42 protein-coding genes, 1 tRNA gene and 1 riboswitch (1 of these 44 running past the window's edge) are annotated in these 57,671 nt (G+C 43.8%); of the genes, 23 read left to right on the forward strand and 20 right to left on the reverse strand.

The features are described 5' to 3' along the window. Positions 1-72: 72 nt before the first annotated feature. Positions 73-2,826 (forward strand): cation-transporting P-type ATPase, encoded by a 2,754-nt coding sequence (locus AB4274_RS01060; protein ID WP_102321073.1) that lies wholly within the window; start codon positions 73-75, stop codon positions 2,824-2,826. A gap of 543 nt (positions 2,827-3,369) precedes the next feature. Here AB4274_RS01060 and AB4274_RS01065 read toward each other — a convergent pair. After that, a complete protein-coding gene (locus AB4274_RS01065) occupies positions 3,370-4,497 on the reverse strand; it encodes a hypothetical protein (protein ID WP_372110643.1) in 1,128 nt (375 codons plus the stop codon). Positions 4,498-4,723: 226 nt separating this feature from the next. Here AB4274_RS01065 and AB4274_RS01070 point away from each other — a divergent pair, with 226 nt between their 5' ends. From AB4274_RS01070 to AB4274_RS01095, 6 genes are all read left to right on the forward strand, one after another. Continuing rightward, a complete protein-coding gene (locus AB4274_RS01070) occupies positions 4,724-5,950 on the forward strand; it encodes a chromosome partitioning protein ParB (RefSeq protein ID WP_372110594.1) in 1,227 nt (408 codons plus the stop codon). Between the two features lie 169 nt (positions 5,951-6,119). Beyond that, complete coding sequence (locus AB4274_RS01075; protein WP_372110596.1) at positions 6,120-7,637, forward strand: type I restriction-modification system subunit M; 1,518 nt, start codon at positions 6,120-6,122, stop codon at positions 7,635-7,637. After that, a complete protein-coding gene (locus AB4274_RS01080) occupies positions 7,627-8,937 on the forward strand; it encodes a restriction endonuclease subunit S (RefSeq protein ID WP_102284716.1) in 1,311 nt (436 codons plus the stop codon). Before AB4274_RS01075 ends, AB4274_RS01080 begins: the two co-directional genes overlap by 11 nt. Positions 8,938-9,008: 71 nt before the next feature. Next, entirely contained in the window at positions 9,009-9,863 is an 855-nt protein-coding gene (locus AB4274_RS01085) for a DUF6933 domain-containing protein (RefSeq protein ID WP_102284715.1), read from the forward strand. 42 nt (positions 9,864-9,905) lie between these two features. After that, on the forward strand, positions 9,906-13,205 hold the full coding sequence (locus AB4274_RS01090) for a type I restriction endonuclease subunit R (protein WP_102284714.1): 3,300 nt from the start codon (positions 9,906-9,908) through the stop codon (positions 13,203-13,205). After that, a complete protein-coding gene (locus tag AB4274_RS01095) occupies positions 13,205-13,981 on the forward strand; it encodes a M48 family metallopeptidase (RefSeq protein ID WP_372110600.1) in 777 nt (258 codons plus the stop codon). Before AB4274_RS01090 ends, AB4274_RS01095 begins: the two co-directional genes overlap by 1 nt. Before the next feature lie 13 nt (positions 13,982-13,994). Here AB4274_RS01095 and AB4274_RS01100 read toward each other — a convergent pair whose 3' ends face one another. The 15 genes from AB4274_RS01100 to AB4274_RS01170 all read right to left on the reverse strand — a co-directional run bounded on the left by AB4274_RS01100 (position 13,995) and on the right by AB4274_RS01170 (position 33,672). Next, positions 13,995-14,420, reverse strand: a complete 426-nt coding sequence (locus AB4274_RS01100) for a hypothetical protein (protein WP_372032965.1) — start codon at positions 14,418-14,420, stop codon at positions 13,995-13,997. A gap of 12 nt (positions 14,421-14,432) precedes the next feature. Next, complete coding sequence (locus tag AB4274_RS01105) at positions 14,433-16,754, reverse strand: hypothetical protein (RefSeq protein WP_372110603.1); 2,322 nt, start codon at positions 16,752-16,754, stop codon at positions 14,433-14,435. After that, positions 16,751-18,400 carry a hypothetical protein gene (locus tag AB4274_RS01110; protein ID WP_372110605.1) on the reverse strand — a complete coding sequence of 550 codons (1,650 nt, stop codon included), beginning with the start codon at positions 18,398-18,400 and terminating at the stop codon, positions 16,751-16,753. The genes AB4274_RS01105 and AB4274_RS01110 overlap by 4 nt, the downstream gene beginning before the upstream one ends. After that, complete coding sequence (locus tag AB4274_RS01115) at positions 18,393-19,697, reverse strand: site-specific integrase (protein WP_372110607.1); 1,305 nt, start codon at positions 19,695-19,697, stop codon at positions 18,393-18,395. Before AB4274_RS01115 ends, AB4274_RS01110 begins: the two co-directional genes overlap by 8 nt. A gap of 125 nt (positions 19,698-19,822) precedes the next feature. Beyond that, positions 19,823-20,458: an endonuclease III gene (gene nth, locus AB4274_RS01120; protein ID WP_372110609.1), complete on the reverse strand. Its 636-nt coding sequence runs from the start codon at positions 20,456-20,458 to the stop codon at positions 19,823-19,825. A 164-nt stretch (positions 20,459-20,622) separates the two neighbouring features. After that, on the reverse strand, positions 20,623-21,315 hold the full coding sequence (locus AB4274_RS01125) for an electron transport complex subunit E (protein ID WP_012603531.1): 693 nt from the start codon (positions 21,313-21,315) through the stop codon (positions 20,623-20,625). Next, positions 21,315-21,944 carry an electron transport complex subunit RsxG gene (gene rsxG, locus AB4274_RS01130; protein WP_017061171.1) on the reverse strand — a complete coding sequence of 210 codons (630 nt, stop codon included), beginning with the start codon at positions 21,942-21,944 and terminating at the stop codon, positions 21,315-21,317. The genes AB4274_RS01125 and rsxG overlap by 1 nt, the downstream gene beginning before the upstream one ends. Before the next feature lie 13 nt (positions 21,945-21,957). After that, positions 21,958-23,004, reverse strand: a complete 1,047-nt coding sequence (gene rsxD / locus AB4274_RS01135; RefSeq protein WP_372110611.1) for an electron transport complex subunit RsxD — start codon at positions 23,002-23,004, stop codon at positions 21,958-21,960. Further along, complete coding sequence (gene rsxC, locus AB4274_RS01140) at positions 23,004-25,439, reverse strand: electron transport complex subunit RsxC (RefSeq protein WP_372110613.1); 2,436 nt, start codon at positions 25,437-25,439, stop codon at positions 23,004-23,006. The genes rsxD and rsxC overlap by 1 nt, the downstream gene beginning before the upstream one ends. Positions 25,440-25,446: 7 nt before the next feature. Beyond that, entirely contained in the window at positions 25,447-26,040 is a 594-nt protein-coding gene (gene rsxB, locus AB4274_RS01145; RefSeq protein ID WP_004734040.1) for an electron transport complex subunit RsxB, read from the reverse strand. Positions 26,041-26,042: 2 nt separating this feature from the next. Further along, the gene (gene rsxA / locus AB4274_RS01150) at positions 26,043-26,621 is read right to left on the reverse strand and encodes an electron transport complex subunit RsxA (protein ID WP_004734039.1); all 579 of its coding nucleotides are present in this window, start codon (positions 26,619-26,621) and stop codon (positions 26,043-26,045) included. A gap of 269 nt (positions 26,622-26,890) precedes the next feature. Next, complete coding sequence (locus AB4274_RS01155; RefSeq protein ID WP_136973536.1) at positions 26,891-27,895, reverse strand: substrate-binding domain-containing protein; 1,005 nt, start codon at positions 27,893-27,895, stop codon at positions 26,891-26,893. Positions 27,896-28,194: 299 nt separating this feature from the next. Then, positions 28,195-31,296: a beta-galactosidase gene (locus AB4274_RS01160; RefSeq protein ID WP_372110615.1), complete on the reverse strand. Its 3,102-nt coding sequence runs from the start codon at positions 31,294-31,296 to the stop codon at positions 28,195-28,197. Positions 31,297-31,417: 121 nt separating this feature from the next. After that, positions 31,418-32,320, reverse strand: a complete 903-nt coding sequence (locus tag AB4274_RS01165) for a MalM family protein (protein ID WP_372110616.1) — start codon at positions 32,318-32,320, stop codon at positions 31,418-31,420. 107 nt (positions 32,321-32,427) lie between these two features. Then, on the reverse strand, positions 32,428-33,672 hold the full coding sequence (locus tag AB4274_RS01170; protein ID WP_136973539.1) for a carbohydrate porin: 1,245 nt from the start codon (positions 33,670-33,672) through the stop codon (positions 32,428-32,430). Positions 33,673-34,503: 831 nt separating this feature from the next. Between AB4274_RS01170 and AB4274_RS01175 the strand changes: the two genes are divergently transcribed. Together AB4274_RS01175 and melB are read left to right on the forward strand one after the other, a co-directional pair. Continuing rightward, positions 34,504-36,621, forward strand: a complete 2,118-nt coding sequence (locus AB4274_RS01175; RefSeq protein ID WP_102321133.1) for an alpha-galactosidase — start codon at positions 34,504-34,506, stop codon at positions 36,619-36,621. A gap of 475 nt (positions 36,622-37,096) precedes the next feature. Beyond that, positions 37,097-38,470 carry a melibiose:sodium transporter MelB gene (gene melB, locus AB4274_RS01180; protein WP_102394332.1) on the forward strand — a complete coding sequence of 458 codons (1,374 nt, stop codon included), beginning with the start codon at positions 37,097-37,099 and terminating at the stop codon, positions 38,468-38,470. Positions 38,471-38,640: 170 nt separating this feature from the next. Here melB and AB4274_RS01185 read toward each other — a convergent pair. Beyond that, positions 38,641-38,716: transfer RNA gene (locus AB4274_RS01185), tRNA-Asn, on the reverse strand. A gap of 509 nt (positions 38,717-39,225) precedes the next feature. Between AB4274_RS01185 and uvrB the strand changes: the two genes are divergently transcribed. From uvrB to luxU, 3 genes are all read left to right on the forward strand, one after another. Beyond that, a complete protein-coding gene (uvrB, locus tag AB4274_RS01190) occupies positions 39,226-41,256 on the forward strand; it encodes an excinuclease ABC subunit UvrB (RefSeq protein WP_017062180.1) in 2,031 nt (676 codons plus the stop codon). Positions 41,257-41,558: 302 nt separating this feature from the next. Beyond that, on the forward strand, positions 41,559-42,947 hold the full coding sequence (luxO, locus tag AB4274_RS01195) for a quorum-sensing sigma-54 dependent transcriptional regulator LuxO (protein ID WP_004734031.1): 1,389 nt from the start codon (positions 41,559-41,561) through the stop codon (positions 42,945-42,947). A 24-nt stretch (positions 42,948-42,971) separates the two neighbouring features. Beyond that, a complete protein-coding gene (gene luxU, locus AB4274_RS01200; RefSeq protein ID WP_017066591.1) occupies positions 42,972-43,316 on the forward strand; it encodes a quorum-sensing phosphorelay protein LuxU in 345 nt (114 codons plus the stop codon). Between the two features lie 75 nt (positions 43,317-43,391). On the opposite strand, the gene AB4274_RS01205 is transcribed toward luxU, so the two are convergent. After that, the gene (locus AB4274_RS01205; RefSeq protein ID WP_048610542.1) at positions 43,392-44,279 is read right to left on the reverse strand and encodes a YvcK family protein; all 888 of its coding nucleotides are present in this window, start codon (positions 44,277-44,279) and stop codon (positions 43,392-43,394) included. A gap of 194 nt (positions 44,280-44,473) precedes the next feature. Continuing rightward, a riboswitch (molybdenum cofactor riboswitch) is annotated at positions 44,474-44,626 on the forward strand. Here AB4274_RS01205 and moaA point away from each other — a divergent pair. The 11 genes from moaA (at position 44,615) to AB4274_RS01260 (ending at position 54,748) form a co-directional block, all read left to right on the forward strand. After that, entirely contained in the window at positions 44,615-45,604 is a 990-nt protein-coding gene (moaA, locus tag AB4274_RS01210; RefSeq protein ID WP_009848642.1) for a GTP 3',8-cyclase MoaA, read from the forward strand. (Overlaps the previous riboswitch by 12 nt.) A gap of 86 nt (positions 45,605-45,690) precedes the next feature. After that, the gene (moaB, locus tag AB4274_RS01215) at positions 45,691-46,203 is read left to right on the forward strand and encodes a molybdenum cofactor biosynthesis protein B (RefSeq protein WP_004734027.1); all 513 of its coding nucleotides are present in this window, start codon (positions 45,691-45,693) and stop codon (positions 46,201-46,203) included. A gap of 12 nt (positions 46,204-46,215) precedes the next feature. Then, on the forward strand, positions 46,216-46,695 hold the full coding sequence (moaC, locus tag AB4274_RS01220; RefSeq protein ID WP_004734026.1) for a cyclic pyranopterin monophosphate synthase MoaC: 480 nt from the start codon (positions 46,216-46,218) through the stop codon (positions 46,693-46,695). Next, positions 46,692-46,937: a molybdopterin synthase sulfur carrier subunit gene (moaD, locus tag AB4274_RS01225; protein WP_019823606.1), complete on the forward strand. Its 246-nt coding sequence runs from the start codon at positions 46,692-46,694 to the stop codon at positions 46,935-46,937. The genes moaC and moaD overlap by 4 nt, the downstream gene beginning before the upstream one ends. A gap of 2 nt (positions 46,938-46,939) precedes the next feature. Then, a complete protein-coding gene (gene moaE, locus AB4274_RS01230) occupies positions 46,940-47,395 on the forward strand; it encodes a molybdopterin synthase catalytic subunit MoaE (protein ID WP_372110618.1) in 456 nt (151 codons plus the stop codon). A gap of 650 nt (positions 47,396-48,045) precedes the next feature. Then, complete coding sequence (locus AB4274_RS01235; RefSeq protein ID WP_048610543.1) at positions 48,046-49,677, forward strand: ABC transporter substrate-binding protein; 1,632 nt, start codon at positions 48,046-48,048, stop codon at positions 49,675-49,677. 114 nt (positions 49,678-49,791) lie between these two features. Beyond that, complete coding sequence (gene oppB, locus AB4274_RS01240) at positions 49,792-50,712, forward strand: oligopeptide ABC transporter permease OppB (RefSeq protein ID WP_017062174.1); 921 nt, start codon at positions 49,792-49,794, stop codon at positions 50,710-50,712. Between the two features lie 15 nt (positions 50,713-50,727). Continuing rightward, entirely contained in the window at positions 50,728-51,630 is a 903-nt protein-coding gene (gene oppC / locus AB4274_RS01245; protein WP_372110621.1) for an oligopeptide ABC transporter permease OppC, read from the forward strand. A 42-nt stretch (positions 51,631-51,672) separates the two neighbouring features. Continuing rightward, positions 51,673-52,644, forward strand: a complete 972-nt coding sequence (locus tag AB4274_RS01250) for an ABC transporter ATP-binding protein (protein WP_012603544.1) — start codon at positions 51,673-51,675, stop codon at positions 52,642-52,644. Then, on the forward strand, positions 52,641-53,627 hold the full coding sequence (gene oppF, locus AB4274_RS01255; protein ID WP_009848634.1) for a murein tripeptide/oligopeptide ABC transporter ATP binding protein OppF: 987 nt from the start codon (positions 52,641-52,643) through the stop codon (positions 53,625-53,627). The genes AB4274_RS01250 and oppF overlap by 4 nt, the downstream gene beginning before the upstream one ends. Before the next feature lie 182 nt (positions 53,628-53,809). Further along, on the forward strand, positions 53,810-54,748 hold the full coding sequence (locus AB4274_RS01260) for a glutathione S-transferase family protein (RefSeq protein WP_372110624.1): 939 nt from the start codon (positions 53,810-53,812) through the stop codon (positions 54,746-54,748). Between the two features lie 83 nt (positions 54,749-54,831). Here AB4274_RS01260 and pta read toward each other — a convergent pair whose 3' ends face one another. Continuing rightward, complete coding sequence (gene pta, locus AB4274_RS01265) at positions 54,832-56,997, reverse strand: phosphate acetyltransferase (RefSeq protein WP_048659731.1); 2,166 nt, start codon at positions 56,995-56,997, stop codon at positions 54,832-54,834. Between the two features lie 147 nt (positions 56,998-57,144). Continuing rightward, positions 57,145-57,671: the 3' end of an acetate kinase gene (locus AB4274_RS01270; RefSeq protein ID WP_017062169.1), read on the reverse strand. It continues 670 nt past the right edge of the window; only the last 527 of its 1,197 coding nucleotides appear in the window; its start codon lies beyond the right edge, outside the window — the gene reads right to left on this strand; the stop codon is at positions 57,145-57,147.

Here is a 57,671-nt window from a genome sequence, read left to right on the forward strand (position 1 = left end):
TTCTATCACATAAGAATAAGTATTATTTTATTACATTAGCCTCGGCGTGAGGCATTGATGTGGAGTACTCAAATGACGAGTAAATGGTTTACACAACAAAGTTCAGATGTTTTAAACGAACTGAACGCAGATCAAACGACAGGTTTATCAACTTCTGAAGCGGATGCACGCTTAGAGAAGCACGGCACTAACGAACTGACTGCACAAGAGTCAGCTTCTGCGTGGGAACTGTATATTCATCAATATAAAAACCCACTGATTTTTATTCTAGCTGTTGGTGCAATCGTTTCTTGGTCTACTGGCCACGCGATTGATGCTATTGCTATTGCAGTGATTATCCTTATCAATACTGGTATCGCGTTCTGGCAAGAATTTAAAGCTCAGAAAGGGATGGAAGCGCTAAAAGAAATGGCAGCTCCAGAAGCCGAAGTGATGCGCGATGGTAAATGGATCAGTGTTCCAGCTAAAACCCTCGTTCCTGGTGACATCATCAAAATTAATACTGGCGATATTCTGCCTGCTGATGTTCGTATTCTTGAGTCAAACCGTCTGACGGTAGATGAGGCTGCACTGACCGGTGAATCTGAGCCAGTGAATAAGCAGTCTGAACGCCTTGAAGATGAGACCCTTGGTCTTGGCGATCAGAAGAACATGGGCTTCATGACAACAATCGTGACTACAGGTACAGGCCTTGCTGTGGTAACAAGCACAGGTATGCAAACTGAAGTTGGTCACATCGCTGATATGATGAACCAAACGGAAGAGACGAAAACACCAATGCAAGAGCGTATGGACACCATCGCACTCGCATTATTGGTTGTTGCTCTTGTGGTTGTTGCTATTGTTTGTGCTATCGGTGTTTACCACGGTATGCCATGGTTAGAAATCCTAACAACAGGTATCTCTTTATCGGTTGCCGCTATTCCTGAAGGTTTACCAACGGTGGTTACTATCGTATTAACGATGGGCTCGACTAAGATGGTTAAGAATAATGCTTTGGCTAAACAGCTAGCAGCAATCGAAACGCTTGGTTCTACAACCGTTATCTGTTCAGATAAAACCGGTACGCTAACACAAAACCAAATGCAGGTGATGAAAGCGTACGATGTGTCTGGTCGTTACTGGGATGTGTCAGGTAAAGGTTTTGATCCTAAGGGTGAATTCATTACCAAAGGTCACAATGTCGAAGCGACAAACAGCCCTGCAATGATGAAAGGTCTTGTTGTTGCAACGCTTTGTAACGATGCTGAATATGTAAATGCTGATGGTAAATGGACGGTTCGTGGCAACCCGACAGAAGGTGCACTAATTGTTGCAGCTGCAAAAGCAGGTCTTAAACAAGATGAAATGCTATCAACGGGTGGCTACTCAATCGTTAAGAAGTTCCCGTTCGATTCTGGTCGTAAGATGGCTTCTGTTATCGTTCGTGACCCACAAGGTAAGCACTTCCTAGCATTGAAAGGTGCGCCAGATGTTGTTCTTGGTAAATCAACCAGCTTCATGGTTGACGGTGGTTTCGTACCAACGGTTGGCTGTGAAGTTTCAGGCAACTTGGCTCTCGATACCGCACCGTCTCAAGAGCTTCATTTAAACTTTGAAGCGGCAATCCAAACCTTTGGTGGTGATGCTCTGCGTACACTTGCCGTTGGTTTCCGTGAATTAAAAGAAGAAGAGCTTGAGTTAGATTTCCCTGAGCTTGAAAAAGACGTCAGCATCCTGGGTATCTATGGCATCATGGATCCACCACGCCCAGAAGTACGCGATGCAGTAAATAGCTGTTATAGCGCTGGTGTTCGTACGGTAATGATTACCGGTGACCACGCAGTCACGGCAGCAGCGATTGCTCGTGAAATCGGAATCATCCGTAGCGAAGACGATCTAGTGGTAACGGGTGCTGAGCTTGACCAAATGGATGACGAGAAGCTGTTGTCTATCTGTTCTCAGGTTGCAGTATTTGCCCGTGTTACTCCAGAGCACAAGCTGCGTATCGTAAAAGCGCAGCAAGAGAACAATGAAGTTGCCTCTATGACCGGTGACGGCGTGAACGATGCGCCAGCACTGCGTCGTGCAGACATTGGTGTTGCGATGGGTATTACAGGTACGTCTGTTGCGAAAGACTCAGGTGACCTTATCCTGTTGGATGACAACTTCAGTACTATCGTGAAGGCGGTACGTCAGGGTCGTCAAATTTTCGATAACCTACGTAAGTTTATCCGCCAAGCACTTACAGCGAACGTGGGTGAGGTTTCGGTAATCCTATTTGCATTCCTACTCATGGGACCAGATGTAGTACTTCCGCTAACTCCACTAATGATTTTATGGGTTAACCTCGTTTCTGATGGTCTACCAGCACTCGCACTCGGTGTTGAGCCAGAAGAGAAAGATCTCATGGAGCGTAAGCCAGGCAAACGTGACCAAGGCTTCTTCTCTAATGGTCTAGGCGCTCGTATCCTAACTCGTGGTCTCGCATTAGGTGGTCTAAGCTTTGTGACATTCTCTTACGCACTCGACGGTGGTTACAGTGCTCAATACGCACAAACCGTTGCGTTTTTAACACTGATCTTTGCTCAACTTTGGAGCTTGTTCGATGCACGTACGTTTACAACGATTTATCGTAAGAATCCGTTCACTAACCACTACCTACTTGGTGCGGTGGCAGTATCGGCTATCTTGTCTTTAAGCGTTGTGTACACAAGCTTCGGTCAGTTGGTATTCAGCACAGAAGCGCTAGAGTTTAATCACTTAATATCGTTAATCTTCATTGCAGCAGTACCAACATTTGTTCTATCTGCTATCAAAGAAGTGACTAAAGTGGAGTTTATCTAAGACAGACTTCTTAGCTAAATAATTGAATCCCGCCATAAAAGGCGGGATTTTTTATGCCTGTTGTCTTGGGAGCGCAGAATTAGAAGTGAAAACTTATGTAGAGGCGGATTCTAGAGAGTGGCAATAAAAAAGCAGCGCTTTAAGCGCTGCCGTATTGATTAATCGTTGTGAACGGAAAGACTAATCTTCGCTCTTTTCTTTGAATTTGTATTCTATGTACCAAAATCAACTCACAAAGTGAGTCACTATCAATTTAGCTAGTAATAGCGGGCCATAGCACAGCACCGACCTCAATAATTCGTTACAAATATTAGAATTTTTGTAAGCATAAGAAGTTTTGGACTCCTAAATTACGTAAATAATGCCAGAAAACCTTTACAAAAAGATAGTACCCAAAAAGTAAATTAAGATGAATAAGCACTGCAATCTTAGGCATAGAGCGGTTGTATCAATATTGTCGCTGTTTTCGTGAGCTATCATTTAGGGTAAGGCTAAACATGAAGACACCTTGTTCAATAATGTGTTCAACTATTTGAGGGCATTTCATTTTTGATCGTCAATTGCTCCAACAACCCCCACAAAATACTCACACAGCCCAACCCGAAACAGCCTAGTCGAACTTGCTGCATTCTTATAGATTCGCCCTTTGGCATCCAATTCCATAACCGTACAACTATCCCAGTGTTTGGCACCTTTACTGTAATCAAGGCCACCCAACGCTTTACCTGCCGACTTTAGGTAATTAAATGTAGCTCCATCACTAATCAACCGATGGATTGTTAACCCTAATGCTTGCCACACTTGTGGGGATAAGTGATAACCAGAACGACTATTTATGAATGCTTCAGCTTGTGGTTCAAGCCATGCTTTCAAGAAGTTAGAGATCTTGCTGACATAGCCATCGCTGAGCACAGAAGTAAGGCTTGTACCATTAGGTAACGTAACGTCCTTAGACATTTTACTGTATTCTTGAGTACCCATTCCAGCGACAGCACCAACGATCAATTTGAATAAAACATATTGAGTCGTGATGCAGCGCTCTGAAACCTTTACATGTTTGGAATCAAAACTCACACCACCGTAGGATTCGATATCAGTCTCTTTAACTAACTGTTCAATAAAGGGTCTTAGAGGGAACTGATCATCGGGAAGTAAATTTTGTCCTTCATCAAGGTGTGGAAGGCTTAACGCAGAATCAAGCACTTGGCTTTTTTTAAATAACTCAACGACATGCTTTTCATCTAATCCCTGCTCATCATCAAATATCACTCGAATTTCTACGCTTTCCATCGCTAGACGTTGTCTCAATTCGCTTTTCTGGTTTGCCTCTTTAACGCTTAACCTTGAACTGAACAAAAAAGTTTTTATTCCTAAAATTTTGCAGATAGCAACTAAGCCCAAAACATTGCCGACAATGCACGTATTCGATGGGACATAACTGAGTGTTGATAACGAATTAGAGGCTTTCTGAAAACTAGGCTTACCCGTAATTGCAAATGTTAGCGATAGCGGTGCGCTTACCACGTTATCAATCACGACTTTTTCTAGTTCAGCTTGAATGGCTTGTACTTTATTTGAATTTGTTGAATTAACCGCAGCATCAGCAACCCACTTCAATTCTGGCAACAAGCTTTTCGAAGAAAAATAGGCACTTACTTCAATCATGGGCATTGTAGTAATGAGTGTTTTTTGTGTTCGCCCTTTCGCAGAGTGCAATATCCCAGTGATTTTGTTATCCGAAAGCTTCAATTTTTTTAATCCAGTTACTCGACTAGCGCAGTCTAAAATAAAAATTAAACTTGATCCGACTTGTTTGTCGGATCAATAATAAGGCTAATGTTAACTCAACTCCTGTTCCTAAACATTATATTGCCACGCCAGCGCTGAGGATTACCCAATGACAGATAAGTCTCCAGAAAATACACATGAAATATCAGATGAAAACCTAGAGGCATCTATCGTAAACACGTTAGTTGATCGTTTTGGTGACACACAAGAATCAAGCTTTTTGGCCAGTTCGCAACAATTGCTAGAATCTTCCAGCCAACTACTTTCAAGAGATGTAATATCTGAAGTTTTCCAAGGTAAATCTAAATATTATTCTGGGGTTCGAGAGGTTCGTACAGGGTTAAAGCATGTTGTTATTTTCATTAGTCCTGAGTTAGCCCGAGACATGCTCGAATACTCTCGTCGAGGGATAATAAATCCAAAGAATAAGAACAGGACAATCAGTAAAAATAAGGTCAAAAACTACAGTAAAGCGATGAAGGATAGAAAGTGGTGTTTGACAGGAGAGCCAATCATCATTTCTAGTGACGGAGAAATTCTTAATGGGCATCACCGCCTTGAAGCGGCCTGTGATGCGCAAGTCGGATTTATTGCTCCAGTTACTTACGGTGTGACCGATGACTTGTCCTTTGCCCATATTGATGTGGGTAACACCCGTTCTCGCGCTCAAGTATTGGCAATGTCTGGTGTGAAAGTTAACCCTAGCGTACTCTCTCGTATTGCAATGCTCGCAAAGGCATTTGAGTTGACGAAGAATCCGTTTGCGTTTCGTGGGACTCAGGGGACGTCTTTTCCGCCGCCTGAAATCTTAGACTTTGTAGAAAAGAATAGTGAACTTGCACTGTCCGTTAGCTTTGTTAGCGAGGTTGTCAAAAGATACAGGCTTGAGAGCCAAGCCTCTGAGCCGATTTATGCGTTTGCACATTACCTAATTAAAAAGAAACTCACGGAAGTTCAAATTGAAGAGTTACCACTATCACCAGAGACTTACCTTACTAGAGTTATTTCATCACTGGGTTTAGAGTCCGAAGACGATGTCGAATATCAGGTGAGGAACTACTTACAGTCTCTTGTGCATGAATCGACGAGTTATTCCTTACTTTGCAAGTTATCAGCCATATTCAAAGGTTGGAACATGCACTTAGGCATTCCTGTTACGGGTAATAAGATCGCGGTACGCCGAGTTGCTAGGTACAAAAAAGATGAAGATGGTAACAACATCCCTCTTCCTGCCGCAGGAAACATAAACGAACCCTTTACAATCCCGTGTGTGCCTAAAGGAACGGTTCCCAAAAGCATTCAAAAACAAAGCAATATGAAAATAGTCAGCAATTAAACATATAGGAGCAAGCTTGATTCTTGCTCCTTTACTTCTTTTTCCCTAAATGGTCAGGGTTTTAAATCAAATAATACGATGTGAACCATCACTTTCATCAAGTCTTTTCGTTTGGCTTAATGGTAGAATCTCAGCATTAAAGTAAGTAACTCTACTAACTGGGAAAATCATGCCACACACTAAAATCAATCAAGATGACATTAACAAAGCCGTCTGGGCAGCCTGCGATACTTTCCGAGGCACTGTAGATCCATCCATCTACAAAGACTTCATCTTGACCATGCTGTTCCTTAAATACATTTCTGATGTACATCAAGATAAAGTGGATGAGCTGGCTAAAGAGTACGGTGACGAGCCTGAATTGATTGCAGCAATGATGGAAACACAGTCTTTCAAGATCCCAACAGGTTCAACGTTCTGGGATTTATACGAAGCTCGCCATGAAGCAGGTAACGGCTCACGCATCGACCAAGCCTTACACGCGATCGAAGAAGCCAACGGCACTAAGCTAAAAAACGTGTTCCAAGACATTAGCTTCAACACCGATAAACTGGGTGACGAAAAGCAGAAAAACGACATTCTGCGCCATCTGTTAGAAGATTTCGGTAAAGAGACGCTTAACCTTCGCCCAAGCCGTGTTGGTACATTAGATGTTATTGGCAACGCTTACGAATACCTAATTAAACATTTCGCTGCGGGTAGCGGTAAATCTGCGGGTGAGTTTTATACCCCACCAGAAGTTTCCGATCTTCTTTCAATCATCCTAGAGCCACAACAAGGCGACACAATTTGCGACCCTGCATGTGGATCAGGCTCACTACTGATGAAGTGTGGTAAGCAAGTTCAAAATAACTTTGCAGGCTCTAAGCAGTACGCTCTGTTTGGACAAGAAGCGATTGGTTCAACTTGGTCACTGGCGAAGATGAACATGTTCCTACACGGTGAAGATAACCACCGCATTGAATGGGGCGATACTATTCGCAACCCTAAGCTGCAAGACAAAGAAGGCGGCCTGCTGCACTTTGATGTGGTTACGGCAAACCCTCCATTCTCGTTAGATAAATGGGGCTTTGAGGATGCAGGTAATGATCACTTTGGTCGCTTCCGTCGTGGTATTCCACCAAAGACCAAAGGTGACTATGCGTTTATCTCACACATGATAGAAACTTTGAAACCGCATACAGGCCGTATGGGTGTGGTTGTACCTCATGGCGTACTATTCCGCGCTTCATCTGAAGGTAAAATCCGTAAGCAACTTATCGATGAAAACCTGCTCGATACCGTAATTGGCCTACCTGAAAAATTGTTCTTCGGTACAGGTATTCCAGCCGCGATTCTTCTGTTTAAAAAGCAAAAGGATGATAACAAGGTGCTGTTTATTGATGCCTCTCGTGAGTTCAAATCAGGTAAAAACCAGAACCAACTGACACCAGAGAACATCCAAAAGATTGTTGATACCTATAAAGATCGTGAAACCACGAATAAATACTCTTATCTTGCTACGCTAGAAGAGATTGCCGAGAACGACTACAACCTCAACATTCCTCGTTATGTAGATACCTTTGAGGAAGAAGAAGAGATTGATCTAGTGGCCGTACGTAATGAGCGTTTAGCGCTACAAACCGAATTGGCTAACCTAGAAGCAGAAATGGCGGGTTACCTAGAGGAGTTGGGTTATGGTGCCTAATGGTTGGGAAATCGGTAATTTTTCGTCACTTGGAATAAAAACAATAGATGGAGATAGAGGTAAAAACTATCCTAAAAAAGACGAATACTTAGAAGACGGTTATTGTCTATTTCTCGGAGCTGATAATGTATCCAGTAATGGCTTGATGCTCGATAAAAAGACTTTTTTAACGAGAGAAAAACATGAGCAGCTTGGTAATGGTGTCGTTAAATATGATGACTTGCTTTTAATTATGAGAGGAAACGGAACTGGCCGCGTATGCATTTATGATCGTGTCATTTCTTCTTATGAAAACGCGAGAATTAATTCTGGACTGATAATTATTCGATTGAATCCAGACTTTCTGGATAAGAATTTTGCCCTCCAGTTAATGCGTTCAAGTTTTGTTATTAAGCAATTTGAAAGTTTTATGTTTGGGAGTGCGCAACCGCAGCTAACAGTGAAGATCTTGAAATCTTTAAAATTACCAAGGCCAGCTCTCCCAGAACAACGAAAAATCGCTAAAACCCTTTCAATCTGGGACAAAGCGATTAGCACCACAGAGAAACTGATTGAAACCTGCAAACAGCAGAAAAAAGCCCTTATGCAACAGCTTTTGACGGGTAAGAAGCGTTTGCGCTCTTCACCAAAAGACGGGGCTGAAACGGGTAAGGCGTTTGAGGGGGAGTGGGAAGAGGTTAATATAGCAAGTAGATTTGAGTTAATCACTGACTATGTAGCTAGTGGTAGCTTTGCATCATTAAAGGAAAATGTGAACGTTCAGGATATAGAGTCATATGCCCATTATGTTAGACAAACCGATCTTGCCGCAAAATTTAACAACAAGAAGCTAAAGTGGGTTGATAAAGATAGCTATGATTTTTTGAATAAGTCTAATCTATTTGAAGGTGATATCTTATTTACGAATATTGGCGATCTTGGCAAAGTTTTTTATATGCCAAAGCTAATTAAACCAGCAACTGTTGCTCCAAATTTGGTTGTACTTAGAACTAATCAGTCTAATGATTCTCGGTTCATCTATTACATGTTAGCTTCAGATGTTGGGCAACGTGAGATTGAAAAAATTAAGAGTGGTACTGGTCTACCAAAAATTAACAAAACTGAATTCAAAACAATGAAATTCAGAATACCACATCTTGAAGAACAGCAGAGAATAGCCTCAGTCCTCACCGCAGCCGATAAAGAAATTGAAGTGCTAGAGGTCAAACTTGCTCACTTCAAGCAAGAGAAAAAGGCGTTGATGCAGCAGTTGTTGACGGGTAAGCGTCGTGTGAAGGTTGCTGAAACCGAAGCGGCCTAAGACACCTCTCTAATCCTATGTGATGCATTGCTTTACATAGGATTACTATCATCCAAACGTGGTAATACAGAATGTTAGTATTTACTTGCACCAAAGCCGCTGCTGACTTTTTCACCGTGAAACGCAATGGTAAAAAAGTCTCTCCACTAGAAGCCCCGCCTACAGACACTGTCAGTGGTTCTGAACCCGTAAATGCGTTCAGCAACCAACCACCTATTAGTGCTTGGCTAGTTCATGCGGTAAACATTCAACGAAAGAAAGTGCTGATCGCCATGCATGTTGAAACTCGCTATTCCATGGTGTTTGTTGGCATTCAAAAGGGCGATTGGGCAGAGTTCACCAATCAACTACTGGAGAGACTGTTTAACAACATGCAGTTCTTTGGTGAAGAGTTTGAACTGTGCGATGAAGATAGCTTTGAGGATATGCTCAATGAGTTCATCAAGCTTCATCCTAAGCCTATCTTTTGCCAACGTGGTGATCGTAGCGTGCAGAGCCACATTAATGATGTCGCTTGGCAGTTTGAAAACCGAGTTTACCAAGTTGGCTCTCTACCTAATGGGCATGAACAGTCGGCGAGTTTTGACGAGTGGATCAATGGCTTGATTCGCTCGACTAAACAGAAGAAAGACCACTTTCACCCTGATGAAGAGATGTTTATTGATTGGATGCAGACTTATAGCGAGTTAGGCGACAATGAGGATAAGCTGATACGTCAATTATTTGGGTCTCTGCGCCGACAGATGATGCACGCAGAAATGGTTAAGCGCGGTATTCCAGATGACGGCTACTTTGACGAAATGAATGCTGAACTTAACCAAGCGGTCAATAAGTACAACGAAGAGATTGCCTCTGATACGTTCAATGAAGTGATACCAAATAACGTTATCGACTTCCATCAAGCTAAGAAACGCAAACAACATTAAAAATCATAAAAATAACAACGACTCGATAAATAAAGGACAACAATGTCAGGCAACTTACCCAACTTCCGTGAAGAGCAAAGCGCAAAAATTCCAGCGTTAACCTTGCTCACCAATCTTGGTTATCAATTCATTCCACCGAGTGAATGTGTCGTTAAGCGTGGCAACCTCTCCACGGTGATTTTGCCTGACGTTTTACGTGATGTGCTGAAACACAAAACCTACTCATTCATGGGCAAAGATCACTCGTTATCAGAAGCGGCTATCGACAAGATTGTCCACGAATTAGCTAACCCTGCTATGAATGAAGGGTTGAAAGCAGCGAATGAAAAACTCTATAACGCACTGACCTACGGCATTGGTGTGACCGAGTTTGTTGATGGTAAGAAAGCCAACCCAACCATTAATGTAATTGACTGGCAAACGCCTAAGAATAACCAGTTTCACTTCACCGAAGAACTTGTCGTTGAAAATGCGCATGGTACTGCCAACCGGATTCCAGACATTGTTTGTTTTGTAAATGGCCTGCCTTGGGTCGTGATTGAAGCTAAACGTCCTGATTCGTCTCACGGAGGTAAGCCGACCGTCGCTGAGGGTATCTCGCAAAATATTCGCAATCAAAAGGTGGATGAGATCCCTCATTTGTTTGCTTATAGCCAACTATTATTGTCGATAAATGGTCACGAGGGCTTATACGGAACGTGTGGAACGCCAAGTAAGTTCTGGGCAAAGTGGAAAGAAGAAGAGATCACCGAAGCTACTTTTGAGCGCTTAAAGAACAAACCTCTTGAGCAAACCAGCCTAGATAGAATCTTTGGTCATCGCCCAGCTAAAGTACGTGATGAATACCTGTCTTTAGTCGCTGGCGGTGACTTAGTGGTAACAGACCAAGACCGCTTATTAGTTTCACTACTGCGTCATGACCGACTACTGGAAATGACTCAGCTCTTCACCTTGTTTGATAAAAAAGCAGGCAAGATTGTTGCCCGTTATCAGCAAGTATTCGGCATCAAAGCCTTGATTGAACGTGTGACCTCTTTTGATGACAAGGGGGCGCGTAATGGTGGTGTGATATGGCATACCACAGGTTCAGGTAAGTCATTTACCATGGTGTTCTTATCTAAAGCTCTCATATGGATTAAAGAGCTGGCTAAATGTCGAGTAGTGGTCGTAACCGACCGTGTTGATTTAGAAGACCAACTAGCGAGTACCTTTGCCTCTGGTGGTGCGCTATCAGAAAAAGATCGTAAAGCCTCGATGGCAACAACAGGGCGACGTCTTGCCGAGCAAATCGGTAAAGGTAATGAGCGCATTATCTTCTCCATTATCAATAAATTTGGTACAGCGATTGAGTTGGAAGAATGTTACAACGATAGCCCAGATATGATTGTTCTAGTCGATGAAGGCCACCGCAGCCAAAACGGTGAGAACAATATTCGTATGCAGCAAGCTCTACCGAAAGCCGCATATATCGGATTTACAGGTACACCGCTGTTACAAGACGACAAGACTGAAAGTAAATTTGGCAAGATTATCCACTCATACACGATGCAGCAAGCTGTGGAAGACAAAACTGTTACTCCGTTGTTGTATGAAGAGCGCGTACCAGATCTGAGCACCAACGATAAAGCGTTAGATGCGTGGTTTGATCGAATCACCGATAAGCTGACCGAAAAACAGCGCACCGACTTGAAGAGGAAGTTCGCTCAGAAAGGTCAGATCTATCAAACCGAGGGGCGAATCGAGCTTATTGCTCATGATATTTCGGATCATTTCCAAAACTTTAAGCGACAGGGCTTAAAAGGCCAGCTTGCTTGTGACTCTAAAGCCTCTGCAATCCAATATAAGAAGCTTCTCGATAAAATAGGCAAGGTAACCTCGGTTGTTGCTATGTCTTCGCCTGATACGCGCGAGGGGCACGATACAGTTGATGGGGAAAGCACGGATATCGTTCAGAATTGGTGGAAAGAGAATGTCCTCAGCTCTGATTTTGGTCAAGATGAGAAAGCTTATACCAAACATATTATAGAAGAGTTCGGTAAGGATGATGGCCCAGACATCATGATCGTGGTTGATAAGCTACTGACAGGCTTTGATGAGCCAAAGAACACCGTGCTTTATATCGACAAGCCACTTAAGCAACACAACCTGATCCAAGCCATTGCTCGGGTAAACCGTCTGCATCAGAAGAAAGAGTTCGGTTATCTCATCGATTATCGTGGCATTTTAAAAGAGTTGGATGCGACCATTGCCGATTATCAAGATCTTGCCGAGCGTACCCAAGGTGGTTTTGATATTGAAGACTTAAAAGGTCTTTATAATCGTATGGATACGGAATACAAAAAACTACCCGGTTTATACAGTGAGCTGTGGGCGATTTTTGCCGAAGTACCCAACAAACAAGATGGCCCAGCACTACGCCAAGTGCTCGCTCCGAAAATTGATACCATTGATGGACAGCTTACCGATACCAATCAGAAAAAACGTGATGACTTCTACTCTACGCTCACAGCTTTTTCAAATTGTTTAAAAGTGGCACTGCAATCAGCAACTTACTTTGAAGATAAAAGCTTTGACGCTATTGATCCAGATACCGCTCTGGGCAGACGCGACCTCTATAAAAAAACGCTCAAGTCCATGGCTGAACTGCGCAAGCAAGTTCGTGAAGATGCTGAAGAGACCATTGATTACGATGAGTATGCTGAAAACATCCGCACTATGTTGGACAAGCATATTGCAGGTGTTGAAATTGAAGAATCAAAAGGTGCTTACCTAGTTGGGAATATGGGTAAGGATATTAAGCCTGACCAACTCACCGATGATGAAGCTCGCAACCAAAAAGATAAGATCACTGGTCGTGTCACTAAAATGATTGAACAAGACCTTGCCGATGACCCGTATGCTCAAGAGTATTTCTCGAAACTGCTTAAGCAAGCGATTCAGCAGGCAAAAGAGATGTTCGATGCGCCTGTAAAACAGTACCTGCTATTTGCTGATTTTGAAGAGCAGGTAAAAGAACGCGATGTGAAAGGCATACCGACGGATCGCTTCTCAGAACTCGATCCTAAAATAAAACGACACGTACAGGCATTCTATGGTCTATTCCCTCATCACTTAGGGGATCATGTTTTGTCAGAAGATGAGTGCTTTAACTATGCGTTGCAAATCGATGAAATCGTTACCGCCGCTGTTGCTGAGTTTTCCATTAATCCTCAAGAAATAGAGAATCAGATCCGACGTAAGTTAATTCCTGTGTTATTCAAAGCGATAGGCATGGATAAAACCCAAGCCATCATTACTGATGTCATCAAAATTACCCGCCTTGGCGTGTCAGGACATCATTAATGACGTCGGTCAGTTCTAGTGAAGGCAACAAAGAAGAATACAGCTTCGTCTATGGCGACGAAGCCTTGTGCTACGAAGTTGTCCGCAAACTGTATTTAGACAGTAAGAAACGTAAAATCACCATCAAGGTTCATCCTAATTGTGAGGTGGTGATTACTGCTCCAGAAGATGCAGAGCGTAATGACATTCACCAAGCTGTGATGAAGCGTGCTTCGTGGATTTACGATGCGTTGAAAGAGTTTCGTGGCCATCTGGAATACGTCCAACCTAAACACTATGTCAGCGGTGAAATGCAGTTCTACCTTGGTCGTCGTTATGTATTGAAGATCGTGGAAGATGCCAAAGCACTACCAACAGTAAAAATGACTCGCGGTAAATTACTGGTCACCTTAACTCGGTTTAACGATGACAAAACGGCCATGGTTCGAGCATTGGTGCGCAACTGGTACAAGGTACGTGCGGAGCGTATTTTCCATGAACGTCTATCTGAATTACTTCCGCAAGCCACTTGGGTTGATGGTATCCCTAGTTTTCGTGTACTACCCATGACCAAGCAATGGGGAAGTTGTTCTGCAAAAGGAAACCTGATGCTTAACCCTCACTTAATCAAAGCACCAAAAGAGTGTATTGATTACGTGATCCTGCATGAGCTTTGCCACATCGCCGAGCATAACCACAGTGAAAAATTTTGGCGCTTGTTGACCAGCGTTATGCCGAACTGGAAAGAAGTGAAAAGTAAGCTCGATGGTATGGCAGAGCTGTATTTAAATGAGTAGCTTTCGCATACAGCTATTTCTTTGCGTTGGCTTCTATATCGTTCAATGTTTTCTGAAAAATATCCATGACTACCGGGTTACTTTGAGCAATATTACTTATATTAGAAATAAATGCTTGCAGGTAGCCTATTTCTTCTTTTGCGATAGTCAATTCACTTTCTAGATGGATAACTTTATTTGCCATATTGATGTCACTTTCTAGATACGTAAGGAGCACTGTATCAGATTCAACAACAGGCTTACCTTTTAAAGATCTTTTCTTTGCTTTGTATTCTTGCTTGATGTTTGAATATTTGTCGAGAGTTTGCCGTGTTGTCGAAGTATAGAGTTTAATATTAATTTCAGAGACTAATAGGTCCCATGTTAGTTTACCCTCCCAGCTTCGGATTAATGCTTGTATGGATATTTGTTGCTCTAAGTTTAACGATTTCAATGCCATCAGTGAAAACCTTTAAATTGAACTGAGAAAATCGAGGTAGTTTGATTTCGAATTGGGGCTTTGTGGGGGACGTTTCTTTGCCTCTATTGCAATTTTTAAAGCTTCATATGCATTGGGTAAAACAAAACTTCTTTGTACTATTGTTTTTGTTTCTAGGTCAGTTATTCGCATTACATTTGAACGTGATAGCAATCGGACTATAGAACCTTCTTTAAGATTCTTATCAGAAATGACGCTAATCAGTTCTTTTAACATGCATGTGTTGCGGTAGTGGGTTAAATACCATTTTTGCATTCCCTCACTGATTTCAAAATTAAGCGAGTTTTGTACCATCTTTAAGCGATTGGTTTGAACCTTTAAGTCACTTCTCAACAGGTAAATCGCTTCTTTATCATGTGCAACGTGACATGATGAAGAACATAATGCGCATTGAGAATCGAAGTCATTCATGTAAGTACAAGGGAAGAGAGTCAAGTTTTGGGAACAAAAGCCAACATCAGAGATAAATGTTGGTGTTAAGTTTTCAACGGCATCCTGATATTGCTCTTGGCTCTGAATACGCCTTTGAATATTACCTTCTATATCCTCTTCGATTTCTGTGTCAATCATAATATCAGCAATTACTGAAGCGTTTTGTGCATTCGTTGTGTGTATGTAACGTAAGGTTTGCTCAGGTGACTTTCTACCTGAGAGCATTGTAATTAGTAGGTGAGGTAACCCTTTCTTATCTAAATAGTCATTTTGCCAATGTCGAAACTGGTGGGGCCGAATCGAAAATGTGCTTGAAAAGCCATGGCGCTCGAAAATCGTTAAGATTTGTTGGTGTTTTCTAAGGTCATTTGAAAAGGTAGTCTCTAGGGATGCAATTGGCGTTAAAGAAAAGTAAGCTCCACCCTTTTTACTGGTAATTTGCCTTTCAGTGAATGCAAATAATGCATTGTCATAATTGACGCGCTTAGTTTGCTTTCTATTAAATCCAGTTATTCTTTTTTGATTAAATAATACATGGTGATTTTGAAACTCCGCAACTGTACATGTACCATTTATAATATATTCATATATAGGGTTAGATTTTCTGAAGTATGTCCCTAATAGTTGAGCTGCCATTGGGCACCCTTGGACAAGAACCAATGAGTCAAATAATGATAGGTCAGCAATGGGTTTTATGTATTTAGAATTGTTCCCTCTGGAGGCTGGTAGTGCAATCGCCCCCTTGGACTCTGGCGTTACTCGAACCGTTTTATCTGTCCCATCATAAAAACCTAGAAGTAAGCCTAAATGTATTAATGATGTTGGCTTTGTCATTGAGGGTTTTAGAGCGTCGAAGTTATCTTTATTAGGAGAAAAGTCACCCAACACATCATTTAGGGGCCTCTTTGGGTCTTGGTAAAATCTTGCTAATACCCTCGCTGGTTCAGTAACAATTCCTATAAAATGGAGGGCTCTATCTACGCTTTCGGCCATTTCTTTATTGATATGCTTTTGATTATCTGCAAAGCCCTTTGAACCACGATAGTTAAGGAAGTGAACAACACTCTCTTTTCCTTCTATTATTTCAGACCTTGTTTGTATTCGCTGCTTACTTAGAAGGGGTTGTTCTGCCGCAACTCTATTTGGCGAGGACATTGCCAACGCTGCCATAACGCAAGTGAATGCATCACGTTGTTCTAAAGTAGAATGTGTTAATTCATACCAATCGGAAATGTTATTACAATTACCCTCTTTGTATGGGGGAATGACGTCATGAAAAATAGCTCCAATTGCTAGCAGATTCTTTTCTGATGGTAATTTGCTGTTTTCTGATAACAAGGCATCATCACCTGATTTCGCTCTGAGAGATGCATTTGTTAATCTAATATTAGGCTTGATCATTGTTGATATTAGCTTGTGTTTATAGAGCCACTCAAAAAACTGAGTTAGATACAAAGGATGCTTCATTTTATCAATGACATGTTGCATCTGTTTTTCAGACGTTAAAGCTATGTTTTGATTAATATTGCCTAAAAACTGTCGTGCGACAGATTGCTTTCCGTGTTTAGCAGTTATTGTAATATCTTCTTTAAGTACGTCTAAGAGATAAGCGAAAAGCAAATGATGAGAGTCTTGCGAAAGGCGATCATCGTTAATGAAGGTACTTGTAAACTTTGCATACCTTTGTTTGGCATTATGAAACAAAAAGTTCTGAGTAACTCCTTCCGTATTAGTGAATTTAATAGCGATATCATCCCAAGATGCTTGCTTCCCATTTGGGGTGCTGAATCCCACAAGAGGTTGCTGCATTTTTACCTTGATATAATTTAATTGATTAGCAATATAATGATTGGTGACTGTCATGATTTTTTTCCCAGCTTTTGTTTTGCTCTTTCATGACACTCTGTGATAGTTGCCGTTATGTATAAGATTATTTTCGTTAGCATTCTTGTTGTAGCAGGGTGTCCAGATTGACGATTTATCTTCAACTTCCGTTTTGCTTTATCAAGATATTGTTGATGATTAGCCGTTTCAAGAGGACGGAAGTTGCTACATGGATAACATGCCATTGGCGCACCTCCCTTGGATTCACAACTAGAGCAGTTTTCAGGGTTTAATTTGTGCCCTATCTCTTCATCAAACTCATTATTTATGTTGAACTCAGACTTGTCTTTTAACTCAGAAATAGACACAGAATCAAAACGTTGGATAATAAGATTTCCAGCATGAGCCTCATCTATTGTTACTCGCTCTTGCACTTTTAGGTCTAGGTATGGACGAATAGCTTCAATGGTAACTCCAGTTATATTGCAAATTAGAGCGGGGCTGAGTCCGATTCTAGCAGCGCGAGTTAACTGTGTATGTCGCCAGCGGTTATTATGTAAGAGAATGCCTATGGATGGATGTCGGTCACTTTTGGGAGACAGCTTTTTAAATAGATAGGTTATACCTTGTTGGATGTTGTCACTTGTTAAGTGGTATGCCTGCGAGGTAATACTGACAGAATTAAAAATTGCTTTTTTAGAGTTAAAGTTGGCCTTAAATAGACGGTGGTCCGGGAACATAGGAAGACAAGTCATGACCTCCTTAATCTCATTTTTTGTAAGTTCTAAATTGTTTTTATACAATTCTTGAACAAGGAAGTCTTGATATATTCGAAAGTAGTGTAGTAGTAATTTTGAAAATTTCGGTTCTAGTCGGTGAGATCGAGATTCAGCATTATAGCGGAACTCTCCATCTTTCCCGATGAATGTTCGTAAATGTAACTGTTCAACATCAGAGAATAGGTGTTGGGTTATTGGCGTCCAATCATCATTTTTCTCTTTGGGACTTACAAACTTTGTTCCTACAGGTAACACATCACACCATTTTATTTGGCGCAATTGAGTCGGGCGTCGAGAAATTGCCATCAGCAACTGCGACATAAGAGTGTTTCTAAAGTTAGTAAATTGTATGCTTCCGATTATTTTTTCAGATAAACATTTACTTGATTCAATACGTAGCGCTTCGTGGATGTTATCAAGCTCGATATCGCTGTATGAACCTTTCTTTGAATCAAGCATAAGACCTGCATGTGTATGACCCCCTTTCTTGGTCGAGACATTTTTAACTATTTCATAAAGTGGTTGAAGTATTACGGATGGAAAGTGTTGAGTGATAGCGGCTAGAGTATCTTTTACAGAAACCTTCATATTTTTACTAAGTGTTAACCACCATGCTTCAAATTCGTTAGTATCAAGGTGCTCTGATATTAATTTCAACCTAGAACAATGGGTCTGAATGGATGTTGGAGCAAAGAATTTCGCAGCATTTGCGAGTGCTAGTCTTAAGTCGATAAATGTTGAGTCATCAAATTTTTTTTCATGCATCCACTTTAAATAAATAGTTTTTTTATAATCTATTTTCCATTCATCACATAATAAATCAAAAACATAGCCAGTCGCCTTTGCCTGAAATTTTCGTTGTCCAGTGTAAGGAGCAGAGAGAGTGGTTGTTTGAGATTTACTCATTGGAGTCTCCCTCATCGGGGACGGATTTGTTTTGATTTATAGCCGAAAGCTCACTGACTTTTACTGCGATTTTAAATTCATTGTAAGTTTGCATCATAGTTGAGTTTACAACCCAACCCATGCTGTATTTTCGCATATCTTCTATTTTATCGTGGTCATAACCTGCACGTTCAGCTTTTTCAGTAAAAATTTCGTTCCATTTATGGCGTAATAAATGAGGATGCAGTTTGTGGCCTATTTTATCGCCAAATTTTACGACGATCTTGTAAGTTTGTTCGTAAGTGATTGGCTGTCCTGATGACACCCCTTTTTCTGAAATGAAAAGAAAATCATGTTCATTAGATCTGGCGTACTTTACTCGCACCGTACTAATGTAATGTACGAGTTGTTTCATTAAATCAGATGATATAGAAACAGATATAGCTTTAGTCTTGTTCTTGGCAGGGTTTCGCCTCTTGTCACTTGTATCATTGGGCGTTCTTGTAAGTAGAAAGCGAGGGTTATTCCAGTCATCAATTAAGTCACTCACTTTTAGTTTTAGAAGCGCACCAATTCGAACACCTGTTTCAATTAGAATTTGCATCATGAGTTGATTTCTAAGCTTACTAGACTTGAAAGGGTTTCGTTGAGAAGAAGCTTTGGTTATCTCAAGTAAATCAAAGTATTTATCGGTAGGTAAGCTGGATTCAAGTGGGTCTCTTGTTTTAATATTATCTTTGCGAATATCTGCAATGTACCTATTTATATAGAGTTGAAATGCTCTGAATCGGCTGTCAACTTTTACGCTCTCAATTGTTGATCTCTTATCGTAATGATGGCAAACATACAAATACTCTAAATAGCTTCTTAGTCGGACGAGTCTCTGTTTAGAAGTATGAGCAGAAACTTGTGGGACACTATGTTTAGTTTGATGTATAGCTTCTTGAATGCGCCTATCCGTAATCTTCGTTGTTTGCGCTTGTTCAGAAGTGCTATTTACGTTGATAGGCAGTTTAGAAATACGTACAAAGTCATCAATTTCTGAGCTTGAAAGAAAATTTCCACTAGCTACGCGCTTGACCAAATTAATGTTGCTACTTGTGAAATAACAATACAAAAATTTCAATTCATCAGCGTATTTTTTTTGCGTATTGAATGCGGGCACTTGTGTTGATGTGCCCTTAGAAAGTGGAGAATTGTGATTCCCATTGAGGTATGCGTTTAAGTAGAGGCACGCTGGAAACACATTGTTTTTAATGATTAACGGGAAAGGTAAACCAGAAGTATCGATATATACTTTGACTGCTACATCATCCATTACAAAATAGTCCAATAAATATACTTTAGTTAACTATAGTTGCCTTTCTTATTTTGTAAAATAAAAGAGACATAAAAAGTCCCTCTATTCATTTGGTCATAACGAGATGTAGCTTGAGCGATTCTTTACAAATCTTGTTTTCCAGAGAATTCACAGAGGTCTTCAATGATACAGCTGCCACAGCGTGGTTTACGTGCGACACAGGTGTAACGTCCATGAAGAATGAGCCAATGGTGGACATCCAGTTTGAATTCTTTTGGGATAACTTTAAGTAGTTTTGCTTCGACATCGTCGACGGTTTTACCCATCGCTAGCTTAGTGCGGTTTGATACACGATAGATGTGAGTATCAACGGCAATGGTTGGCCAACCGAATGCGGTATTTAACACTACGTTTGCTGTTTTACGACCGACACCTGGAAGGGCTTCTAATGCAGCGCGATCTTCCGGTACTTCACCATTATGTAGGTCAAGCAGCATACGACACGTTTTGATGGTGTTTTCTGCTTTTGAGTTAAATAGGCCGATGGTCTTGATATACTCTTTTAAGCCATCAACACCTAGGTCGAAAATTGCTTGCGGAGTGTTGGCTAAAGGGTACAGCTTATCCGTCGCCTTGTTCACGCTGACATCGGTTGCTTGTGCAGACAATAGAACGGCAATCAGCAGCTCGAATGGGCTGTTCCAGTTAAGCTCAGTCTCTGGCTTTGGATTGTTTTCTCTTAAACGCTCAAGTATTTCTACTCGTTTTACATTGTTCATAGCGACATTACTTTCAAATAGTTAGGGCATGAAGCTTGGATTGCTTCTGCTTTATCATCGGTTACGCGCTCTTATGAGCGTCATTATTATATGTACTGTTTAGATCTGATTTCCCCCGCTGAGTGGTTGAGCTAACTCAGCGAGGTTTAAGCTAATTTAACTTATTAGGCATTGGTAACGCGAGCGCGTTCAATGACTGGTTTTTCTTGTTTTGGTTGTCTAGATTTTGCTTGGTTATCGATGATATTTTTCAAAGCAATTAAGAAACCAACACCAATGAAGGCACCCGGTGGAAGCAGGGCTAACAAGAAGCTGTTATCAAATTGGAATATCTGGATTCGTAACACCGAAGCCCAGTCACCAAGCAGCAGGTCTGCGCCATCAAATAGGGTCCCGTTACCAATAATCTCACGCATCGCACCTAACACGACCAATACTGATGTCATGCCTAGACCCATCCAGAAACCATCTTGAGCCGCTGGTAGCACTTCATTTTTTGAAGCGAAGGCTTCCGCACGACCAATGATGATGCAGTTGGTTACGATCAGCGGGATGAAGATACCCAAAGAGAGGTAAAGCCCATAGGCGTAAGCGTTCATCAGCAATTGAACACAGGTTACTAGCGAGGCAATGATCATTACGAATACTGGGATACGTACTTCTTTTGGCACATGATTACGAACCAAAGAAACAGAAACGTTTGAGCCGACCAGTACAAGCAAGGTAGCAATGCCTAGCCCAAGTGCGTTAGTGACTGTTGACGATACAGCCAGCAGCGGACATAACCCAAGAAGTTGCACTAGGGCAGGGTTATTGGCCCACATGCCATTTTTGATCAATGTTTTATGGTCACTCATTATTCACCACCACAATTTAGAGGTTGAGCAAGCAATGCTTGGTTGTTTTGGTTAACGTACTGGACCGCTTGTTTGACTGACTTCACGACTGCTCTTGGCGTGATAGTAGCGCCAGTAAACTGGTCAAAATCACCACCGTCTTTACGAACCTTCCAACGGTCTAGATTAGAATCCGTCACTTGCTTACCTGCAAACGAAAGAATCCAATCACTCACACGCAGATCAATCTTATCACCCAAGCCCGGAGTCTCTTGGTGAGAAAGCACGCGAGTACCTAAAATAGTACCGTCAGTTTTCATTCCAACAATGACTTTAATCGCGCCATTGTAGCCGTCTGGTGCAATCGCTTCGATCGCAATCGCGCTTGGCTCACCATTAAGCTTAGCAATGTAAGCCGGCATCGCTTGCTCAGTACCAAGCTCTTCTGCTTGAACCAAAGTACAAGACGAAAACAGCTCGTTGTCGTGCTGATCGTGTGGGATCACTTGGTTAAGAACAGACAGTAACTGAGCCTGTTCTTGTTGTTTGATCTGATCTTTGGTCAGGTAGTGAGTTACCGCGACCAAACCCGTCGAAGCACACGCAAAAATCGCGAGTACAAGGCCGTTTTTCTTAATTGCATTTAGCATGGTATTCGCTCCCTTAGTGACCGTATGTGCGAGGTTTGGTGTAGTAGTCAATCAGTGGAACACACATGTTGGCTAACAATACAGCAAACGCCACGCCATCAGGGAAACCACCCCAACTGCGGATGATAAAGACTAAACCGCCGATCAGAGCGCCAAACACTAAGCGACCTTTGACTGTCGTGGATGCTGAAACTGGGTCGGTTGCAATAAAGAATGCACCAAGCATAGTCGCGCCAGACAGAAGGTGAATGGTTGGAGAAGCGGTTTCACCAGGAGTGAGCACTAAGAACACTAAGCTAAACAGAGTAAGACCGCCGATGAAAGCCACAGGGATATACCATTGAATAACACGTTGCTTAATCAGCACTAAACCGCCGATTAGGTAAGCAAGGTTTACCCACTCCCAGCCTACGCCAGCTAACCAACTAAATTGAGGTTGAGATAGTGCTTCTGAGGCAGTATTGCCTGCCGTTAATGCCGTTTTGAATGCATCAAGCGGCGTCGCCATTGTGGTGCCATCAATGCCAAGGCGTGCTTGTTGCAGAGACAAACCTTCGTTATTGAAGCCAGTAAAGATCATCAAGAATGAGTCAATAAAGCTTGTTGCTTCTGCTGTCAGGCTCGCGGGAGCATTCCAACTGGTCATTTGAACTGGGAATGAAATCAGCAAAACAACGTAAGCGACCATCGCAGGGTTAAATGGGTTCTGCCCTAGGCCGCCGTATAAGTGTTTCGCGATAATAATAGCGAAGAACATACCAATGACGAGGATCCACCACGGAGAGTGTGGGGGAATCGCGACACTCAGTAGCCAAGCGGTTACAACAGCACTGTAATCACGCAGTGCCATTACTGGCGGGCGTTTTCTCAATAGCATGACGGCTGCTTCAAAGGTAACAGCAAGTGCAATAGCAAATACTAACTGGATGAGGGTACCCCATCCAAAGAAGTAGGTTTGAGCTAGTAGACCTGGCAATGCACAAATAGCCACCCATTTCATTAGATCTGGGGTGCTTCTACGGCTATGCGCGTGCGGTGAGCTGGCGATAAAGAAGGCCACTACTCTTTCTCCTCATTGTTCTTTTTATCTAGCTCTTGCTGGGCTTTTTTCGCTTTAGCACGAGCGATAGCTGCAGCAACAGCAGCTTTCTTCGGATCGACCTGTTCAGATTGAGTATCAGTTTCTACTTCAACTACTGGTTCAGATGTTTCTGCTTGCTTAGCTTGCTGTGCTTTTTTTGCTTTAGCACGGGCTATAGCGGCAGCAACGGCGTCTTTCTTAGCATCGCCAGAACTTCCAGCTTCAGTTTCAACTGCAGGTTCAGGAGCTTCGGTTGTTTCTTGTGTCGCTTGCTGTGCTTTCTTAGCCTTAGCGCGAGCGATGGCCGCAGCAACAGCAGCTTTCTTAGGGTCGACTTGCTCCGATTGAGTCTCGGTTTCAACTTCAACCACTGGTTCAGATGTTTCTGCTTGCTTCGCTTGCTGGGCTTTTTTGGCTTTAGCACGAGCGATAGCGGCAGTAACAGCATCTTTCTTGGCATCGCCGGATTTTTCAGCAGGAGCTTCAGCAGCAGATTCAGCTTGTTGAGCTTTCTTGGCTTTAGCACGAGCAATGGCCGCAGCGACAGCATCTTTCTTAGCATCGCCAGAGCTTTCAACAGGAGCATCCGAAGCAGATTCCGCTTGCTGTGCTTTCTTCGCTTTAGCGCGAGCAATCGCAGCAGCAACGGCGTCTTTCTTCGTATCGCCTGAGCTTTCTGCAGGAGTATCGGCTGCTGCTTGTTGTGCCTTGCGCTCTCTCGCTTGACGCTTGCGCTCTTCACGCAGTTTAGACATTTCAGAGTTGTCTGGTTCAGCGCCTTCCGCTTTTTGAGCTGCAGCTTGTTTCGCTTTTGCCTTCGCAATAGCGGCAGCAACCGCAGGTTTCACTGCTGGTTCTTCATTCGGAGCCTGATCCGCAGCGGATTTTTGTGCTTTAACACGAGCAATCGCAGCAGCAATAGCATCATCACCGCCGGATGTTTTCATATCTTTACGGCGGTTATCTGCGGCTTTTTTAAAGCGGTTTTCACGTTCGGCTTTATCACGCTCCATACGAGCGTTCTTCTCTTCAAAACGAATCTTGGCGCGTTCTGCAGCAGCGGCTTCATCTTTTCGAGTTTTGATTTCTGCTTTCGCTTGGCGATAGTACTGAACAAGAGGGATTTCACTTGGGCAGACAAACGCACAAGCACCGCATTCAATACAGTCTTTAATATTCAGCTCTTCACACTTATCCAACTCGTTAGCTTTGGCATGCCATTGCAGTTGTTGAGGAAGTAGAGACGCAGGGCAAGCTTCAGCACATGCGCTGCAACGGATACATTCCATCTCGTAAGTGCTTGGTGAGATCTCACGACGCGTTGGCGCTAAAATACAGTTCGACGTTTTAGTGATTGGCACATTGGCATGCGGCAAGGTAAAGCCCATCATCGGGCCGCCCAAAATTAAACGCGGCAGTTTTTTATCTGCTTTGTAGCCAAACTCTTCAAGTAACTCATGTACTGGTGTGCCTAATAGCGCCCAAACGTTACGAGGTTGCTTAAAGGTTTTACCGGTTAATGTCACAACGCGGTTAACCACAGGTTCGCCGTCAATTACCGCTCGCTTAATCGAGTAAAGAGAGCCGACGTTCTGAACCAAAACACCAATGTCTGCAGGAATGCCGCCAGCTGGAACCTCTTTGTTGGTGAGGATCTTGATAAGTTGCTTCTCACCACCAGAAGGGTATTTGGTTGGGATAACGCGAATGACGATATCTTTGTCTTTCGCTGCAATCTCAAGTGCTTTTATCGCATCTGGTTTGTTGTCTTCAATGCCGATAACCGTCAGCTTTGGTTGAAGAATGTGTTCAACCACTTCGATGCCTTTTAATACTTCGTCGGCATGTTCTTGAAGCAACTTGTCATCAGAGGTGATGTAAGGTTCACATTCCGCAGCGTTGACGATCAAAATGTCGGTACGACCTAAGCCTGATTGAAGCTTCTTAGCCGTAGGGAAACCTGCGCCGCCCATGCCTGAAATACCAGCTTGGCGAATCACATCAAGCAGTTCGTCAGAAGTCTTTGTCGAAAAATCTTCAACTGGATTTTTTTCAATCCAAGTGTCTAGGCCATCAGGTTTAATAACCACGCATATTTCGCTCAAGCCTGAAGGGTGAGCGGTAGTTCGCGGTTCGATAGCGGTAATCACACCCGATGTTGGTGCGTGTACTGGCAAAGTAAAACCTGTGTCTAAGGCCGTAAGTTGCTGACCTTTTAACACAGTGTCGCCAGCAGCAACCAATAGGTTCCCCGGCTTACCGATGTGCTGTTTCACAGGAAGAACGATTTCTTCTGGAAGCCTTGCATGGACGATATCAGTAGTATTCGACTGTTTCTTGTTTTCAGCAGGGTGCACGCCACCAGGGAAGTTCCAAATAGAGCCCGTGCGAATTTGTTCAATTAAAGAGATCATACTAACCCTATGCTTTAGGCTCTGACGCAGTCGCATCAGTCGCTTGGTTAGTGATATCAGTAACAGGGATGATGTTCATCTGCCATTTCCAATTTTCAGTCGTTGTTGCCACTGGAATCATTTCAATACAGTCAGTAGGGCACGGTGCGACACATAGATCACAACCTGTACATTCATCTTTAATTACTGTGTGCAGTGCCTTGGTGCCACCAACAATGGCGTCAACAGGGCAGGCTTGAATACACTTGGTACAGCCGATACACATATCTTCGTGAATGAAGGCAACGGTTTTTACTTTGTTATCTAAGTCATGAGCGGAGTCTTCAACTTCTACGCCCATTAAATCTGCTAGCTTCTCAATAGTTGCTTGGCCGCCCGGAGGACATTTGTTGATCTTGTCTCCGTTAGCGATCGCCTCTGCGTATGGGCGACAGCCAGGGTAGCCACACTGGCCACATTGAGTTTGCGGTAAAATGGTGTCGATTTGATCGACGATAGGATCAGCTTCAACTTTAAAACGGATAGAAGCAAAGCCCAAAATAGCGCCAAAAACAGCGGCTAAAACGGCTAGCGCAATGATCGCAATTAAAATGGTACTCATGTTTATTTCACCAACCCAGTAAAGCCCATGAATGCCAGAGACATTAGGCCTGCTGTGATCATCGCAATCGATGCGCCTTTGAATGGCATTGGAACATCAGCAACCGCAATACGTTCACGCATTGCAGCAAATAAGATCAATACAAGAGAGAAACCCACCGCTGCGCCGAAACCATAGATGATCGACTGAATGAAGTTGTGGTTTTCATTGATGTTCAGAAGTGCCACACCTAATACCGCACAGTTGGTGGTGATAAGAGGCAGAAAGATACCCAGCAGGCGATAAAGAGTCGGGCTGGTTTTGTGAACGACCATTTCCGTAAATTGAACAACCACCGCGATAACCAAGATGAAACTCATGGTACGCAGGTATTCAATACCCAGAGGGGTAAGGATGTAGGTTTCTACTAGGTATGCAGAGACCGACGCTAACGTTAGAACGAAAGTCGTCGCGAGGCCCATGCCAATCGCAGTCTCCAGTTTCTTGGAGACTCCCATAAATGGACATAGTCCTAAAAACTTCACTAGCACAAAGTTATTGACCAGCACTGTGCCAACCAACAACAAAAGGTATTCGGTCATAATGGATTAATTCTTGAGATTCCGATCCCGATATTATCCTGCTTTGCTCACCTAATAACAACCAAGGATCACTAGGGATTTAGACACTTGGTGAAAAAATCAACGGGTAACCGTTTGATTAAGATGGATCAGGTTAAGTATAGGTGGGTATTTGCGGGGAATGAAAAATAAGATTAACTCAATGATAACTCATCGAATCAATCCTATTTTCTTTGTTGTAAAAAGTGTCGAGGAACGAAATGACTTAGTCTTTATGAACCTGAGCTTTCTCAATTAATGTTTCGAACAGAGGCTCTGCGCACCAAAATTGGCATAAATAGCTTATGTTCCGTGTGTTCTTTTGGCTCGTCACTTGCGAGTTGCAGAGAGAGCTTAACCGCTTGATTAGCCATGACTTGAATTGGGTAACGAATGGTGGTCAATCGAGGGTAGATGAAGCGAGCAATGTGGCCGTCATCAAACCCAATAACTGATATATCTTCTGGAATACGAACGCCATTTTCTTGTAATAACGCCAAACAGCCTGCTGCCATGTAGTCGTTATACGTTGCAATGGCTGTGATATCTGTGTTTTTTGCCATTAAGTTAACCATGGCTTGCTCACCGCCTAGCTCGTCAGGTTCACCATATTCGATGTACTCATCGTTCGATTCAATACCGTGATCTTTCAATGCATCCAAATAGCCACCTAAGCGGTCGTGAGCATCTTCAATATCGTGACTCGAGCAGATGTAGCCAATGTGCTTGTGGCCGTTTTTAATCAAATACTCAGTCGCGATGTAAGAGCCGCGGCGGTTGTCGAGAGCAATACAGCGGTGTTCGATATCGGGAACAATTCGGTTGATGAGAACTAAGCCGGGCACTTCATTGGCTAGCTTAACCAATTCTTCGTCGCTAATGCCTTTGCTATGAACCACGAGTGATTCGCAGCGGCTGTTGATCAGCAAGTTAATCGCATTACGCTCTTTGGTCGCGTCATGGTAGCCGCTGCCAATCAGTAGCTGCTTTTCTTGCTCACTTGCCACGGTATCAATGGCTTTGATCATCGAGCCGAAGAACGGGGCAGAAACATCATTAACCAGTACACCAATCGCGTTTGAAGATTTGCTGACCAATGCACGGGCGTTGGCATTTGGGCGATAGCCGAGTTTTTCCATAGCGGCTTTTACCGCCGCAATTGCGGTTTCACTGGTGTGAGGTGCATTGTTGATTACTCGAGAGGTGGTCGCGATTGATACGCCTGCTTCCTTCGCAACATCTTTAATGGTAGCCATTCCGCTCTCTTATTCTGAATATAATGCTGTGTGCTGGTGGTTGGACATTTAACAACGGATAGTTAGGCAATTCAAATATTAAACATCAAATATGACGAGGTTTGATGGTTTATTTTTGATTGGCTGACTAGTTTGAAAATAATAAGCCAAGCTCTAGATTTGAGCTTGGTTTTTGAGTCACATTGGCGTGTGGACTGCTGTCGTGTGAGCTGTTGTCGCGTGAAGTAAGGTAATCACAGGTAACCCAAAGTAATAGGGGAACCAAGTGGCTTAGAGCAAGCCGCTTGGTCCGAATCTACTTACGATGCGCTTGTTAGCGTAACCTGATAACGATATTGATTGTCGGTGAGTTGAAACTCTTGGTGAACACTTGGACTCCAAGAATCATCACCACCAACACCCATATGTTGGTGATCTACGCGTACATAGATTTTCTCTTCACGAGTCAGGTCATTGGTATGCTTAGCATCCGTTAATTGTTGCTGGCTGTACTGACTCACACTGAATGAAAAATCGCCTTCGATCCCGATATTTCCTACATTCAAGTTTTTGGTTCCGCAACGTAACCCGCTATCGGTTGGGAATATATACGGCGTATGCATCTGACCCAGTGTCTGTTTGTGTAAACCGAATCGAGCAGCAGCCAAACGGTCTGGATAGTTTTCAAAAGGACCTAATCCCAGCCACGATACTGGAGTTTCATTGGCAGTTTCGAGTGGTAAAGGTAGCTCCATCTCAAGACCAATGCGTGGCATCGGTGGTAAGTGATCGGCTAAGTTGACATCAACCGCGATATTCATTTCGCCTAGGTTATTTAAGGTGTATTGCCATTTGGTAATCGCTTGGATTTGGCCATTAAATTGGTAGGCGAATACTGACGCCACTTGTACTGAGTCTGCGAGCGCTTGCACGACACAACTTGTACACTGACGCTCCCATTGACCAATGCCTGCAAGTTCCCAGCGACAAGCCCATGCATTTGGGTCGATGTTGTCTATCTCACTGATACCAATGTCGTTATCAAGTGGCGCGCGATAGAAGTTATCGACAGGTGCCTTGATAACTTGCGGTTGCCCATCAACGATCCAGTGGGTCAACAATCCACTCTCTGTATCCCATTGCCATTGATGTGTTTCATCTAGGCTAGACACGACCACTTTATTGTCTTGCTGATGTAACTGGGGAGCCAAAGCATTTGCCGTGATCGGGAGTTGCAAGCCAGCATGGTTACGTAAAGCAAATTGCTCCGTCGCACAAACATGGCCTTCCCCTGCCCACTTGGTTGAATGAGTCAGAGTAATATCGGTGTTGAGATGATATTCGGCTTGTGCTTTTGGTGTGAAAGCGAGGTCAATTACCAGCTCTTGTTTACTATCTTCAGCAACGGATAAGACTTGTTGCCCTGATTGAATCACGATGCCATTTTCGAGCAATCGCCAGCGTAAGATTTCATTGTCAGTCGCTCGGAACAGGTTTTCATTGGTTACCGTTAAGCGGCATTGATCTTCAGTTTGCTCTGCTAACGTCACATTGATCATTCTCTGGCAGTATTTCGCCTCTTCCAAGGTCGGGTGTACGCTGCGATCTGGGAAGATCAAACCGTTGATGCAGAACTGACGGTCGTTGATGACATCGCCAAAGTCTCCACCGTAGGCCCAGAAGTGTTCACCGTTTTCATCCCATTGGCTTAGTCCTTGGTCAACCCAATCCCAGATGAAACCGCCTTGTAGGCGAGGATATTCTCGGAATGCATCCCAGTAATCATTAAAGCTACCCAAACTGTTACCCATTGCGTGTGCGTATTCACAAAGAATAAGCGGGCGTTGCTCGTTAGGCAGAGAAACCCATTTCTTGATAGACCATTTTGGAACGGCATCGTCTTCGATAGTGCTGTTAACGCGTGCGTACATTGGCGCAATGATATCGGTCGCTGTGGTATTTGAACCACCGCCTTCATACTGTACCGGGCGAGAAGGATCGTACTGTTTCGACCAAGCATACATCGCATTGTGGCTGCTGCCGTGCCCTGACTCGTTGCCCAAAGACCAGATGATGATAGAAGGGTGGTTCTTATCACGCATGACCATTTGCGTATAGCGACTCATATAAGCGTGTGCCCATTGCGGATCCGCAGACAAGCGATTCATAGGCTGCATGCCATGGGTCTCGATGTTCGCTTCATCACACACATATAAACCGTATTCGTCACACAGCTCGTACCATCGTGGGTGGTTAGGGTAGTGAGCGGTGCGCACAGCATTGAAGTTGTACTGCTTCATTAGACAGATATCGCGGATCATGTCTTCTTCTGTCATCACATGCCCCAACTCTGGGTGATGCTCATGACGGTTGACGCCGCGAATCAATAGCGGTTTGCCGTTTAGCTTTAGCTGACCGTCTGTCATTTCGACTTTACGGAATCCAACTTGATAAGCTTCACTTTCTATGTGGTTACCTTGCCTATCAAGCAATGACACGACAATTCGGTAAAGGTTAGGAACTTCTGCGCTCCATTTCTTCGGATCTCGAACATGAAGAGTTTGGAATACCACATCATCGTAGGTGCCACGCTCGTCAATTCGTCGATTATGAGGGCGATCGATAAGCGGTTCAGTCACCGCGTTTTCACCGTCAAACAGTTGAACCTGAACTTGGTAAGTGTCTGGTGCCGTAATTTTGGTGACAATAGACAGTGAACCATCGCGATAGCATGCGTCTAAGTCCGGCGTAACGAACACATCTTCAATGCACTGCTTTGGTTTAGCTAGTAAGGTCACATCACGGAAAATACCGCTTAGCCACCACATATCTTGGTCTTCTAAATAGCTACCATCACACCAACGTATCACCATGACAGAAAGCGTATTGTCGCCAACCGTTAGATACTGAGTTAAGTCGAACTCGGCAGGTAAGCGGCTATCTTGGCTGTAACCAACCCAATTGCCATTACACCAAAGATGAAAAGCGGAATTGACGCCATCAAAGATAATACGTTGGGTGTTCTTTAGGTCATTTTTAGTCAACGTAATTTGAGTGCGGTAACAACCGGTTGGGTTTTCTGCCGGTACAAACGGTGGGTTCACTTCAAATGGGTATTTTACGTTGGCGTAGATAGGTTTATCGTAGCCTTGCATTTGCCAGTTCGATGGTACGGTAATCTCGTCCCATTGTGAGTCATTGAAACTTGTTTCGATAAATTCACCGTCAACTTGTTCAGGTGCATCAAAGTATTTGAACTTCCATTGTCCATTAAGAGATTTACGTTGTGACTCAATGCCGTCTCGAGCGTGCTTAAGGTTGCGGTAGCTTGATAATGGGCTGTGCGCATTAAGGCAGTGGATATTCACAGACTGTGGGTTTTCCCAATCGCGTCTTTGGATGATGTTTGAAAATGCCTTCATGGTATTCCTACTCTTAAAGTGTTCAATATGGGTAATAATTCTATTAAGTCATCGGTCTTTTAAGCCGTGATGACCGTTATCAAATCGTTGGTTATGCGTATTGTTCTGTTGGCTTATTCAGCTATTCAGCGAGCTGTTTTAATAAATAATCTTTTGCTTCGGGTATGCCCTGTTCGGCCGCTTGATTAGCAATAAATGCAGCTTGTTTGATGTCATTGTTGTTTAGGGCTTGGTCAATGTCTTTTTGGATATTCAGCCATTGCGCCTTTTGATTGGTTTCAATTGTCTGATTTGATGGTTGAGAAACTTGCTTTGAACCTAAGGTTTCGGGTTCATTGTCGGATGAAACACCAAGCTCAGCCAATAGAGTCAAAACCGCACTGTTTGTTGATTTGCTCGCCGTAACATCAATGACACCTACGTAGCTCAACGTCGCAGTCAACGGCAGTTGCTTATTGCCAATAACCTGCTGAGATTCTGAATACAGATCTTCAGGATGAATTCGATTGATGGCGCTATCTAACTTAGTGCTATCGGCGCTGACCACAATAAATTGCGCGTTGTCTCGTTGAGGTTCGAGTGCAATTGATGCTTCAATTCTTTCTAACCCTTGCATCGTTGTCGGGTAGTAAGTGAAGTCGTTAGTACTGTATTGACCAAGCAGTCGCCATTGTTTGTCAAAGACATAAATAGACGGTGCGAATAGCGCATCATTTTTAATGTATGAACGAATGAGCAAGGACAGCGATTCTGTCGTGTCACTGATTTGGTACGCGATGGTCGGAAAGCGTTGGCTATCCGCTTGTGTATTGTCATTTAACAATGAAGAGGAAAGGGTCGGTAAATGACCGTCCATAATCACTTGTTGGTGGAATGGAACAGACAATTGCGTCATTGGCAGCGCACTTAGCTGAGAGCAGCATGCACTCTCATTGAAATCAGTATTAAGTTCCTTTTCAGGTATTCCGCTGCATGCGCTAACTGTGAGTGCCGCGACAATGATCACCAATGATTTTAATTTCATCTGATTGCTACCTTAGTAAAGGGGAAAACATCGGCTTTCCCCGTTAAATTGCTATTCCAGTGTTGAGCGTCAATTCGTTGATTGAACAGACGCTCGGGTGTGGTGGTTTACCACCAAGTTTCTACGTTGAAACCAAAGGTAATTTCATCGACGGTCTCTGCATTGATGCTCGTCGCCGTGCCATACACTTCGTTACCACGGTCCCATTCGTTGTTGGATTCAGAGTACGTCGCAAAAATACGAATAGATGGACGAGCCCATACCCCTTTTCCAGCTTGGAACATTTGAGCCACGGTCACTTTATACATATCGTTGGTGCCCGAGCCGTTTTGAGCTTCTACCGTTTCGTAACCCACCTCTAATGCTGTCGACATGTAATCTGTCCAAGCATATTGAGGACGAGCTCCGACACTGAACCACTTCTCACCATCGTTGTTATCTAGGTTTTTGTCTTGATAAGCGATGGAGTACATCACTTGAACATCTTCACTGATATTCAAGTCACCGTGGTTAAATAGGCGCCAGCTAGAACCATCGTGTTCCACACCCGTGCTGTATTTTCTGTTTGATCCACCTTCAGCACTCATTAATCCACCTGCCAACGCATCGGTACCATATTGGAAGGCCAAGGTGTTTGAACCGTAGTTCCAAGCTTGACGGTAAAGAGCAGAGAGCATTGCGCCAGAAGTAGTAATGTCTTTATCGTCGTAGCTTGAGTTCTGCGTGGTTACGTAGTTTAGGCCGAGTGTTAGGTCTGCTGTTTCACTTAGCTCAATGCCACTTAAGCGGGCATCGATGTTATGAAGGCTGCGTCCATCGTCACTTGAAGAGTTTGGTGCCATCCAAGCTAAGTGAGCATCAGCAAAGCCGAGATCCCAATCTTCAATACCAAGACCGGTGCTGGATGTATCCCAGTACTTCACATCTATCATGTGGACTTCGTGGCGACGGTAAAAACGTTCACCTGCCCAAATTTTTGCGTTGGGTTGGCCGTCGATAAGCCCATGGCCTGCTGACCAAAGCTGAATCGTACTCACGTCTCCCCAGCTATCTCCACTGCCTAGATAAATCGTGGTGTCAAAATAGGCGTCATTGTCACGCCATACATCGGCTTTCACTCCCGCTTCCCACCAATTTAGTTCATTACCTAAACGGTAGTTACCGTAACCTTGGCCCGCTCGAATAACGTCGTTGCGTTCTCCTTTGCCGTCGTTATGTTGGTCATTATCGGTGTAGATGTTTCCCCATTTTGCATAACCAAAATACGTTACGTTCTCCACTGCAGCGAAGCTGACTAATGGGGCGAGGGACAGAGTGAATCCTAATGCTTTGACTAGCATTTTTTGTTTCATGAAGTGTCTCCATTATTTTTTATTTATGGATATTTTTATGTTTGAGTCCTAACTCGAGCGAGAGTGTAAATAAACTCTGGAAACGTTTTCATGATGAAGTTGGCATTTTTATGCTATTGATGGGTTTGTGATTATTTTGTGTGATTTTGATCTGATTATTGGGCTTGTATAGGTGTTTTTACGCTAGGTTTTGTGATTTTAAAGTGGAATCGTTTTCTTTACTCAGTGCTATGTGGTGGTTTAGAGGGAGTGATTATGCTGTTGGTTGTCTTGGAATTTGAGGTGAAGCGGGTTTGAGGTACTTTGAGTGTCGGGTTGTTCGAGGGCTTTGAGGAAAAGCAGCCCAGTTAATGATAACTGGGCTCGTGAGACAAGGAAGTAAGTATCAAAGCAAATGCAGCAGCAAGGCTACAAGCATCGTGTTCTGTACCGTCAAGCTGGAATGTAAAAGTTAGGACCCAGAGAGACACTTCATAGATGTACTCGAAGATCTAAGAATACGAGTGTGATGTGATCAGTTCAAGAGGAAATGTATTTTAGCCTATGTGTTAATGGGAACTTTGATTTAATATACTGAATTTAAAAGATTAAATTGCCATTAATTATCGTTTTATATTGCTTTATTTAGAGTGGAAAGTTCAATTCTACCTAGAGGTAGGCAATATGAGATGGAATGGTGGTCAATCTAAATCTTTGAATTAGGAGCTATTTACCAAAGTTATCAGTCTTGAATATTTGCTGGAAACGTTTTCATGATTTCGAGTTTGATCACAGAAACTCTGGGCTTAATAATTATGATACGGGGTAATTAAACGCGTTAAGGTTAAAAAAATGACGAATAAATCCCTAATTGATATTACCGGTCAACACTCGCAACTGATTGTAGAACTTGGCGATTTTGCCGAAATTCTTCATTGGGGAGCTCCCGTTCGTGGTGATTTAGCTAGCTTCCGTGTTTCTCTTGAAAGACCGGTTCCATACGGCCGCCTTGATAATGATGTTGCTATGTCTCTGAGCCCAGAGCTCGGGCGCGGTGTTTTCAGCAGTCCGGCATTAGAAGGGCACCGAGACGGATTGGACTGGGCGCCTGTTTTCTCTATTACGGATGTTCAACAAACACCATCTAGCCTAATCATTGAGAGTGAAGATATACGTGCAGGCTTACGTTTAACAACCGAGTTATGCCTCGATAAACATGATGTTGTGAAATCTCGTCACACCTTAACCAACGTTAAAGCCGGCCTTTATCAGGTGAACCGTCTCGCCAATACTTTGCCATTACCAGCAAGAGCTAATGAGTTGATGACGTACTACGGCCGCTGGGTACATGAGTTCCAAACGGTGCGTCAACCCTTACAGCAAGGGGGCTATCAGCAAGAAAATCGTCGCGGAAGAACGTCTCATGAACATTATCCAGCGATGGTTGTCGGTACCGCTAACTTTAATGAAATGGCAGGTGATGTGTGGGGGATTCACTTCGCTTGGAGTGGTAACCACAGACTGCGCGCGGATGTAAAAGCAGACGGTCGTCGCTACGTGCAAGCGGAAGTTATTTATCTACCGGGTGAGATTACATTGGATGAAGGTGAAAGCTTAACGACACCTTGGTTATATGCCAGTTTCAGTTCGGAAGGCTTAAATGGAATGAGCCATCAGTTCCACTCCCATGTGCGTTGTTCCATCTTGCCGGAGTCTTTCGCACAAAAGCCTCGACCTATCCATCTTAATACTTGGGAAGGCATCTATTTTGACCATGATCCTGATTATATTATGTCGATGGCTAGCCAAGCCGCGGATATGGGAGTAGAGCGTTTTATCATTGACGATGGCTGGTTCAAAGGGCGCTGCGGAGACAAGGCTGCGCTAGGGGATTGGTTCTTAGATGAAGAAAAATACCCAAATGGTTTAGATCCGATAGTTGAGCACGTTAATCAGTTGGGTATGGAGTTTGGATTGTGGTTCGAACCTGAGATGATCAATAAGGATTCTGACTTATACCGAGCCCATCCAGACTGGTTGCTTGCGGTTGACGGCTATGACCAACCAACGGGTCGTAATCAATATGTTATCGATCTTCAGAATCAACAAGCATTCGACTTTTTGTTTGAGCGTCTTGACCACTTCTTAAGTCAGTACAACATTGCTTACATTAAGTGGGATATGAACCGAGAAGTTGTACAACCTGCGCATCTAGGCAGGGCTGCGGCTCATCAACAAACCGCTCGTTATTATGAGTTGGTCGATAAAGTCCGAGAGAAGCACCCAATGGTTGATATTGAATCGTGTGCGGCTGGTGGTGGTCGTATCGATTTTGAGGTTCTTAAGCGTACGCAACGTTTTTGGGCGTCTGATAACAATGACGCGCTGGAAAGACAAACGATTCAGCGTGGGATGAGTTACTTCTTCCCCCCTGAGGTAATGGGAAGCCATATTGGTGCGAGCCACTGCCACAGCACTCGTCGTCGTCATAGTATTGAGTTTCGTGGTCTAACAGCACTGTTTGGTCATATGGGGATTGAATTAGATCCTGTGAAAGAAGTGCAAGAAGAGAAGCAGGGCTTTGAACACTACATCAAGCTACATAAGATGCTGCGCCCGTTACTGCATAGCGGGAGAACTTGGCGAGTTCCAACGGACGATAGTGCCCATCAAATCCATGCGGTCGTCTCCGAAGATGTGTCAGAAGCTGTGGTGATGATTGCACAGCTTGCGATGCCAACCAATTCATTGAGTGGTCATTTGCGTATACCTGGGCTAGATCCACAAAGTTTATACAAGGTATCTGTGATTGATAAACCGTCAAATTACGATGATATTGTGAATTATCAACCGCCATGGACAGAGTCTTGCTGTGAATTATCAGGTGCTTGGTGTGCCGAGGTGGGGCTGACGATGCCAATACTTGACGCAGAAACAGCGATGCTGATTAAGTTTGAACGTATCGAGTAAGTTTTAGCATAGGCTTTATATTTGATGAACCGCGTAGGTGAAATTACGCGGTTTTTTATTGCCTTTAATAAGCCGTCATGAACTATCAAATCAATTTGATGTGCCCGTATAGATTGGAGAACTGTAGGTATTCCCAGCGTGATACTGTACTTATGTAATCGTTCTCATGCGTTACTTCACACAATGAACTGTTTTGAGCACTTTAATTAGCGATATTCTCTATCAATTCGAGGGTTTTATTGTTCGATCTCTCACTTTGGATATTTGACTGAAAACGTTTCCATGGAGTGGTTGTTGATCACAGTATCTGTTCGTTGGAATGGTTACATTAGCATCGGACTTGATACTTGAGTGTTTTAAGAAGCGACCACAGAGTGGCTCTAAAACAGAACTTGAGTGGATAAATTATTATAAATAAAAGGTAAGCGTTTCAACGTCTGTTAGGAGATGAAGTTACGCGCCTGAAGGAAATACTATGTCTGATCAAATTACTCTACAAACCAAATTATCGTATGGACTTGGGGCTTTAGGTAAAGACTTTGCCTGTGCTCCAATCTACATCTTCTTAATGTTTTACTTCACCGATGTTGCTGGGCTGTCAGCGGCATTTGTGGGTACTATCTTTTTGGCCGCGCGCATTGTCGACGCGGTGACCGACCCAATGATGGGCGTTATCGTTGATAACACACGCTCTAAGTTTGGTAAATTCCGTCCTTGGATAGTGATTGGAACCCTGTTAAATGCTGTAGTGCTTGTTGGTCTTTTTAGTACGCATATGTTTGAAGGCACTACGTTATACATTTATGCAGCGGCTGCTTATATTCTGTGGGGCCTTACGTACACTATTATGGACATTCCATATTGGTCTTTGATTCCTGCACTATCGAGCTCTCGTCAAGAACGTGAAAAGTTGGTTGTTTGGCCACGATTATTTGCTAGCTTGGCGTGGTTTATTACGGGTACTTACGGGCTACATATTGTCGGTAAACTGGGTGACGGCGACCAAGGACAAGGTTTCTTCAACGTTGCTATGTTGATTGCTGTGCTGTTCGTGATGAGTGCATTCTTGATTGCTCGCAACGTAAAAGAAAAATCGGCACCAGCAAATGCGAAACCAGCTGAGCGTTTCAGCTTTAAAGATGTAATGGTTATCATTGGTAAGAATGACCAACTAAAAGCACTTATTGGTACCGTATTGTCGTTCCAAATAGCAAACTTGTTGGTGGGTGGTTTTGCGATTTACTACTTCTCTTACGCTTTAGGCAACGCTGACTTGTTCCCCGTTTATATGATGGTGGCAGGTATCGCTGAAGTTGCAGGCGTATTCTTGTTCCCTCGTATTGCATCAGTGTTACCACGCAAACACCTATGGGTTATCGCTTGTGGCTTCCCAGTGCTGTCTTGTACCACTCTACTTATCATGGGCTTTATCGCTCCAGGTAACGCGATTCTAATCGGTATCGCAGGTGCTGCTATCAAGTTTGGTGTGGGTATCGCTAACGCACTGCAAACTGTAATGCTTGCCGATGTTGTTGATTACGGTGAACACAAAACGGGTCGTCGCAGTGAGAGTGTTATCTTCTCTGTTCAAACTATGCTTGTTAAGTTTGCAGGCGCGGCTGGTGGTTTTATTGTTGGTATGGGCTTGTCTGTGGTGGGTTATGTACCAAACGTGGAACAGTCTGACAGCACTATCATGGGACTGCAGTTTATGATGGTAGGTTTACCAGCGATTCTAATGACGGTAAGTGCTCTTGTTTATAAGCGCTACTACCACCTGCATGAAGGATTTGATCAAGACCAAGCCGGTAAAGAGACTCAGACAAATGTTGTTACAGCAGAAGCATAACCGCTAAACGACGTCTAATCTAGAATAAAGCTCAGTTTAGTCACTAAGCCCAAACGCCTCCTTGTGAGGCGTTTTTTTATGGATGTGAGTTAATCAAAGCTGTGCCTGTAGGGCTTTTGTTTCGACTAAAACGCAAAAAGCCGCATCGAATGATGCGGCTTCTTTAAATTTGGCTCCCCTTGCAAGACTTGAACTTGCGACATACGGATTAACAGTCCGCCGTTCTACCAACTGAACTAAAGGGGAATTGCTTGTTAGCGACGCGAATTCTAATAATTGTCCGGATTTCTGTCAATAAAAAATATCAGAAAAAAGTAAGATAAAAAACTTTACTTTCTTGAACGCCTTATAGGATTTAGCTTTGCTTTAGTTATCCACCAAAATTGTGGATAAGTGTGTGTGTGAAACTTTAACAACAATAATTGGGATAAATCGAAAAATGTAAAAATCTTATCTAACGTAATGTATTTAAAAGATTTATAGCAAAATATCGCAATTGTATAACTTTTGTAGATTATAAAACGAACAGTAAAACAAGCGGTATTTTTAGGTTTTTTGGGGAAAAGTGGTGGATTAAAATTCGAGTAATTTAGCTGGGGAAACTTTGCAGGGGCACGGATAATACCAAGTTCTAAAAATAAAAGCTATAACTGATCTCTGATCTTAAGATGCATTTCTCTAGATAATAGTTGCAACGACACTCCTCCTAGAGTGACAATGACCTGATTAAAAAAACAGTATGGAAATGGCGACCTATGAGTAAACTCTTTGACTTGGTATCGGACTACAGCCCGTCCGGTGATCAGCCGACAGCGATAACCAAATTACTAGACGGATTAGATTCTGGTTTGGCACATCAAACTCTACTAGGGGTAACGGGCTCAGGTAAAACCTTTACACTTGCCAACGTCATTTCCCAATCTCAAAGACCAGCGATTCTGTTAGCGCCTAACAAGACACTGGCGGCTCAACTTTACGGTGAGATGAAATCTTTCTTTCCAAACAATGCCGTTGAGTATTTCGTTTCTTACTACGATTACTACCAACCTGAAGCCTACGTTCCAACCACGGACACGTTCATCGAGAAAGATGCGTCTGTGAACGCTCATATCGAACAAATGAGGCTTTCGGCAACCAAAGCCTTATTAGAACGAAAAGACGCCATCATTGTGGCTTCTGTGTCGGCTATCTACGGTCTTGGTGATCCTAAGTCTTATTTGAAGATGATGCTTCATTTGAGTCGTGGCGAGGTGATGGATCAGCGTGATATTTTGCGCCGTTTGGCTGAGCTGCAATATTCAAGAAACGATGTCGCCTTTGAACGTGGTCAGTTCCGTGTTCGTGGTGAGGTGATCGATATCTTTCCTGCTGAATCTGACCAAGATGCGGTTCGAATTGAAATGTTCGATGACGAAGTGGACTGCATTAGTATTTTTGATCCTCTGACTGGTGCGGTGAAACAAAGAGACTTGCCGCGCTTTACGGTTTATCCAAAAACTCACTATGTAACGCCAAGAGAAAAAATCCTTGAAGCGATTGAGAATATCAAGGACGAACTGCGCGATCGTGCTCAATACTTAAAAGACAACAATAAGCTTTTGGAAGAGCAGCGTATCTCTCAAAGAACTCAGTTTGATATTGAGATGATGACTGAGCTTGGCTTCTGTTCCGGTATCGAAAACTATTCACGATACTTGAGCGGCCGTGCGGAAGGGGAAGCGCCGCCAACGTTATTTGACTACCTGCCTGATGATGGTTTGCTGATCATCGATGAGTCACACGTGACTGTGCCGCAAATTGGTGCGATGTATAAAGGTGACCGTTCTCGTAAAGAAACCTTGGTCGAGTTTGGTTTTAGACTGCCTTCTGCATTGGATAACCGTCCAATGAAGTTTGAAGAATTTGAGTCTATAGCCCCACAAACGATTTTTGTGTCGGCAACACCAGGTAATTACGAGATTGAAAAATCAGATGGCGAGATTGCTGATCAAGTGGTACGTCCTACTGGTTTGTTAGACCCAATCATCGAAGTAAGACCTGTCGCGACGCAGGTGGATGACTTGCTGTCTGAAATCAGAATCCGTTCAGTGAAAGAAGAGCGTGTTTTGGTTACCACGTTGACCAAGAGAATGGCAGAAGACTTAACCGAATACCTAAGTGAGCACGGCGTTAAAGTGCGTTACTTGCACTCGGATATCGATACCGTTGAGCGTGTAGAGATCATCCGAGACCTACGTTTGGGCGAGTTCGATGTGTTAGTGGGCATTAACTTACTTCGTGAAGGTTTGGATATGCCTGAAGTGTCGCTGGTGGCGATTCTTGATGCAGACAAAGAGGGCTTCTTACGTTCTGAGCGTTCTCTGATTCAAACCATTGGTCGTGCTGCGCGTAACTTGGAAGGTAGAGCGATCCTTTATGGTGATTCGATTACTAAGTCGATGAGAAAAGCGATTGATGAAACCGATCGTCGTCGCGAGAAACAGCAAGCCTACAACGAAGAGCAAGGTATCACGCCGCAAGCGTTGAAACGCAATATTAAAGACATTATGGAATTGGGTGATCTAACCAAGTCGAAGCAGCAGCGCCAATCGAAGCAAGTTCCTTTATCTAAGGTGGCTGAGCCTTCTGAAAGTTATGCCGTACTTACGCCGCAACAGCTTGATAAAGAGATCAGTAAGCTAGAAGCTGCGATGTATCAGCATGCTCAGAATCTGGAATTTGAATTGGCCGCACAGAAGCGTGATGAAATTGAGCAGCTAAGAAAGCAGTTTATTACCAACAGCTAATCTCACTTTTCGCTCGAGAAGTGATCCCTCTCAGCACAAGAATTGAGAGCGTTTCAGACAAAAAAACAGCCAGTAGTAAATGTTCTACTGGCTTACGTTTGTGAACACTCGGTCCACTAACAACGTCAGTTGGCTAGGTGACCCGAAGGTCATCTATATCGTTGCATCGTTCGTGCCAGATAGATAAAACATTGATTGTTTGAAGTAAGTAAAAAAACACACTACAAATATTGTGGCTAATTTGCATAATGCAAAGCGGAATGCGACTATAATAAGAAATGCAAATTATAAATGGCTAGGATATGCAATCAAAAACGCTAGATAACAAATCGAAGTATTTGTTGATGGTAGAGGATACCGCTTCGGTAGCAGCTTTATATCGCTCGTATCTTACACCGCTCGAAATTGATATCAACATTGTCGGCACTGGCCGCGATGCAATCGAGAGTTTGAATCATCGAATCCCAGACCTTATTTTATTAGATCTACGTCTACCTGATATGACGGGTATGGACGTGCTATTTGCTGTAAAACAGAAGTACCCTGAAGTTCCGGTTATCTTCATGACGGCTCATGGCTCTATCGATACCGCCGTAGAAGCGATGCGTCATGGTTCTCAAGATTTCCTTATCAAACCGTGTGAAGCCGACCGACTCCGTATTACGGTGAACAACGCGATCCGCAAAGCCACCAAGCTTAAAAATAGCTCGGAACACCCGGGAAACCAAAATTACCAAGGCTTTATCGGCAGTAGCCAAACCATGCAGCAGGTTTACCGAACGATTGATTCTGCTGCATCGAGTAAGGCGAGCATTTTCATTACTGGTGAAAGTGGTACCGGTAAAGAGGTATGTGCAGAAGCCATTCATGCGGCGAGTAAGCGTGGCGATAAGCCTTTCATCGCGATTAACTGTGCCGCTATCCCTAAAGATCTGATTGAAAGTGAATTGTTTGGTCACGTTAAAGGTGCCTTTACCGGTGCGGCGACCGATCGCCAAGGTGCTGCTGAGCTTGCTGATGGTGGAACACTGTTTCTTGATGAACTGTGCGAAATGGACTTAGAGCTGCAAACCAAGCTGCTGCGCTTTATCCAAACCGGTACTTTCCAAAAAGTCGGCTCTTCGAAGATGAAGAGTGTCGACGTTCGTTTTGTGTGTGCGACCAACCGTGACCCTTGGAAAGAAGTACAAGAAGGTCGCTTTAGAGAAGATTTATACTATCGTTTATACGTGATTCCATTGCACTTGCCGCCATTGCGTGAGCGTGGTGAAGATGTCATCGAGATCGCGTATTCTCTGCTAGGCTATATGTCGGTCGAGGAGGGGAAGGCGTTTGTACGTTTTGCTCAGGAAGTACTTGATCGCTTTAATCAATATGAGTGGCCGGGTAACGTTCGTCAGCTACAAAACGTGTTGCGAAACGTGGTGGTATTGAATAACGGCAAAGAGATTACTCTCAACATGCTTCCACCACCGTTGAACCAACCGATTGAAAACAGTCTGCGATTGAAAGAGAAGCAGAATGAAGACATCACGGTAAAAGATATTTTCCCATTGTGGATCACTGAGAAAACGGCTATCGAACAAGCCATTAAAGCGTGTGATGGCAACATCCCCCGTGCGGCAGGTTTCTTAGATGTCAGTCCATCGACGATATACCGTAAGTTGCAAACGTGGAATGCGAAGCAGTAATCATCAAACAATAAGAAAATAATAATGACGAAAGTATTAAATCAGCAAAAAGTTGATGAGCTTGCCGGCGAAATTGGGCAAGAGAATGTTCCGGTTTTACTGGAAATCTTTTTAGGTGAGTTGAAAGGCTACTACGAGCACTTAGAGATAAATAAAGAGTCGGATACCTCTAAGTACTTGGCTGATATCAGTCATGCACTTAAGAGCAGCGCAGCAAGTTTTGGCGCGGATTCTTTGTGTAGTTTTGCGATTAGCTTAGATGCAAAAGTGAAGCAAGCGTTGCCGGTGACAGAAGTTGATTTTCAAGATATGCAAGACCTTCTGTTATCGACGTACACTGAATATCAGCAGTTGATGACGGATCTTTAAAACGGCGAGTTATTACTGAGATTAAAAAAGGAGCATCATGCTCCTTTTTTGTTGTCTGTCGCTTGAACCTATGGCTTAAGCCAACTGAGCTTCAATGGCTTGTTGAAGCTTCACACGGTCGTGTCGCCAATCTCGGTTTGCTGATGCAAGATCTGTGGTCACACAATTCCATTGCCCTTCTAATTCAGGGTGTGGTTCATTGCCCAGTACAATGTCTATCTTTCTTGCCTTACAGGTACGTTCACACCACTCCAATTGCTCTTGAAGCGTCATTTTCCCTGCAGGGCCGTGCTCTGGTGAAAGGTTTTCAACGAAGATAACTTTTGCCTTGGTGTTCTCAGCTATGGCTTTCCCAATCTCTGGAAGGAGAAGAGGGGGCATCACGCTGGTTAAAAAGCTTCCAGGGCCAAGGACAATACAGTCTGCTTGCTCAACGGCAGCAACGGCTTCTTTGGTTGCAGGCACTTCTGGAGATAAGTCCATCATGCGCAGTTTTTCTGTCATGTCATCAACGTTGGTTTCGCCTGTTACCCAGCGGCCGTCCATTGATAGAGCCATGAGGTCTGAAGGATGCTCGGTCATCGGGACGATATTGACATCGACCTTGAGCATATTTCGAATCAGGTTAATTGCTTCCAATGGGCGAACGGAAAGGTTGTCTAACGCCGTCAGCATTAGGTTACCTAAGTTATGACCGTCTAGCTCACCTTGGCCGCGAAAGCGGTATTCGAACATCATCGAACTGATTGAAGGTTCTGTAATTAATTGGTTGATACAGTTACGTGTATCTCCCCATGCGATGCCACCTTGGCAATCTCGAATACGTCCGGTGGAACCGCCGTTATCTGTCGTTGCAACAATGCCAGTTGCGTTGTTACCAAAGTCTTTTAATGCAGCTAACATGCGACCTAAGCCATGGCCACCGCCGATTGCTACGACTTTCTTTGAAGAGTAAATATTCATTTATTGTTCTTGTTAGGTTATTACCAACTATAATTTAGGTTAAATGCTTCTCGCTATATACTCAACAAGAGTTATTTTGAGCGTTTGATACGTTTTTTTTGCCGATGTGACCCGTTTTTTACCATCAGAGCTAGATTCACGTACAAATATTAAGTATTTTATTACTCAGCTACTGCGCGTGTGAATATAACGCTCAGTTGCCATAACTCCGAGCTCTCGCATGCTAAGTCGCACAGTGGTATTTGCTGTACCGATACGCATCAAGAGCCAGTGACATGTTGTCACAAGGGCTTAATTGGAAATGATTATGCCTCCCGTGTTTGGAAAGGTGTTCCGTGGCGCAACAATTCGAAGATAGATTCCATCGCAAGTTTTATTACTTGCGCTTGTCGGTTACAGACGTCTGTAACTTTAAATGTACTTACTGCTTGCCAGATGGTTATAAACCGTCAGGGCAAAAAAACTCGTCTTTTTTAAGTGTTCCCGAGATCAAACGCGTTGTTAAAGCGTTTGCAGATTGTGGTACCTCAAAGATCCGCATTACAGGCGGAGAGCCGAGTCTGCGTAAAGACTTTCCTGAAATCATACATACCGTTGCTTCTACTCCAGGCATCGAAAAAGTGGCCACCACAACGAATGGCTACCGCATGGAGAAACAAGTAGGACAATGGCGTGATGCTGGTTTAACCCATATAAACGTGAGCGTGGATAGTTTAGATTCGCGCATGTTCCATCAGATCACTGGTGAGAATAAGTTTACTGAGGTTATGCGAGGCATTGATAAAGCGTTTGAGGTTGGCTTTGAACAAGTCAAAGTCAACGTCGTATTAATGAAAGACCTTAACAGTCAGGAGTTACCAGCCTTCCTTAATTGGATCAAAGACAAACCCATTCAATTACGTTTTATCGAGCTGATGAAAACCGGCGAGATGGACGAGTTGTTCGATAAACATCATGTGTCTGGCGTTGCGATTCGCAACCAGCTTATTGCTAATGGTTGGCTGCTAAAAGTCAAAGCCGTTAACGATGGTCCGGCGCAAGTGTTTGTCCACCCAGACTACAAGGGTGAAATCGGTTTGATCATGCCTTACGAGAAAGACTTTTGTGAGAGTTGTAACCGTCTGCGCGTTTCTGCGACCGGTAAACTTCACCTATGTCTGTTTGGCGACCATGGTGTTGAACTGAGAGATCTGATTCAAGAAGATCAACAAGAGCAAGAGCTCATTGATCGAATTCAGGCTCAGCTTCAAACCAAGTCCGTTAGCCACTTCTTACACGATGGCAACAGCGGCATGACTCCAAACTTGGCGTCAATCGGCGGTTAACCCGCTATATACTCTAAAGCATTTTATCGCTTAGCTTCTTTAGGCTGGGCGAATCAGTCTAATGAAAAATTTATATAGGTGAACAAATGGGTCACGCAGAAAGCAAATTCCAAGCAGCAAACATCGCAGTACTAACGGTTTCAGATACTCGTACAGAAGAAAATGATACGTCAGGCGGTTACCTAGCAGAGCATGCTAAAGAAGCGGGTCACAACGTGGTTGATAAGCAAATCGTTATCGACGACATGTACAAGATCCGAGCGATCGTATCTAAGTGGATCGCTGATGAAAGCGTACAAGCGATCATGATCACGGGTGGTACGGGTTTTACTTCTCGTGACAGCACGCCTGAAGCGCTTAAGCCACTGTTCGACAAAGAAGTAGAAGGCTTTGGTGAGCTTTTCCGTCAAGTGTCTTACGAAGAGATCGGTACATCGACGATTCAATCGCGTGCGATTGCGGGTTTTGCTAACCACACAGTAATCTTTGCTATGCCAGGCTCTACAGGCGCTTGCCGTACAGGTTGGACTAAGATCATCAAGCAACAGATGGATGCTAGCCACCGCCCTTGTAACTTCATGCCACACCTTTCTGTATAAGGCGGTTTGAGTATGAGCCAATTTACACACATTAACGCGTCTGGCGAAGCAAACATGGTTGACGTATCGGCTAAAGCTGAGACAGTACGTGAAGCGAGAGCGGAAGCATTCGTTCAAATGTCGGCAGAAACGCTAGAGCTGATTGTTTCTGGTAGCCACCATAAAGGTGATGTTTTCGCAACGGCACGCATTGCGGGTATCCAAGCGGCGAAGAAGACGTGGGATCTGATTCCACTGTGTCACCCTCTGCTATTAACCAAAGTAGAAGTGCAGCTTGAAGCGATCGAGTCTGAAAATAAGGTTCGCATTGAATCTGTTTGTAAGCTTGCTGGTAAGACGGGCGTAGAAATGGAGGCGCTAACGGCTGCTTCTGTTGCTGCACTGACGATTTACGATATGTGTAAAGCTGTTCAGAAAGACATTGTTATCGAGAACGTACGTCTGTTAGAGAAGACGGGTGGTAAATCTGGACACTTTAAGGTGGAATCATGATCACTGTACTTTTCTTTGCTCAAACTCGTGAACTTGTCGGTGTTGATAGCCTAGAAGTTGATGCGCAATTCAGCACCATCGAAGCGATTCGCAGCCACCTTGTCACGCAAGAAGGCAAATGGGATATCGCATTGGAAGAGGGCAAGCTTCTGGCTGCGCTTAACCAATCTATTGTGCCTTTGACGACTGAAGTGAAAGACGGCGATGAAGTCGCTTTCTTCCCACCAGTGACTGGAGGCTAAGCATGGATCCAAGAGTATTAGTGACAACAGAGGATTTCTCTGTAGGCGACGAATACGACTACTTGGCTCAAGGTACAGCTGCCGGAGCGATTGTGACGTTCGTTGGTAAAGTTCGCGACATGAACCTTGGCGATAACGTGATTGGTTTGTCTCTGGAGCACTATCCGGGCATGACAGAGAAATCACTGAGCGAGATCTGTGATCAAGCTGAAGCGCGCTGGCCTATTCAGAAGATGCGAGTGATTCACCGCGTGGGTGACCTAGATATCGGTGACCAAATCGTTTACGTTGGTGTATCCAGTGTGCATCGTGGCGCTGCCTTCGAAGCGTGTGAGTTTGTTATGGACTTTCTGAAAACCAAAGCGCCGTTTTGGAAAAAAGAACGTACCACGGAAACAACTCGCTGGGTTGATTCTCGCGATTCAGATAGTAAAGCTGCGGAGCGTTGGGAGAAATAATTCTCGCAATAGGATGTTGCTTCAAAAATTCGCTCTGTTGATTGAGACAGTAAAAAGCCGACTATTAAGGTCGGCTTTTTTGTACGTGCTACAAAGTCATTTATAAATAAATGCTGTATTAATAAATGGTTAGTCATTCATGTTGCATATAAATTCGATGCCTGATTTTGTCTGTCTTGGTGCATTTCTAAAACTGTTTTGGTGCAGTGCTTTATGCTGTTTTGTATAAAGTGATAACCCTCACAAATAGTAGAGTCTATTTAGGGGATATGTGATGTGCAATTAGATTTCATGTGGCATTAATGTTAATTTGCCGTCTGTGTTCTAGCATAAGATGCTAAAAAAAAGTATCAATACAGATACATCAACACTAAAGGCTGTTTTTTAATTAATCCCTATGTGTAACTCACTATTCATTAGGTTTTTATTAGAGATTTACACTATTACCTTAAGTAATTCGGAGAATTATCCGATTTTTTGCGACTTGTTTATGGCAAATTACTTCAATGGTTGATAGTGTGTGCCTCAATCTTTGTAAGGTTTTAGATTTTTATGCTTAAATTTTAAGCTAAATAAATCTAAATCACTGCCGTTCAGTGAACCTAACAAAGAAGTCATGGATGCAATACGAAAAACTTGGAGTTTATTAAATGTACAAGAATAAAATCACTCAGGCCCTTCTTCTAGGTGCTGGTTTGGCAGTGGCTGCCACTTCTACTCTTTCTATCGCTGCTGAAGTTCCAGCAGGTACAGAACTAGCAAAAGTTCAGGAACTTGTTCGCGGTAACGGTACTGAAGTTGCGACTATCGACCCACACAAATCTCAAGGTGTACCAGAATCTCACGTAATTCGTGATCTTCTAGAAGGTCTAGTGAACCAAGACGGCGAAGGTAATACTATCCCTGGTGTTGCTGAAAGCTGGGAAACGACAGACAACAAAACATTCACTTTCCACCTACGTAAAGACGCAAAATGGTCTAACGGCGATCCTGTAACAGCTGAAGATTTCGTTTACAGCTGGCAGCGTGCAGTTGATCCTGCAACGGCTTCTCCATACGCTTGGTACATGGAATATACCAAGATGGCGAATGCGAAGGACATCGTAGCGGGTAAGAAAGACAAGAGTGAGCTAGGCGTTAAAGCTGTAGATGCAAACACGCTTGTTGTTGAATTAGAAACAGCGGTACCATACTTCGTAATGATGATGGGCCACACAACAATGAAGCCAGTACACAAGGCGACTGTTGAAGAATTCGGTGATCAATGGACTAAGCCTGACCACTTCGTTGGTAACGGTGCATTCTCTGTTGATAAATGGGTTGTTAACGAGCGTTTAGTTCTAAAGCGTAACGACCAATACTGGAACAACGATAAGACGGTTCTAAATAAAGTAACCTTCCTACCAATCGAAAACCAAGTCGCGGAAATGAACCGCTTCCTATCTGGCGAAATCGATTTCACAAACGAACTTCCAACTGAGCACTTCAAGCGTCTTCAAAAAGAGTACGCGGAAGATGTATCTGTAGCGGGTAACCTATGTACTTACTACTACATCTTCAACACGAAGAAAGCACCATTTGATGATGTTCGTGTTCGCCAAGCAATCTCTTACGCAATCGACCGTGATATCGTAACAGGTGCTATCCTAGCGCAAGGTCAAAAACCTGCGTACTTCCTAACGCCTGAAATCACAGCTGGCTTCGATCCTGAGCTACCAGCTTACGGTAAGATGTCTCAAAAAGAGCGTAACGCAGAAGCAGAACGTCTTCTTGAAGAAGCAGGTTACGGCAAAGATAACCCACTTAAATTCAACCTACTTTACAACACTTCAGAGAACCACAAGAAGATTGCTGTAGCGCTAGGTTCTATGTGGAAGAAAACACTGGGTCTTTCTGTAACACTTGAGAACCAAGAGTGGAAAACGTACCTATCTTCTAAAGATTCTGGTGACTTCGAAGTAGCACGTGCTGGTTGGTGTGGTGACTACAACGAAGCGTCTTCGTTCCTAACGCTAATGAAGAGTAACAACACTACCGGTGGTGTTCACTACGACAGCGCGGCTTACGATAAAATCATCGATAAAGCACTTAACTCAACTTCAGAAGAAGAGCGCAAAGCACTTTACCTAGAAGCTGAGGCGCTAATGGCAAACGACATGCCAATCGCTCCTATCTACCAATACGTGAAATCACGTCTACTTAACCCGCATGTTGGTGGTTTCCCAATCAACAACGCGGAAGACAAGATCTTCTCGAAAGACCTATACATCAAAGCTCAATAATAAGCTTCGATTCTAAAAAGTTAATATAACTATAACGATACAGACACTACATGCGCAGGGCGCGCGTGTAGCGTCTTTCTAATTTTAATTGTCACAGACTGAAAGAGTGAGTTTATGCTTAAATTCATTATGAAAAGGATATTTGAAGCGATTCCAACCATGTTGGTGTTGATCACTATATCTTTCTTTCTCATGCGTTTCGCACCGGGTAACCCGTTTTCAAGCGAGCGTCCATTACCGCCAGAAGTTATGGCTAACATCGAAGCTAAATACGGCTTGGATAAACCAGTATTTGAACAATACACCACGTATTTGACAAATATCTTACAAGGTGACTTCGGTCCCTCTTTTAAATACCAAGATTACACAGTAAATGAGCTGATCGCGGTTGCACTTCCAGTATCTGCGAAGGTAGGTTTCGTTGCCTTTATCTTCACACTATTGATGGGGGTCACCGTCGGGACGATTGCCGCCTTGAAGCACAATACCTGGGTCGACTACACCATAATGTCGACCGCCATGCTCGGGGTGGTGATGCCATCCTTCGTGTTGGCACCGGCGCTTATTTACCTTTTCTCCCTGCACTGGAACATATTCCCAGCAGGTGGTTGGCATGGCGGTACATTTATGTACATCGTGCTGCCTGTTATCGCGATGTCTCTTCTTTACGTAGCAACCTTTGCTCGTATTACTCGCGGTAGCATGATTGAAACGCTAAACAGTAACTTTATCCGAACTGCTCGTGCAAAAGGTCTAAGCTACCGTTATATCATTCTAAAACATGCACTTAAGCCAGCAATGCTGCCTGTTGTTTCTTACATGGGACCTGCGTTCGTAGGTATCATCACAGGTTCAGTTGTTGTTGAAACCATCTTCGGCCTACCAGGTATCGGTAAGCTGTTTGTTAACGCCGCGTTTAACCGTGACTACTCGCTAGTAATGGGTGTAACCATCTTGATTGGTTTCCTATTCATCTTGTTCAACGCAATCGTTGATATTTTGCTAGCGCTGATTGACCCGAAAATTCGCTACTAACAGGGACGCATGGTTATGTTGAAGAAAAAAGAAAATTTAGAAGCGATCGAAAAGTTCTCTGAGAGCTTAGAGATTGAAGGTCGTAGTTTGTGGCAGGACGCGCGCATTCGTTTCATGCGAAACAAAGCAGCAATGGTGAGCCTGTTCATTCTTACGCTTATGGTACTGGCAGTTATCTTCTTACCGATGCTGGCTCAGTACACTTATGATGATACTGACTGGTACGCAATGCACGTTGGTCCGAATGCGGATCACTGGTTTGGTACAGATAGCTTAGGTCGTGATTTGTACGTTCGTACTCTTGTCGGTGGTCGCATCTCATTGATGGTTGGTGTGATGGGTGCATTCGTAGCGGTACTGATTGGTACGCTTTACGGTGCCGCTTCTGGCTTCATCGGTGGTCGTACTGACCGAGTGATGATGCGTATCCTAGAGATTTTGTACGCAGTACCATTCATGTTCCTAGTTATCGTACTGGTAACGTTCTTTGGTCGTAACATCATCCTGATCTTCGTTGCTATTGGTGCGATTGCTTGGCTAGATATGGCGCGTATTGTACGTGGTCAAACGTTGAGCCTACGCAGTAAAGAGTTCATTGAAGCTGCACACGTATGTGGTGTAAGCAAATGGAAGATCATTACACGCCACATCGTACCGAACGTACTGGGTATCGTAACGGTTTACTCTACGCTGCTTATTCCAAGCATGATCCTTACAGAGTCATTCTTATCTTTCCTTGGTCTTGGTGTTCAAGAGCCTATGACAAGCTGGGGCGCATTGCTTCAAGAAGGTTCGCAAACAATGGAAGTTGCAATCTGGCAATTAACATTCCCTGCGGCATTCATGGTAGTTACGCTGTTCTGCTTTAACTACGTAGGTGATGGTCTGCGCGACGCGCTTGATCCAAAAGACAGATAAAGAAATAGCAATTAAAAGCTATAAAAGATTAAGGAAGCAATAATGAGCTTATTAGATGTCAAAGATCTGCGCGTCGAATTTACCACGCAAGATGGTATCGTAACCGCAGTAAACGACCTGAACTTCTCACTCAATCAAGGCGAAACGCTGGGTATTGTTGGTGAGTCGGGTTCGGGTAAATCTCAAACGGTATTTGCACTGATGGGACTGCTGGCTAAGAACGGCATCATCTCAGGCAGTGCAAAGTTTGAAGGTAATGAGATTCTCAATCTACCTGAGAAAGCACTGAACAAAGTTCGTGCTGAACAGATCGCGATGATCTTCCAAGATCCAATGACCTCACTGAACCCTTACATGAAAGTAAGTGATCAGTTGATGGAAGTACTTATGCTGCATAAAGGCATGGGTAAAGCAGAAGCGTTTGAAGAATCAGTACGCATGCTTGAAGCGGTGAAAATCCCTGAAGCACGCAAGCGTATCACTATGTACCCGCACGAGTTTTCGGGCGGTATGCGTCAGCGTGTGATGATCGCAATGGCACTGCTGTGTCGTCCTAAATTGCTTATCGCTGATGAACCAACAACGGCACTGGATGTAACCATTCAAGCGCAAATCATGGAATTGCTGAACGAACTTAAAGATGAGTTCAATACGGCAATCATCATGATCACCCATGACTTGGGTGTTGTTGCTGGCTCATGTGACAAAGTACTTGTGATGTACGCGGGTCGTACAATGGAATACGGCACGGTTGATGAAATCTTCTACGAGCCAAGCCATCCATATGCGGAAGGCCTGCTTAAAGCGATTCCTCGTTTGGATACCGAAGGTGAAATTCTACCGACGATTCCAGGTAACCCACCTAACTTACTTCGCCTACCAACAGGTTGTCCTTACCAAGACCGTTGTCACCGCGTAATGGACCGTTGTAAGCAAGAAGCACCGATTTTGCAGCCATTCGCTAAAGACCGTCAGCGTGCTTGTTTTTCAGATTGGGAGACTTGGACAAAATGAGTAAAGAATTACTATTAGATATTAAAGACCTGAAAGTTCACTTTAGCATTGCGGCTAAGTCTGCTTGGCCTTGGGCAAAACCATCAAACCTTAAAGCGGTTGATGGGGTTGATGTTCACCTTTACGAAGGTGAAACACTAGGCGTAGTAGGTGAGTCTGGTTGTGGTAAATCAACTTTTGCTCGTGCGATTATCGGCTTGGTTGAAGCGACTGAAGGGCAAGTGATGTGGTTAGGTCAAGACCTAACTAAGATGCAGGAAGTGAAGCGTCGTGAGACTCGTAAAGAGATTCAGATGATCTTCCAAGACCCGCTAGCGTCGCTTAACCCACGTATGTCAGTAGGCGATATCATTGCTGAGCCTCTAGAGACTTTCTTCCCTGAACTTTCTAAACAAGAAGTAAAGGACAGAGTTAAAGAGATGATGGCAAAGGTTGGTCTACTACCAAACGTAATCAACCGTTACCCACATGAATTCTCTGGTGGTCAGTGTCAGCGTATTGGTATTGCACGTGCGCTTATCTTGAAACCTAAGATGATCATCTGTGATGAACCTGTTTCTGCATTGGATGTATCTATCCAAGCTCAAGTAGTTAACCTTCTGAAAGAGCTACAGAAAGAACTTGGTTTGTCTTTGGTATTCATCGCGCACGACTTGTCAGTGGTTAAACACATCTCTGACCGTGTCTTGGTGATGTACCTAGGTAACGCGGTAGAGCTTGGTGAATCAGATGCCTTATTCTCTGACCCTAAACACCCGTACACCAAAGCGTTGATGTCTGCAGTTCCGATTCCAGACCCTCGTCTAGAGCGCAACAAAACGATTCAGATGTTGGAGGGTGATTTACCATCGCCAATCAATCCACCATCAGGTTGTGTGTTCCGTACGCGTTGCCCACAAGCAACAGAGGCGTGTGCGCAAACTAAGCCAACCATTCAAGGCGATGACGTACACGCAGTATCTTGCTTGCACGTACAAGTCTAGAGCCTATTTAAACCGGTTCAGCCTGTGACAGGCTTAAGCGCAACTTGTTTATGAGTTGCGCTTTTTTTGTGTCAGAACAAGCCTCCTTCAAATAATTCGAACAACTAGGCCAACTTCTTCTAGTTTTGAAAAAGTTGGCTTTTTTTATACTAGGGAAAAGCTTGGATGACAGAGGTTTGGATATGGGTAAGTTAGTTGAAGGTGTTTGGCACGACGTGTGGTACGACACCAAAGAAAGCGGTGGTAAGTTCGTTCGTGAAGATGCGGGCTTTCGTCACTGGGTAGAGAACAAACCGGGCGCGCAGTTTCAGCCGGAAAGCGGCCGTTATCACTTATACGTATCGTTAGCTTGTCCTTGGGCGCACCGCACTCTGATCTTCCGTGAGCTGAAAGACCTAACCGATCATATTGATGTGACGGTTGTTTGCCCTGACATGATGAGTGAAGGTTGGCAAATGGGGTTACCTGAACCTCTATTCGGTCACACGCGCATGCATCAAATCTACACTCAAGCCAAACCGGATTACTCGGGCAGAGTAACGGTGCCTGTGTTGTGGGATAAGAAAACCAACACCATTGTGAGTAACGAGTCGTCTGAAATCATTCGTATGTTTAACTCAGAATTTAATGAGCTAACGGGTAACACCGATGATTACTACCCGTGGGAGTTGTCCAAGAAGATTGATGAGTGGAATGATTATATCTACCCAAACATCAACAACGGCGTATACCGAACTGGCTTTGCGACAACACAAGAAGCCTACGAAGAAGCGTATGACGCCTTGTTTGAAGCCCTAGACAAAGTAGACGCTCACCTTAGCGAACATCGCTATTTAGCGGGTAACGAGATTACAGAAGCGGATTGGCGCTTGTTTACCACTCTGGTTCGATTTGATGCGGTTTATGTGGGTCACTTCAAGTGTAACAAGCAACGAATTGCGGATTACAAACATATCCAAGGTTATCTAAAAGAGCTCTATCAAATAGAGGGTATTAAAGAGACTACGGATTTCTACCACATCAAGCGCCACTACTATTACAGCCACACTGGTATCAACCCGACTCAAGTGGTGCCTAAAGGGCCTGATCTGGATTTAGATTCGCCTCACGGACGTGGTTAGAATCATTAATTAATCCGCTTTTCTTCAGGCGTAAAAAAACCCTAGATAAACATCTAGGGTTTTTGCTTTTTACAAAAGAAAAATTAGTTAATTACTTTTTCTTCAGCTTGTGCAGCTTGGTCTGCTTGGATAGCCGTTAGAGCTACTGTGTAAACGATATCGTCTACTAGAGCGCCACGAGACAAGTCATTTACTGGCTTGCGCATACCTTGAAGCATTGGACCGATAGATACTAGATCTGCTGAACGCTGTACAGCTTTGTAAGTCGTGTTACCCGTGTTTAAGTCTGGGAATACGAATACTGTCGCTTTACCTGCAACTGGAGAGTTAGGCGCTTTAGAAGCGGCTACGTTTTCCATGATTGCTGCATCGTACTGTAGAGGACCGTCGATCACTAGATCAGGACGCTTCTCTTGAGCAAGTTTCGTTGCTTCACGTACTTTATCTACGTCTGCACCCTTACCAGATTCACCAGTAGAGTAAGAGATCATAGCAACGCGTGGGTCGATACCGAATGCCGCAGCAGAATCTGCAGATTGGATAGCGATTTCAGCAAGCTGTTCAGCTGTTGGATCTGGGTTGATCGCACAGTCACCGTATACAAGAACTTGATCAGGCAGAAGCATGAAGAAGATTGAAGATACGATAGAAGCATCAGGAGCAGTCTTGATGATCTGGAACGGAGGAACGATTGTGTTCGCCGTTGTGTGAACAGCACCAGAAACTAGGCCATCAACTTCGCCAGCTTCAAGCATCATAGTACCTAGGAATACTGAATCTTCTAGCTTCTCACGAGCAACAACTTCAGTCATACCTTTAGCGCCACGAAGTTCTACTAGACGAGCTACGTAGTTTTCGCGAACTGATGCAGAATCGATGATCTCAACGCCAGCGCCAAGCTCAACACCTTGCTGTGCTGCAACGCGACGGATTTCTTCAGGGTTACCTAGAAGTACACACGTTGCGATACCGCGCTCAGCACAGATAGCCGCAGCTTTAACTGTACGTGGCTCATCACCTTCAGGAAGAACGATGCGCTTAGCCGCTTTACGAGCAAATTCAGTTAGCTGGTAACGGAATGCTGGTGGGCTTAGACGACGGATGCCTTGAGTACCTTCAGATAGAGAATCAATCCAAGGGCCATCAATGTGGCTTGCAACGTGATCGTTAACGAACTCGATACGCTCTTTATCGTCTGCAGGCACTTCTAGGTTGAAGCTCTGTAGGTTTAGAGACGTCTGCCAAGTGTTACCTTGAGCTTTGAAGATCGGTAGACCTGAAGCGAATGCTGGTGCACAAAGGTTAGCAATGCTTTCTGGAATGTCGTAACCGCCAGTCAGTAGGATTGCGCCAATCTCAACACCGTTTTTCGCAGCAAGAGCCGCAGCAACGATAACGTCAGGACGGTCTGCAGAAGTTACTAGCAGTGAACCTGGCTTAAAGTGCTCAATCATGTGCGGTAGAGAACGTGCACAGAAAGTGATGCTTTTAATACGACGAGTCGCGATTTCACCTTCGTTGATGATTTCAGCGTTAAGGTGCTTAGCCATATCAACCGCACGAGTTGCGATTAGGTCGATGCTCCATGGCACGCAGCCAAGAACACGGATAGGGCTAGAGTTGAAGATTTGCATTACTTCAAGGTTCGCTTGCTGAGCGCTGTCTGCATCATCAAAGATTTCAGATAGGTCAGGGCGAGTACGGCCAGCTTCATCAACAGGAGCGTTAAGCTTGTTGATGATTACGCCTTTGATGTTCTTGTTCTTAGTACCGCCGAAGTTAGAACATGCTACTTCGATACGCTCTTTAAGTTGCGTAGGGTTGTCAGTACCAGGAGTCGCAACGAATACGATCTCCGCGCCAAGTGTTTTTGCGATTTCCGCGTTCACTTGGTTAGCAAATGGGTGCTTACGAGTAGGTACTAGACCTTCGATTAGCGTAACTTCTGCGTCTTTGTTGATCTTGTTGTATTGCTCAACAACAGACTCAAGAAGCTCGTCCATTTTTTCGCTACCGATCAAAGCTTCAGCTTTAGTCATTGCGATTGGCTCACCAATCTTAATGTCGCTGTTTGCGCTGATGATAGTAGACGTTAGATCTGGTTGGTTACCACCGCTGCGAGGCTGAGCGATTGGCTTGTAGAAAGAAACACTTACGCCCTTACGCTCCATAGCGCGAAGAACACCCATGCTAACACTAGTAAGACCAACACCAGCGCTTGTAGGGATAAGCATAATAGTACGTGACATTGACGAACACCTTTGACTATTGGAAATAAAAAAAGCTCAACTGCTATTCCCACCGATATTTAAATTGGGGTAGGAATAGAAGTTGAGCCCCATTTTCTTGATATGAAAAACTGACTAGCTTCGAATGAAGCTAGTCAGGAAAATCAATTAAAGACCTGCTAGTTTCGCAGTGTCTTCAGCAATTACTAGCTCTTCGTTAGTAGAGATAACCATTGCAGGGATACGGCTGTTAGCTGTAGTGATAGTACCTTCGCCGCCGAAACGAGCTTTAAGGTTAGCTTCACCGTCAACTTCGATACCGAAGATGCCTAGGCGGTTAAGAACCATTTCACGGATTGGGCCTGAGTTCTCGCCGATGCCGCCAGTGAAAGTGATTGCGTCTAGACGACCTTCTAGAGTTGCAGTGTAACCAGCTACGTACTTAGCTAGACGGTGACAGAACACGTCCATTGCACGAGTTGCTTCTTCTTTCTCACCGTAGTTGTCTTCAACGAAACGACAGTCAGAAGTCACTTCAGTTAGACCAGCAAGACCAGACTCTTTAGTTAGCATGTTGTTGATTTCTTCAACAGAGTAACCAAGTGCGTCGTGTAGGTGGAAGATGATTGCAGGGTCTAGGTCACCACAACGAGTACCCATTACAAGACCTTCAAGAGGAGTAAGACCCATAGAAG

Origin of the sequence: Vibrio sp. 10N.261.55.A10 (assembly GCF_041470825.1) — a bacterium.
GTDB lineage: Bacteria > Pseudomonadota > Gammaproteobacteria > Enterobacterales > Vibrionaceae > Vibrio > Vibrio crassostreae_C.

What these genes read in the sequence shown, in the direction of transcription:
- AB4274_RS01060 (WP_102321073.1), top strand. Translation starts at nt 73, where the DNA reads ATGACGAGTAAATGGTTTACACAACAAAGTTCAGATGTTTTAAACGAA.
- AB4274_RS01065 (WP_372110643.1), bottom strand. Translation starts at nt 4,497, where the DNA reads ATGCCCATGATTGAAGTAAGTGCCTATTTTTCTTCGAAAAGCTTGTTG.
- AB4274_RS01070 (WP_372110594.1), top strand. Translation starts at nt 4,724, where the DNA reads ATGACAGATAAGTCTCCAGAAAATACACATGAAATATCAGATGAAAAC.
- AB4274_RS01075 (WP_372110596.1), top strand. Translation starts at nt 6,120, where the DNA reads ATGCCACACACTAAAATCAATCAAGATGACATTAACAAAGCCGTCTGG.
- AB4274_RS01080 (WP_102284716.1), top strand. Translation starts at nt 7,627, where the DNA reads ATGGTGCCTAATGGTTGGGAAATCGGTAATTTTTCGTCACTTGGAATA.
- AB4274_RS01085 (WP_102284715.1), top strand. Translation starts at nt 9,009, where the DNA reads ATGTTAGTATTTACTTGCACCAAAGCCGCTGCTGACTTTTTCACCGTG.
- AB4274_RS01090 (WP_102284714.1), top strand. Translation starts at nt 9,906, where the DNA reads ATGTCAGGCAACTTACCCAACTTCCGTGAAGAGCAAAGCGCAAAAATT.
- AB4274_RS01095 (WP_372110600.1), top strand. Translation starts at nt 13,205, where the DNA reads ATGACGTCGGTCAGTTCTAGTGAAGGCAACAAAGAAGAATACAGCTTC.
- AB4274_RS01100 (WP_372032965.1), bottom strand. Translation starts at nt 14,420, where the DNA reads ATGGCATTGAAATCGTTAAACTTAGAGCAACAAATATCCATACAAGCA.
- AB4274_RS01105 (WP_372110603.1), bottom strand. Translation starts at nt 16,754, where the DNA reads ATGACAGTCACCAATCATTATATTGCTAATCAATTAAATTATATCAAG.
- AB4274_RS01110 (WP_372110605.1), bottom strand. Translation starts at nt 18,400, where the DNA reads ATGAGTAAATCTCAAACAACCACTCTCTCTGCTCCTTACACTGGACAA.
- AB4274_RS01115 (WP_372110607.1), bottom strand. Translation starts at nt 19,697, where the DNA reads ATGGATGATGTAGCAGTCAAAGTATATATCGATACTTCTGGTTTACCT.
- nth (WP_372110609.1), bottom strand. Translation starts at nt 20,458, where the DNA reads ATGAACAATGTAAAACGAGTAGAAATACTTGAGCGTTTAAGAGAAAAC.
- AB4274_RS01125 (WP_012603531.1), bottom strand. Translation starts at nt 21,315, where the DNA reads ATGAGTGACCATAAAACATTGATCAAAAATGGCATGTGGGCCAATAAC.
- rsxG (WP_017061171.1), bottom strand. Translation starts at nt 21,944, where the DNA reads ATGCTAAATGCAATTAAGAAAAACGGCCTTGTACTCGCGATTTTTGCG.
- rsxC (WP_372110613.1), bottom strand. Translation starts at nt 25,439, where the DNA reads ATGATCTCTTTAATTGAACAAATTCGCACGGGCTCTATTTGGAACTTC.
- rsxB (WP_004734040.1), bottom strand. Translation starts at nt 26,040, where the DNA reads ATGAGTACCATTTTAATTGCGATCATTGCGCTAGCCGTTTTAGCCGCT.
- rsxA (WP_004734039.1), bottom strand. Translation starts at nt 26,621, where the DNA reads ATGACCGAATACCTTTTGTTGTTGGTTGGCACAGTGCTGGTCAATAAC.
- AB4274_RS01155 (WP_136973536.1), bottom strand. Translation starts at nt 27,895, where the DNA reads ATGGCTACCATTAAAGATGTTGCGAAGGAAGCAGGCGTATCAATCGCG.
- AB4274_RS01160 (WP_372110615.1), bottom strand. Translation starts at nt 31,296, where the DNA reads ATGAAGGCATTTTCAAACATCATCCAAAGACGCGATTGGGAAAACCCA.
- AB4274_RS01165 (WP_372110616.1), bottom strand. Translation starts at nt 32,320, where the DNA reads ATGAAATTAAAATCATTGGTGATCATTGTCGCGGCACTCACAGTTAGC.
- AB4274_RS01170 (WP_136973539.1), bottom strand. Translation starts at nt 33,672, where the DNA reads ATGAAACAAAAAATGCTAGTCAAAGCATTAGGATTCACTCTGTCCCTC.
- AB4274_RS01175 (WP_102321133.1), top strand. Translation starts at nt 34,504, where the DNA reads ATGACGAATAAATCCCTAATTGATATTACCGGTCAACACTCGCAACTG.
- melB (WP_102394332.1), top strand. Translation starts at nt 37,097, where the DNA reads ATGTCTGATCAAATTACTCTACAAACCAAATTATCGTATGGACTTGGG.
- uvrB (WP_017062180.1), top strand. Translation starts at nt 39,226, where the DNA reads ATGAGTAAACTCTTTGACTTGGTATCGGACTACAGCCCGTCCGGTGAT.
- luxO (WP_004734031.1), top strand. Translation starts at nt 41,559, where the DNA reads ATGCAATCAAAAACGCTAGATAACAAATCGAAGTATTTGTTGATGGTA.
- luxU (WP_017066591.1), top strand. Translation starts at nt 42,972, where the DNA reads ATGACGAAAGTATTAAATCAGCAAAAAGTTGATGAGCTTGCCGGCGAA.
- AB4274_RS01205 (WP_048610542.1), bottom strand. Translation starts at nt 44,279, where the DNA reads ATGAATATTTACTCTTCAAAGAAAGTCGTAGCAATCGGCGGTGGCCAT.
- moaB (WP_004734027.1), top strand. Translation starts at nt 45,691, where the DNA reads ATGGGTCACGCAGAAAGCAAATTCCAAGCAGCAAACATCGCAGTACTA.
- moaC (WP_004734026.1), top strand. Translation starts at nt 46,216, where the DNA reads ATGAGCCAATTTACACACATTAACGCGTCTGGCGAAGCAAACATGGTT.
- moaD (WP_019823606.1), top strand. Translation starts at nt 46,692, where the DNA reads ATGATCACTGTACTTTTCTTTGCTCAAACTCGTGAACTTGTCGGTGTT.
- moaE (WP_372110618.1), top strand. Translation starts at nt 46,940, where the DNA reads ATGGATCCAAGAGTATTAGTGACAACAGAGGATTTCTCTGTAGGCGAC.
- AB4274_RS01235 (WP_048610543.1), top strand. Translation starts at nt 48,046, where the DNA reads ATGTACAAGAATAAAATCACTCAGGCCCTTCTTCTAGGTGCTGGTTTG.
- oppB (WP_017062174.1), top strand. Translation starts at nt 49,792, where the DNA reads ATGCTTAAATTCATTATGAAAAGGATATTTGAAGCGATTCCAACCATG.
- oppC (WP_372110621.1), top strand. Translation starts at nt 50,728, where the DNA reads ATGTTGAAGAAAAAAGAAAATTTAGAAGCGATCGAAAAGTTCTCTGAG.
- AB4274_RS01250 (WP_012603544.1), top strand. Translation starts at nt 51,673, where the DNA reads ATGAGCTTATTAGATGTCAAAGATCTGCGCGTCGAATTTACCACGCAA.
- oppF (WP_009848634.1), top strand. Translation starts at nt 52,641, where the DNA reads ATGAGTAAAGAATTACTATTAGATATTAAAGACCTGAAAGTTCACTTT.
- AB4274_RS01260 (WP_372110624.1), top strand. Translation starts at nt 53,810, where the DNA reads ATGGGTAAGTTAGTTGAAGGTGTTTGGCACGACGTGTGGTACGACACC.
- pta (WP_048659731.1), bottom strand. Translation starts at nt 56,997, where the DNA reads ATGTCACGTACTATTATGCTTATCCCTACAAGCGCTGGTGTTGGTCTT.